A 57,020-nucleotide genomic window follows, 5' to 3' on the forward strand; every position below is an offset into this window, starting at 1 on the left:
ACGGTGCTGCGGACGCGTTGATTGCGCAGGTCATGCGGTTGGTCGTCGACCATAGCGACGCGGTATCCGTGTTCGGACAGGATCCGTAGCCATCCCTGAATGGAGTACATCCATCGCATGACGGGGACGCGGCCGGTGGCCGGGGTGTAGACGATCATCTGGCGGCGTCCCTCGGGGGCGCCGGGGGCACGGGTCATGCAAGAGAAGATGAGTCGCCCGCCGGGCTTAAGGCGCTGGCGGAGGGCAGGCAGGAGCTGGTGCGGGTCGGCGAACCAGAGTCCGCCGAACACGGAGAACACCGCGTCCAACGGCGGTAAATGCGGGGCGATCCGCACAGCGTCTCCGAGCCACCACTCCAGCCGTTCGTGCGCTGCGTGTTGGGTGGCAGCCTGGTGGATGCATACGGGAGAGACATCGTTGCCGATTCCGCGAGCGATCCCGTGCTGGGCGATGTAGGCGAGGTGGTTGCCATTGCCACACCCCAGTTCGGCGATAGCCGCGCCCGCCAAGGGGCCCAGGAGTTCCACGCCGGGCCCGGGCGCGTCACGGAAGTGCCAGTACAGGGCTGGCTTTTGACCACCGCGGTTGGCGCCAAGGACGTCCCAGGCTCTGCGGTTGAACACTGCGTCGTACTCCGTGGCAGTGCTGGGCATGTGTGCGCCTCCCGAAGAGTCAGATGCAGGTTCCGGCGGAGTCGGTGGTGACGGGCAGGTGGTTGAGCTCCTCGGCTTTGCGAGCCAGGAGGTAGGCGGGGTGGCCGCCTCGCTCAGTGGTGTGGACGAGGTCGAAGCCTTGGTGCTCGCGGTAGTAGCGCACGAGTCTTTGGTGTCCGCAGCCGCGCCGCACCCAGAGCTTTCCAGTGCGGGCCGCGTGAGCCAAGGCCCACCAGGCCATCAGCGTGCCGGGCTTGGTTGCCCGGTGGTCGGGGTGGGTGAAGGTGGTGGCCAGGAAGAGCGCGGGCTCGGCGCGCTCGGTATCGGTCCATCCCCATTCGGGGGTCTGGTCGTAGAGGCTGGTGCAGCCGATGAGTTCTGCCTCGGGTGAGAGCAAGGCCCAGACGGGGGTGCGGCCGTTCCCGGCCTGTGCGGCGATCTGTTCTGCCCGGTCCTCTTCGAGGAGGTCTGCACCGCCCACCTTGCCCGTGCTCACCATCCAAGCGGCGCGGGCGCGGATCAGCTCGGTGTAAGCGGCGCGGTCGTCGGCGGTGGCGGGGCGCATCACGTACATGTCTTGGAGACTCTCAGTGGTGGGCGGCGCGATGGGCGAGGTCAGCGGCGACGACGTCGGCGAGACGGTCGTCTGTGGCGCGGATGTCGCCGGATTCAATGCGCGTGAGGGCTTGGGTGAGGGTGTCGGCGTCTACGAGCTTGTCGTCGATGAGCGGAGAACCTTGATCGAGGAGGCGTCGCACCTGTGCGGGCAGGGTGGTGCGGATTGCGGTGTTCATGACGTCGGTGAAGTTCTCCGGCAAGGGTGGCTCCGCGACCAGTTCGGACAGGCCCAGGGCCCTCAGGCGGCGGCGGTGCAGACTCTTGCGGGAGCGCCAGGAGCGCGGCAGCCACTCGCCGAAGCGGATCATGTCCGGATCGGCGAAGGGGTGCAGCGGCCAGATCCCGGCCTCCAGCAGCAGCGGCGCGGCCGATGCCATCGCGAGCAGGGTCATTTCGTTGACGACGGCGGGCGGGCAGGTGTCCCCGTCCACATCCGTGAGGGCCTCACGGGCGGCGGGGCCGAGCCATTCGGTCATCGCGTGTCCCGGGCCGACGGGTGGGTGTGGTGCTTCCTGCGGGGTGAGGGCGACCATCTCATCTCCGCCGATCCCCGTGACCACGGTACGGATGCCGGCCCCGGCCAGTTGGTAGATGAGGGCGGCGGTGGCCTCGTGGTAGGGCTCCTCGTAGGGGTAGACGTATCCGCTCAGGGCGCGGCGTCCGTCCGGGTGCAGTGGAGGCAGGGCCGGGGTGGTGATGTCGGTGCGGAAGCGCCCGGTACGGAGCATCTCGGCTCGCCGCGTGCGCTGTTGTACTCCCATCGGGCCGGGGAGCAGCATCGCCGACGCGGTGATCCTTCCGGGGTGGCGCAGTGACAGATGGGTGCCGGTGACGGCCGAGTCGAAGCCGCCTGAGACATGCGCGCTGGTGGTGTCCGGGTCGTACAGATGCCGGTCGAGCACCGCGTCGAGCATGGTGCCGTACGCGGTCAGTACGTCGGCGTCGTCGGCGAGAGCACGGGCCCTGGAGTGCAGCGCCGGGGCAGGCTGCTCGAAGCGGATCGGTCCGTGGCCGTCGTAGTGGGCGACTGCGCGCTCGGTCAGCCGGTACAGGCCGGTGAAACAGGTGTGGTGGCTGTAGCGGAACCACAGGCTGAGCAGTCGTGCTGTCTCGGCGACATGGAAGTCCACGCGAGGCATGCGCTTTACGAGGTCGGCGGTGGTCCACGATCCGTGCAGCACACCGTCGATGGCTGTCAGGTACAGCGGGGCGGTGCAGTGTTCACCGGCCCTGACGCTGACCGTGCCGTCGGGAGCAAGATCGATGCCGATGAAGTTCAGGGGCCAGGCCAAGAGCTCCGCGCGGAGTTCGCGGAAGGAGGTGGTGGGCAGCTCCACGACGGCACGTCGGGCATCGCCTGCACGACGGGCGTCGCGCTCGCGGACATGAACGAGGGCCTGGCCGGTATCGCGGTCGGTGAGGGCGACCGCGTCCAGGGACGGATGGTCCAGCGGGGCAACCCAGGACGCGCCGCACTGAAGGCGGTCGTTGTTCCACGCCCACCCGCCGGCCTCGCGGTCGGCCGGGGTGGGTTGGATGCGCAGTTTGAGCACGGGTCCTCCACGAGGTGGGGCGCGGGGTCCGGCCGGGTGGGGTCTGGGCCTGGCCGGGCCCCGCGCACACGGGTGCTGGGGCGGGGCGGGTCAGACCTTGAGGCTGTCGTATTCGTGGTTGGTGTCCGAGGAGCCGGCTTCCTTCTTGTAGGCAAAGCGGGTTGCCAGGTCGGGGACCTCGTACTGAGCGTGGTCGGTGAACAGCGGGCCCAGCTCGATGCCGCCGAGCGTCGTGGCTTGCAGGCTGGTGGATTGGTCCAGGCGTTGCTTCACAGCGGGTTCCATTCGTCGGTTGTGCTCCGGGGCGGGCGGATCTGCCCGCGGGACCCGTGCCGGGCCGCCTCGCTGGGCAGCAAGCGCGGCTGGTGAGGCCCGGCACGGGAGTTGAGAAGGCTCAGGTGCCGGCCAGTGTGTGAATGAGGAGCAGGCTGAAGGTGATCACGACCAGCGATACCAGCGCCGTGGTGATGACCGTCTCGGTCGCCCTGGAGCGCATCGGACGCCGAGCGCGGTGATCATCCCAGCGGTTCACCACGACGGCACCATCGCGTTCTTGAGCAGACGGCATGCTCCGGCGAGGAGGTAGAGCCGGGCGGTGGGGTTGGTGAAGGCGCCCGTCTGCTGGTCGTGATGTACGGATCTGGCGTGGCTGATGCTGTCGGCGAGGACATCGCGAGCCCGTTGCTCGGCTGGGCTGCGGCTCGGCATGCGGTCCAGGTGGTACTCGGCGGGCGTGATCAGCGCGGCCAGGTAGATGGCCAGCTCAACGGCCACGGCGTCGGCGAGACGGCTGCTGGGGTCGGCGACGGCGAGTCCTTCGGCGCGGTGGACGGCATTGTCGACGAGGGCCAGGTCCACGGGGTGGCTGGTGTTGTGGTGGGGGGTGGTCATGAGGGTCACCGTGGGCTCCTTGGGGTGCACGAGATGGTTCCGTCTGGTTCCTGACGTACAGCCAACTACCGGTCACGCTGCGCGGGTACCGTGAAGGAAGAGCGCGCACGTAAACGCCGTAAAAGCTGTCGGAGCTGGCGGGAGAATCACTCATGGCAGGCACCACGCGTACGCCGAACACCAGGCTGGCCAACCTGCTTGACCAGGGGCACTGTCAGCGCGAGGAGCTCGCTCGCGCGGTGAACCGCATCGGCGCCCTCGCAGGGATGCCGCTGACCTACAGCGGTCAGTCGGTTTCGATGTGGCTGCGCGGCCACCAGCCAAAACAACAGGTCAGGGCAATAGTGGTAGCCGCCCTGTCGGAGAAACTCGGCAGGCCCATCACGCACGAAGAAGCGGGCCTCACCCCTGCCACGCCCCCCGGAGGCTCTCACCACCCCGACACTGTTGAGGAGTTGATCGACCTGGGAAGGGCGGACATGGATCCCTCTCGACGCGGCGTCCTCGCCGCCGGCGTATTCACCGCGGCGCTGGCCGTACCTGCCTTCGGCACGGCGGCAGCACACGCCGGCGAGCCGGTCTCACCAGGCAAGGCCACCACGCGCATCGGCGGCTCACAGGTCGCCTCGGTGCGGCGCACGACCGTCCGGATCGCCGACATTCTGGACGAGGACGGTGCAGGCCACGCACGACCGATGGCAGCCGCGTTCCTCGTGAACACCGTCGGGCCTTGGATGAAGGCACAGGCGTCGGGCCCCGTCGCGGCCGACATGAAGGCCGCAGCCTCGGATCTGACGTACCTCACCGGCTGGATGGCGATGTACGAGAAGGACCACGCCGCCGCCCAGCGCTGGTACCTCAAAGCCCTCTCCCTCGCCGACGAAGCCGGCGATCACGTGACCTACTGCCGCACGCTGCGGGGCATGTCGTTGCAGATGACGAGCCTTCGCCACGGCCGCAAGGGACTGGAGTTCGCCGACAGCGCCGCCGAGGCCGCACCGCAGGCCGGCCCCCGCCTGGTGGCGTTCCTGCGCGGTCAGCAGGCCCACGCCGCGTCCATGGTCAAGGACCGCAGGCAGGCCCACGCGCGGCTGAGCGAGGCCGAGGATGCGTTGTCGAAGGCCGACAACCGGCGGGACGCCGTGGGCGGATACGACCGCACCGCATGGCTCTTCCACTTGTCGCACGTGCTCTACGAGGAGCGGGACTTGCCCGGCAGCATCAAGGCGCTACAGGACTCCATCAAAGTGCAGCCCGCACAAGAGCGGCAGGGCCGCGTGCACTCCTACGCCCTGCTGGCTCAACGGCAGCTCGCCCACGGGCACCTGGATGCGGCATGCGCCTCCTGGGGCCGGTTCCTGGACGAGTACGAGCTCGTCTCCTCCGCACGCGGCGACGAGCATTTCGGGACGATGCGCCGGGAAATGCGCGCCCACGCCGGCGCGCGGCCGGTAAAGCAACTGGCGGGGCGGGCTCGAGAAGTCGCCGCCCTCAAAGCCTGAAGACACGAGATCCCCAGAGGGCTACGAAAGAGGTTGGCGACTGCGCACGGACCACCATTCGCAGGGCTCGCTCCAAACCCTGTGCCGTTCGGAAACTCGTCGCCGCTGGTCAGGCCGCGTATCTGTACTCGTTGATCACGCCGCCGAGTACTCGGGTGCGGAGGAGGCGGTGAGTGGTCAGATTGGTCCCAGACGCCGGGTGCTCTTGGGCGAGGGGCGGGAGTTGTCCCCGAGCCTGGTGCGGGCGGTGACGGTTGTAGTGCCGGGCATAGGCCTCGAGGACCTGCCTGGCATGGGACTCGTTCCAGATCAACGAGTGGTCGAGGACCTCGCGCCGCAGGGTTCCAATGACCCGCTCGCAGTGAGCGTTCATCCGAGGGACCCGCGGCGCGGTCCTCACGACGCCGATTTCGTCGGCCGCGAAGACCGCGTCGAAGGATTCGGTGTACTTTGCGTCCCGGTCGCGGAGCAGGAACCGCAGCGAGTCGACCCGCACGCCCAATTCGCCGGCGAGGTTTCTCGCCTGCTGGAGCGTCCACGGCCCGGTGGGATGGGCAGTCACTCCTGCGATGTGGAGCCGACGCGTGCCGTGTTCGAGGAACACCAGCGCGTACACGCGGCGTAGGTGGACCAGGTCGATGTGGACGAAGTCGCAGGCGATGATGCCTTCGGCTTGCGCGCTCAGGAACTCGCGCCACGTCGGCCCGACCCGCCGTGGGGCTGGATCGAAGCCCGCTGCGGTAAGGATCTCCCAGACCGTCGTCGAGCCGACCGGGTGTCCGAGCCGGACAAGTTCGCCTTGGATCCGACGACAGCCCCACCGCGGGTTCTCGCGGGCGAGCCGCAGCACCAGAGTCTTCACCGCACTCGCAGTCGACGGCCTCCCGGGGCGCCTTCGGCGCCTGGTGTAGTCCCACTTGCGCGCGATGAGTCTGCGGTGCCACGCCAGGAGCGTCGCGGGCGTCACCGGGAACACCTGCGCCCACCGGCACCGGGGAGTCAGGGAGGACAGCGCCGCGAACCACAGGCGATCTGCCGGCTCGTACCGCACCGGACCCGAGAGCTGCCTGCGAAGCACCGCGTTCTCGTGGCGCAGCACAAGCAGCTCCGCGTCCCTGACGGCGTCCCGGCGCAGCAGCGCCGCCGGGACCGCGAGCAGCTTCCGGGCCACCTGATACACCAATGAGACGATCACCCGGACAGGCTTCCAGCAAGCTGTCGGGGCTCGCCAGACCCACTCCAAGCAGCAGCGATGAGTTTCCGAACGGCACAGGTTCGCTATCCCGGCGCCGATTCTGGCAACCGTCCCCGGTTTCGGAGCCCAGAAAGTCACCACCCTCTCGTCACGCACCGTCCCACGGGTGCAAAACCTCTGAACACATCAACTTGACAGGGAACTCGCCGAACATCTGGCTTGTGGGTGTTCCCCGCGCAGGCGGGGGTGACGTGGCGGGCGATGTTCAGGACGTCGTACTCGTCGCACCAGGCGGTTTCGGCAGGGCAACGCCATGCGCCCGCCAGGAACCAAGCGAACCCTCCCACGCCCGAAAGCACGCCTACCGCGAGCGTCTCCGTACCGCGCCCTACAGACGCCAGCATCCACTTGCGCCGCGACAAGGGGACTCGCAGGAGCAGTAGCCCCCAACCGGCACCCCCTCCGACCTGCACCGCATCTCGCTACGGCGTTCAACCTCTGGATGCCGTGTGCACCAAGACATGGAAACCACACAGACAAGGGGTCGGCGAAAGCCGTCAAGGGGTCGAGTGGGAGCACGGCCCCTTGACCGATATTCGAACAAGGGGGCGAAGGGTGAAACCCCTTGACGTCCACGCCACGTCACGCAGCGCAGATTCTCCGTGGGAGCGACCGGATCAGGTGACCAGCCGTCCACCCCCGGTTGACGTCGCTCCCAGACTCCCGCTCCCAGGGAGCACAGGGAGCGGCCCCCCGCTCCCAAAATGGCTCCCAAAACCGAAGTAGGGGCCATCCGAAGATGGCCCCTACCTGCGACGTTTCCGTCGGGACGACAGGATTTGAACCTGCGACCCCTTGACCCCCAGTCAAGTGCGCTACCAAGCTGCGCCACGTCCCGGTGCCCGTGTGACCTGGGGTTTCCCCTGGCCGAACGTGCACCGAAACAATACCGCACTCGGGGCCGTGATCGCTCACGCCTTTCGGGGCTGTTGACCTCAAGCGGACTTGAGGTTGCACGCTCTGTGGCATGACGACGACAACGGAACGCGCGCCCGGGCGTGCGGACGGATACGGATACGCAGACCTGTCCCGGCTCATGGGGCGGATGACCGGGGACGAGAAGCATGGGCCCGCCGCGACCTCCACCCTTGATGCGCTCTGGGTCCTCTATGACCGGGTGCTCAGGGTCACACCCCAGGACATGGAGGGGGCTGAGGGAGCTGAGGGAGCTGGTGGAGCTGGGCGTGATCGGTTCCTGTTGTCCAAGGGGCACGGGCCCATGGCCTACTACGCCGTCCTCGCCGCCAAGGGCTTCATCCCCGTCGACTGGCTGGAGGGGTTCGGGGCCTACGACTCGCCGCTGGGGCACCACCCGGACCGGGTGCTCGTGCCGGGGGTCGAGATCGGGAGCGGGTCGCTCGGGCATGGGCTGCCGATCGCGGTCGGGACCGCGCTGGGGCTCAGGGCGCGGGGGCTCGCCGACGCCCGGGTGTGGGTGCTCGTCGGGGACGCGGAGCTGGACGAGGGCAGCAATCACGAGGCCATCGCCTTCGCCGGGCCCGCCGGGCTCGAACGGCTGCACACCGTCGTGATCGACAACGCCTCCGCCCGGCACGCCAGGCCCGGCGGCATCGCCGCCCGCTTCGAAGCCGCCGGGTGGTCCACCGCGACCGTCGACGGGCGCGATCACGACGCGCTCTACGCGGCCTTCACCGCGCCGCATCCCGGGCAGCCACGCACCATCGTCGCCCGCGTCGAGCCGAAGGGTCCGTAGGGGCACCTCGCGTCTCCCATCCCCACGGGCACTTGTTTGGCCTCGCGCCCGCGCTCCGTTCGCTTTTTGCGCCACCCCTCGGAGGTTTTGTCATGGACACCATGCGTGATCGCTTTGCCCCCACCCTCTCCCGCCTGCTCGACGAGGACCCGCGCGTCGCCGTCGTCCTCGCCGTCATCGGTGCGGACGGGTTCGCGGAGGCTCAGCGCAAGCACCCGGACCGGGTGATCGATGTCGGGATCCGGGAGCAGTTGCTCGTCGGGGCCGGGTCCGGGCTCGCGTTGGCCGGGATGCGGCCCGTGATGCACACCTTCGCCAGCTTTCTCGTGGAGCGGCCGTTCGAGCAGGTGAAGCTGGACTTCGGGCATCAGGGCGTCGGTGGCGTCCTCGTCAGTGCCGCCGCCTCCTTCGACTGGCCCGCCGGTGGCTACACCCACATGTCGCCCGGCGACGTGGCGTTGCTCGACACGCTCGACGGTTGGACCGTGCACGTACCCGGGCATCCCGACGAGGCCGAGACCCTGCTGCGGCACGCGGTCGCCGCGGGCGACGACAAGGTGTACGTACGGCTCTCCGTGCAGTCGAACGCTCATGCTCTGCCGGTCGACGGGGCCCGCTTCCACACCGTGCGCGAGGGGCGTGGTGGGGTGGTTGTCGCTGTCGGGACCATGTTGGACAACGTTCTTGCCGCCACCGAAGGACTCGACGTCACCGTGCTGTACGCCACCACCGTGCGGCCCTTCGATGCGGAGGCGCTGCGCCGCGCCACGGGGGCCGGCACCGTCGCCGATGTCGTGGTGGTCGAGCCCTACCTGGCTGGGACCTCCACCGCTGCCGCCAACGACGCGCTCGCCGATGTCCCGCACCGGGTGCTCGGGATCGGCGTCGGCCGTGCCGAGCTGCGCCGCTACGGACAGATCGACGAGCACATGGCCGCGCACGGGCTCGACGTCCGCTCGCTGCGGGAGCGGATCAGCCGCTGGGCGGGCGCAGCAGCGTCTTCGCGGATTCCCGTTTAGCCCCCCGGGCGCCCCGGGCGCGCCGCCCCCTTGTCCCGGACTCCGGTCATCTCCGTGCGCCGCGGCCCGCCTGCAGTGTCTGTCCGGGGCGGGCTGTCCCCGCCGCTCCCCCGCTCTGGACCGGCGCTCTTCCGTCCACCCGTACCAAGCCACGTATCGCGGGCACGGAGAGCATGGCCAGGCAGACGGCGACCGTCGTCACTGCGCCCGTGATCAGCACCTGTTCCGCGCCGAACGCGTTCGCGGCCGGTCCCGCGAGGGCCTGGCCGACGGGCAGCAAGGCGATCGAGCCCGCGACGTCGTAGGCGTGGATGCGGTTGAGGACGTCGGGCGGCACCTGCGTCTGGACGCTCGTCGCCCACATGACGCCCCAGAAGGAGAGTCCCGCCCCGGCGACTGCGGCGCCCGCCGCCATCAGCGGAACGCCCAGCTGGGCGCCGACGGACGCCGGGAACGCGCAGTAGCCGATCAGGGCGAAGGAGCCGGCGCGGAGCATACGGCGCGGGCGCAGACGCAGGGCGACCAGGCCGCCGAGTACGGTGCCGGCGCCCAGGGCGGAGTTCACCAGGCCGTACGCCCCCGAGCCGTGCTCCTGGACCACGAGCGTGGCGACGAGGGGTGTCAGTGGACCCGTGGTCGTGATCATCAGGACGCAGAAGATGGCGATGACGCCCCACAGCCACGTGCGGGATCTGAACTCCCGCCAGCCCTGCACCAGGTCGCCCCGGAAGCCGTTGCTGTGCGCCAGCGAGCCGGGCAGCGCGGGCGGCAGCCGGAGCAGGAGCAGGCACAGGGCACTCAGTCCGTACGTTCCCGCATGCACTACGAAGACCGCGCCGGGCGAGGCGAAGGCCACGAGAACGCCGGCCACGGCCGGTCCCGCCAGGGACGCGGCGGACTCGGCCACGCGTATCGCGCCGTTGGCCTTCTGGACGTCGGCGGCCAGGCGCGGGACCGTGCTCGCGACGCCGGGCTGGAAGATGGCGCCCGCCGCGCCGTTGACCGCTCCGATCACGCAGATCTGCCAGAGGACGACGTGACCGGAGAAGAAGAGGGCCGCCGCGACCGACTGCGTGCCGAGCCGGGCCACGTCCGCGCCGATCATCAGCAGGCGGGTGCTGAACCGATCGGCGAAGACCCCGCCGAAGATCACCAGGCCCGCGAAGCAGACCGTCGTGGCGGCCATGGCGAGGCCTACGGCGCCCGCGCCGTGCCCGTGCTGGAGCAGCCCCGCTGCGAGGGCGACGGGCAGCATCGTGTCGCCGAGCTTGGCGACGGTCCGCGCGCCGAAGAAGAACCCGAAGTCCCGGGACCAGATGCTCGTGCCTGGGGGTGCGGATTGTTCGGTGGCCGGCCCGGCGGTGGGCGTGAGCTTGGCCTTGCGCGTACGCGGGGCACGCTCGCCCTCACCGGACCCGCCTCCAGCGGCCCGGCCCCCAGCGGACCCACCCCCAGCAGACCCGCCCTCGCCCATCCCGTCCCCTGACGGCACCGCAGTCCCCTCCCCTGGCAGCGGCGCCCGGTCCGTCGTCCCACGAACCTCGCCCGCCGCCTCCGCCGGGATCATGCCACGGGACACTGACAGCAGCGATCCCTTTTAATCCGTCGGCGGAAGCCCCAACTCCGGGTACGCGTCCAGGAGTCGGGTGGGGGCCGCCTGGCGCCAGGAGTCGGCGAGGATGTCGCTCAGTTCGTCCTTGTCGAGCGCCGAGAGGCGTGCGCGCACCCAGGCGAACATCGCCTCGTGGTCGGCGATCCAGAACTTCTCGGGCTCCGCGAGGACCAACTCGTCGCGCTCCTCCTTCGGACACCGCACGGCGATGGACGTCTCGTCCTCGGGAAGCGTGGCGAACATTTTTCCTGCCACCCTGAAGGTGGGCATGCTCCAGGCGATCTTCTCCGTCGTATCCGGCAGGGCCAGTGCGATACGCCGGACGTCGTCACCCGTGACCTGGGCCTTGGCATGAGCTCGAGACATGACCCGAACGGTAGCCAACACCACTGACAGCGGCCCCCGGAACCACCGGGAGTGGGCCCCGGAACCATCGGCAGAGGACCCCCCAGCCCGCGGACCCCGGACCCCGGACCCCGGACCCACCGACAGCGAACCCCGAGCCCACCAGCAGTGGCCCCGGAACCACCGACAGCCGCCCCGTAACCCTCACAGCACCCGCTTGTCCATCCAGGTCAACAGGTCCTCCTGCACCTCATCCCTGTTGGTCTCGTTGAGGATCTCGTGGCGCGCCCCCTCGTAGCCCCTCCAGGTGAGGTCGTCGAGGCCCACGTACCGGTAGTCCTCGACGAGTTCGTGGACCAGCGTCATGCCCTGGTTGCAGGGGTCCTCCGTGCCGACGGCGATGTGGACGGGCAGGTCGGCGGGGACCCGGGCGAGGTTCCGCGGGTCGTTCATCTTGCGCACGGCACGCACCCAGTCCAGGCAGAGCCCGGCGGAGAAGGGGAAGCCGCAGCGCTCGTCGGCGACGTACGCGTCCACCTCGGCCTCGTCACGCGAGAGCCATTCGAAGCCGGTGCGGTGCGGGTACGCGTCGTTGAAGGCGGCGAAGAGTTCGGGGAGGTAGGAGGAGAGCACCTCGCGGCCGCCCTCGGCGATCTCGCGCTCCAGACGGACGATCGACTCGTCGATCCCGACGCCGGGGAGCGAGCGGAACGTGCCGGAGAGGATCACGCCCGCGAGCCCGTCCGGGTACTCCTGCGCGTAATCCCTGGCCAGGTGCGAGCCCATGCTGTGGCCGAGCAGGAAGAGCGGGGTCCCGGGATGCAGGGTGCGTACCTGGTCGCCGATCGCCTTGAGGTCGTCGACGATGGCGCGCCAGCTGTCGAACTCGGAGGCGGGCCCGTCGGAAGGGCCGCCGGAAGGCCCCCCGGACCGCCCCTCGGACCTCCCCTCCGGCGGCTCGTCGGAGGACGAGCCCGTCACCCCGTACCCCCCGGTCGCCTGCGCCGTCGCGCCATGCCCCCGGTGGTCCGAGGCGATCACTCCGTAGCCGTGCTCCACCAGGTGGCGGGCGAACCGGTCGTAGCGCAGGGCGTGTTCGCCCGCCCCGTGCGCGATCTGCACGAAGGCACGCGGCCTGCCGCCGTCGGGCAGCCAGGTGTACGTGGCGACGGGGACGCCGTCCACCGCGTTCACGAGTCCGGCGGTGTACGCGGCGGGGGCGGGCGTCGAGGCGTGGTCAGGCATTGCGTGGGGCTCCCCTGTACGACATCTGGGACGGTTTTTTCTACGGCACTGGGACGGTTTTTTGTGCGGCATCTGGGACGGTTCTGGATCGGTTCCGGGCCGGCTTTCGCAGAGCTGCGCGCCTGCTGTTGAAACGCCCGCTCCCGAACGCCTGCCCCTGAAACCCTCCCCCGCACACGCGCCCTCATACCGCCCCGATACAACCGCCCCGCCTACGTACCGCTGCGTGACCCCCTCCTCACGCCAGGCCCTTCCGACCCATTGACCCCCCGTCAGGTCGGAACCTACGCTGAACACCGCGCGGGAGAAAGCGCTTTCTAACCCACACACCCCCGCACCCGCGCGCACCCCTCCCACACCCGCACCCTTCCCCCACCCGCACCCCTCACATTCACACTCACCGCACTCACCGCAAACCCGGCTACCGGCAGCCGTCCACCCGCCCAGCCCAGGGAGCGCCATGAGTTCCACGAGTCCCACCGTGCCCAGACGCGGCCCCACCGCATCGAGACCGGGCCCCACCACGCCGAGCCCCTGGCTCGCGCTCATCGCCCTGCTGGCCCTCATCATCGGCCTCGGGCTCACCGCCACGCCCCGCGCGGCCGCCGAGACGAAACCCCAGCCGCACCCCGCAGCCGAAGCCGACCCCTTCCGCGTCCTCGTCTTCTCCAAGGTCACGAACTTCCCCCACGACTCGATCCCCGCGGGCATCGAGGCCATCAAGAAGCTCGGCAGTGAGAACGGCTTCGAGGTCGAGGCCACCGACGACGCGGCGGCCTTCACCGACGCCAATCTCGCCCGCTTCCAGGCCATCGTCTTCAACAACACCAACTCCACCCCGGAGAAGGGCGACCTGCTCGACGCCGACCAGCGCGCGGCCTTCCAGAAGTACGTCCGCGGGGGCGGCGGCTGGGTCGGGCTACACGCGGCGTCCGCCAGCGAGCGGGACTGGTCGTGGTACGAGGGACTGGTCGGGGCGATCTTCGACAAGCACCCCGAGGTGCAGACCGGGCGCGTCAAGGTACTCGATCACGCGCACCCCTCCACGAAGGGTCTTCCGGAGCTCTGGGAGCGAACGGAGGAGTGGTACAACTGGCGCGCCAATCCGACGGGGAAGGTGCACACACTCGCGCAGGTCAAGGTGCGTGACGGTGTCACCGGGCTCGACGAGGGCGTCGACCAGCCGTGGTCCTGGTGCCAGAACTACGACGGCGGCCGTTCCTGGTACACCGCGGGCGGGCACGACAAGGCGGCCTACCAGGAAGAGAGTTTCCTCAAGCACATTCTCGGTGGCATCGAGTGGGCCGCGGGCAACAAGCCCGGCGACTGCACCGCCACCAAGACCGGTGCCTTCCAGCGCACGCCGCTCGCCACGAACGATCTGGCCGACCCCTTCGAGCTGGCCGTCGCGCCCGACCGCCGGGTGTTCTTCATCCAGCGCACCGGAAAGCTGAAGATCATCGACCAGGAGACGCTGAAGGTCTCCACGGCGCTCGACTTCGACTACACCCCCGAGATGACGAGCCAGTCGGACGGGCTGCTCGGCCTCGCGCTGGACCCGAAGTTCAAGGACAACCACTGGGTCTATCTCCTGAACTCGGACAAGAACGAGAAACGCATCAATCTCTCCCGCTTCACCGAAGCGGGCGGAAAGGTCGATCTGGCCACGGAGAAACGCATTCTGACCATTCCCACCTTCCGTGGCGAGGGCCGGGCGAACTCGCACATGGCGGGGTCGATCGCCTTCGACAAGAAGGGCGATCTGCATATCGCGACGGGTGACAACACCGATCCGTTCGCATCGGATGGATTCAGCCCGATCGACGAGCGCGAGGGCCGCCGCGCCTGGGACGCACAGGGCACCTCCGGCAATACGAACGACCTGCGGGGCAAGGTCCTGCGTGTCACGCCGAAGGACGACGGGACCTATTCCGTGCCGGAGGGCAACCTCTTCGCGCCGGGGACCGACAAGACCCGCCCCGAGATCTACGCCATGGGCATGCGCAACCCCTTCCGCATCACCACGGACCCGCTGAGCGGCGCCCTGCTGATGGCGGACTACGGGCCCGACGCGAAGAACGCCGTGGCCGACCGTGGCCCGGAGGGAACCGTCGAGTTCAACCGGATCACCAAGGCGGGCAATTACGGCTGGCCGTACTGCGTCGGCGACAACACCCCGTTCAACGACTACGACTTCGCGACGAAGAAGTCGGGCGCGAAATTCGACTGCGCGAAGATCGTGAACGATTCGCCGAACAACACGGGCCTGCGCGACCTGCCTCCGGCCCAGGGCGCGGATGTCTGGTACGCCTACTCCGCCTCGGAGAAGTTCCCCGAACTCGGCACGGGCGGCGGAGGCCCGATGAGCGGTCCCGTCTATGACTACGACGCCGCCAACACGTACAAGACGAAGTTCCCCGAGTACTTCGAGGGGAAGTGGTTCAACTACGAGCTGACGCGGCAGTGGTTCAAGGTCTTCTCGATGCAGGAGAAGGACCAGACGTTCACCGACCCGCGCTTCGAGCCCGCGAAGGCGGGCGACCTGCAGTCGATCAACTCCATTTTCGGCGACATGAAATGGAACCAGCCTTTCGACGCCGATTTCGGTCCTGACGGTGCGATGTACGTCATCGACTTCGGGCTCGGCAGCGGCACGGGCCGCGGCGGCGGCAACGAAGGCGCGGGCATCTACCGCATCGACTACGTGGCGGACGGACGGCTGCCCGACGCCCGCGTCACGGCCACTCCGGACAACGGCAGCACGCCCCTGGAGGTGAAGTTCTCCAGCGCGGGTTCGGGGCTGCCCGGCGGCAAGCCCGTCACCTACGCGTGGGACTTCGACGGCAACGGCACGACCGACTCGACCGAGGCCAACCCCACGCACACGTACACCCAGAAAGGGCAGTTCAGCGCGCGGCTCAAGGTCACCGGGCCGGACGAGCTGAGCAGCCTGGCCGTGCAGGAGATCACCGTCGGGAACACCCGGCCCGTGGTCAGCATCCAACAGCCGCCCAACGGCGGAACGTTCAGCTTCGGCGACACGATCCCGTTCAAGATCAAGGTGACGGACAAGGAGGACGGGAAGATCGACTGCAAGCGGGTCGTCGTCCAGTCCCAGCTCGGGCACGACACCCATCTGCATCCGCTGGACAACTACACCGGCTGCGCGGGCGAGATCGTGACGGACGCCGGCGACAGCCACGGTCCCGGTCAGAACCTGTACTACGGGATCACGGCCCAGTACGAGGACAAGGGCGCGTCCGGTGCGCCGGCCCTGACGGGGTCCTCCTCGCTGACGCTGCGGACCTCCTTCCGGGAGGGCGAGCACCGTACCGCCACGGGTGGCGCGCACGGCGGGGTGGACATCGGTGACCGCGCGGACGCGTCCGGCGGCAAGCGGCTCATCGAGATCGAGGACGGCGACTGGGTCTCCTTCGACCCGGTGAACCTCAAGGGCGTCGACTCCGTGACGGTGGGCGCGGCTTCGGCCGGGCTCGGCGGTGACATCGAGTTCCGCGCCGGCTCTCCCACAGGCGAGCTGCTCGGCAAGGTGAGCGTGCCGAACACCGGTGGCTGGGGCAACTTCATCTCGCCGACCGCCCAACTGGCCGACCACGACGGCACGACGAAGCTGTACGCCGTCTTCACCAACCCCGAGTGGACGTCCGAGAAGGCCGATCTCCTGACGCTCGACTGGCTGCACTTCAACGGTCCCGGCGTCGAGAAGAAGACCGGTGCGAAGGTGACGGTCAAGGCGGCTCCGGCCGACGGCACCGCGCCTCTCGCCGTCAAGCTCACGAGCACGGTGAAGCTCCCCGCGGGCCGCACGGCGGCCTCGTACCACTGGGACTTCGGCGACAACGTCAAGCCGACCGGCACGGAGAGCGCCACCGCCGAGCACACGTACGCCCGCCAGGGCCCGTACACGGCGCATCTGACCGTCACGGACGACAAGGGCGACACGACGACCGGCGCTGTCCGGATCACGGCGAAGTGAAGGGCCGGCCATGACATCCCTGAAGAGAACCGGTCCGAACGGGACCAGCCGTAGCGGGTCGGGGTCCAGCCTCAACGGGACCAGACGCGCCTTTCTCGGTACGTCGCTGGGGCTCGCGGCAGCGGTCGGTACCGCGCTGCCCGCGCGCGCGAGTGACGCGTCACGGTGCCGGCGCATCCCGCGCGGCGGGATCGGCATGCACCTCTACACGATGCGTGACGCCCTCGCGCGGGACTTCGCGGGCACGCTGGAGCAGCTGGCCGACATCGGCTACGCGACGGTGGGCGTGAGCGGCAGGCACGGGAACAGCGCGGCCGGCATCCGGCGGATGCTCGACGCGGTGGACCTGCGCGCGGTCCTCGAACACGTCTCGTACGACACCCTCAAGGGCAGTGGTCTCCCGCAGGCGCTGGAGGATCTGCACACCCTCGGCGCGAAGTGGCCGGTGGTGCCGAGTCTGCCCGGCGCGCTGCACACGCCGGACGGATTCCGGGAGGCCGCACGGCAGTTCAACCGCATCGGGCAGGCGTCACGTGACGCCGGGCTCGGTCCGGTGCTCTTCCACAACCACGGCTCGGACCATGTGGTGGTGGACGGCACGAGCCTGTACGACATCCTCGTCACCGAGACCGATCCGCATCTGGTCGGCTTCGAACTGGACGTGTACTGGGCGGCGAAGGGCGGCGCCGATCCGGCGACGTACTTCGTGCGGCACCGGCGGCGCTTCCCCGCGCTCCATGTGAAGGACATGGCAGCGGACGGCGGCTTCGCCGACGTCGGCTCGGGGACGCTGGACTTCGCCGCGATGTTCGACGACGCGCAGGCGGGCGGCGTCAAGCAGTGGCTGGTGGAGCACGACAGCCCCGCCGACGCGTTCGCCACGGCGCGCAACAGTTACGCGTATCTGGCCGCGCTGCGCTACTGATGCGCCGGCTCCGGCCGGGGTACGTCCGAACCGGCCACCTTCTTGAAGAAGAGGGTGGTCGGATGGAGTACCCCGGCCGGATCGGCCGCGTAGTCGGGAATGACACCGGCAGCCGTCCAACCGCCGTGCCGGTAAAGGGACTCGGCGGGGCTGCCGGTCTCCGTGTCCAGGACCAGGAGACTGACGCCCGCGTCGGCCGCCGCCTGTTCCGCCGCGGCCAGGAGGGTGCGGGCGAGGCCCCGACCGCGTGCGGCACGATGGACCATCAGCTTGAGGATCTCGGCGCGATGCCTGCCGTTGGGCTTGTCCACGAAGCCAACACTGACGGTGCCGGTGACCCGCTCGCCGTCACGCGCCACCCAGATCGCGAGCCGTCCCCCGGCCACCGCGGGGGTCAGGCCCCGCCACCAGTCGGCGGCGGCCGTCCTGTCCAGGGGCGCGAGGAAGCCTAGGGACGATCCGCCGTCCACGACATCGACGAGCAGGTCCGCCAAGTCGTCCGCCGCATGGTGGAGTTGGTCGGCACTGAGGCGCGTCGGCGCCGAGGCCGCCCGCCCGGTGCTCATCGCGCGACCACCACCAGGGCGTACCGCACGGCCCGCTCCCCGACGCAACGGAACCGCGTCGGCCCCCACAGCCGGAAGCGCAGGCAGTCCCCCGCCTCCAGGGCATGCTTCTCGCCCTGGACGGTCACCTCAAGGCCGCCGTCGAGCACCCAGATGTGCTGCTCGAGCCCGGGTACGGGAGGCCGGTCGTACGCCACGTCGGCGCCCGGTTCCAGTAGGCCCTCGACGAGTTCGGCGCGCAGCCCGGCGTGCGGCGGCGACACCGACCGGCGCACGAAGCCGGAGGCGCCGTCGGTCCACACGCGCTGCTCGGCGGCGCGCACCAGTTGCGCGGGCTCGGCCTCCACCTCGCTCAGGAGCTGCGACATGGTGCGTCCGTAAACGGCACAGAGCCGGTTCAGGAGGGACGCGGTGGGACTGATCTCCGCGCGTTCGGCCCGCGACAGGGTGGAGCGGCTCACGCCGCTGCGGTCCGCCAGATCTCCCAGGGACCAGCCGCGTTCCGCCCGCAGTTCGGCGAGGCGGGCGGCGAGCCGTTCGTCGACCCCGTCGTGTTCCACACTTGACTCACGTTCCATATTCGGCACGCTATCCCGAATATGAGACGCGCGCCAACCCCCGCCCGGCTCCGTGGCGAAGGCCTCACTCGTGCGCGGACACCGCCCCCAGCAACTCGCGGATGCGCCCGGTGGCCTCGGTGAACTCGGCCGTCGCCAGCGTCGTCGCGTACGACCGCTCCACGGGAAGGCCGACGTCGATGATCTCCTCCACCGTGCCGGGGCGCGGACTCATCACGACCACGCGATCCGCCAGATAGACGGCCTCCGGGATCGAGTGGGTCACCAGGAGCACCGTGGTCCCGGTCTCGCGCCAGATCCGGTTCAGCTCGACGTTCATCTGCTCGCGCGTGAGCGCGTCGAGTGCTCCGAAGGGCTCGTCCATGAGCAGCACCGGAGGCTCGTGCAGCAGCGCCCGGCAGAGCGCGACACGCTGCTGCATGCCTCCGGAGAGCTCGTGCGGATAGGCGTCCTCGAACCCGCCGAGTCCGGTCATGCGGATCAACTCATCGGCACGCGCGCGTGCCTCGGCTCCCGGGATTCCCCGCATCTCCGCCTGGAGGAGGATGTTGCGGCGCGCCGTGCGCCAGTCCAGGAGGGCGGCACGCTGGAAGACGTATCCGATGTCGCGGCGCGGCCCACGCACCCGCTCGCCGCCGAGGAGCACATCGCCCGACGAAGGCGCGAGCAGCCCCGCGACCAGCTTCAGGAGCGTGGACTTGCCGCAGCCCGACGGCCCGACGATCGCCACGAACTCGCCCGCGCCGACCTTCAGCGAGACGTCCCGCAACGCCGTGACGTCCTTCTTCTTCGTACGGAAGCGGACGGCGACGTCATCGAGGCGTACCGCGGTCGGCCGCGCGTCTGCCTTCGCCGTCTCCCCCACCGTCGCGCGTGGCTCGTCGCTCGTCTTGAGCGTCGCGTCCTTCGCCATCGCCCTGCCGCCCCTCAGCCCTTGATTCCCTTGGCCGCGTCCCAGTACTCGGCGACGGGCTTGGCTTTCTTGACCATGCCCGCCTCGGAGAAGACGTCGATGGTCTGCTGCCAGTCCGCCTCGGTGTTGGCGCCCGGCGCCTTGCCCTGTGTCGCGTCGGTGTGCAGCAGGGTCAGCGTCGTCTTGAACTGCTCGGACAGGACGTCCTTGGGCGGCAGTTGCTCGGAGGCGCCCTCCATCGAGGCGACCGCGGGTTCCGGGCTCTTCTCGGCGGCGGCCCACGACTCGCTCACCGCGGCGGTCATGCGCTTGGCCAGATCGCCCCTGCCCTGGAGGGTCTTGGGCCCGGCGATGAGGCCGTTGGAGTAGAAGTTCAGGCCGTTCTCGGAGAAGCGCAGATACGAGACGCCCTTCTTGGCCTTGTTCTGCATGGTGGGGCCCTGGTCGCTCGCGTATCCGAGCAGCGCGTCCGTCTTGCCGGAGATCACCGCGGCGATCTTGCCCGCCGGGTCGGTGTTCTGGACGTTGACGTCGGACAGTTCCATGTCGTTCTTCTCCAGGAAGATCGGGAACGTCTTGGTGAGCGCGTCGCCCGCCGTGCCCGCGATCGTCTTGCCCTTGAGGTCGGCGGGCGACTTGATGCCCTGGGCCTCGAAGTACTGCACCGAGGCGGGCGTCGTCTGCAGGAAGACACCCAGGCTCTTCACCTTCACGCCCTGGTCCACGCCCGCGAGCACCGCGGGCGTGTCCGCCCAGCCGAAGTCGGTCTGCCCGGCGCCGGTGGCCTGCACGGTCTTCTGCGACCCCTGGCCCGCCCTGATCTCCACGTCGATGCCGTGCTTCTCGAAGATCTTCTGCTGCTTGCCGTAGTAGAACGGCGCGTGTTCGCCGTACGGATACCAGTTGAGCGTCAGCGTCACCTTGTCGAGCTTCTTGCCTGAGTCGCTGGTGCTCGTCTTGTCGTCGTCGCCGCCACAGGCCGTCGCGGTCACCGCGACGAGGGCCAGGGGGACGATGCCGGTGAGCAGTCTGCGCGCGTGCATGGGACGGCCCTTCTCGCGTACGTCGAACATTCGGACATGGCGGGGTGGGTGCGCCGGCACCGCGGGGTGGGTCTCGGTAGGCCGTGGGGCCCTGGTGGGTCTCAGTAGGCCGTGGTGGCGGCCACGTCCCTGCGGCTCGCGTGCCACGGGAGCAGCAGCTTCTCGGCGATCTCGACGAGCACGAAGAGGACGACGCCGATCAGCGACATGACGAGCAGGCCCGCGAAGAGCATCGGGGTGTCGAGGTTTCCGTTGGCCTGGAGGATCACATATCCGAGGCCTTCGTTCGCGCCGACGAACTCGCCCACGACGGCGCCGGTCACGGCGAGCGTGACGGCCACCTTCAGGCCGGAGAAGAGGTGCGGCAGCGACGCCGGAAAGCGGATCTTGAGGAAGGTCTGCCAGGGCCGCGCGCCCATGGTGGCGGAGAGCTGGAGCATCTCCGGGTCGACGGCTTTCAGTCCGGTCACCATCGAGATGACCACGGGGAAGAAGGCGATGAGTACGGCGATGAGGATCTTCGGTGCGATGCCGAAGCCGAGCCAGACGACGAACAGCGGGGCGATCGCGATCTTCGGTACGACCTGGGCGAAGAGGAGGATCGGGTAGAGCGTCTTCTCGACGGTCGTCGAATAGACCATGAGGACCGCGGCGAGGACGCCGACGACCACGGCGATGACGAAGCCGAGCAGGGTCTCGTAGGTGGTGACCCAGGTGTGCTGCCACAGGTAGTCGGGCTTGTCGAGGATCACGTCGAAGGTCGCGCCCGGCGAGGGCACGAGATACGCCTCGACCATCTCGGTGGCGGCGATCAGCCACCAGACGCCGAAGCAGACGAGCAGCAGGACGAGCGGACGCCAGCTCTTCTCGGCCGCTTCTGCGAGGCGTTGACGGGGGGTGGGGCGGCTGCGGTCGACAACGCCCGCCGTTTTCACGGGAGTTGCCTGCAGTGCGCTCTGGCTCACGGTGAACTCCCCTGGCGTGCAGCGGTGACGTGAGGTGGTAGGTGCGGCAGTACGTGCGGTGGTACGTGGGTACGTGCGGTGGCAGGTGAGACGGTGATGCGGAAACCGCTTTCAGAAAGCGCTTTCTGATAAGGTGTCCGCCACGCTAATGACTGGCTGACCGCAGGGTCAATAGGTCGGCTCGAAGTTTCGCGGCGCGAGACGAGGGGGGCGCGGTGCGGGCACCAGGGCGCGAGCAGGGGTCTGGAACTGGCCGGCGGCAAGGGCCAACCCAGGCGCGGGGACAGGCACAGAGGCAGGCACAGGGGCAGGCGCAGGGGCAGGAACCGCGAGCCCCTGCCGCGCCCGCGCCAGGGCGGGGACGTGAGCGCGGGCGGCACGTCACCCTCCACGCGGTGGCCCGCACCGCCGGGGTCTCGCCGGCCACCGCGTCCCGGGCCCTGAACGGCACCACGCGCGTACGCGAGGACCTGCGGCGCAGGGTGCTCGAAGCGGCGGACCTACTGGGATACATCCCCAACGCCCATGCGCAGGCGCTCGCCAGTTCCTCGAACAACACCGTCGGCGTCATCTGTCACGACGTCGGCGACCCGTACTTCGCGGCCATCGCCAGCGGGGTGATGGCCGCGGCGGCCGAGCAGGACGTGCTGGTCATGCTGGCCAGCACCTTCCGCGCACCGGCACGGGAGATCGCGTACGTCTCGATGCTGCGGGCGCAACGGGCCCGCGCGATTCTCCTGATCGGCTCGGGCTTCCAGGACCCCGCGTGGGAGCGGGCGTTGCAGTCGGAGCTCGCGCCCTACATGCGTGACGGGGGCCGTGTCGCCGTGGTCAGCCGACACCGCAGCCTTCGCGTGGACACCGTGCAGCCTGAGAACCGGGCGGGGGCCGGAGCGCTGGCGCGGGCTCTACTGGCCCTGGGCCACCGGGAGTTCGCCGTCCTCACCGGCCCCGAGCGCCTCACCACGGTCGCGGACCGCCTGGCCGGTTTCCGCGAGGCACTGGCCGACGCAGGAGTCGCCCTCCCCCCGGAGCGGGTGGTCGAGGGCGCCTTCACCCGTGACGGCGGTCATGCGGCCGCGGTCGAACTGCTGCGCCGTGGAGAGCGCCCGACGTGCGTCTTCGCGGTGACGGACGTGATGGCCGTGGGGGCGTTGGGCGCGCTGCGGGAGCGGGGGCTCCGGGTGCCGGACGACGTGTCGCTCGCGGGCTTCGACGACATCCCTCTCATCGGCGAACTCACGCCCCCGCTGACCACGGTGGCGCTGCCGCTGACCCGCATGGGCCGTGACGTACTGGCCCTCGCCCTCCGCGAACGAGGCGCGAGGTCGCGGGTGGAGCGGGTGAGGGGCGAGGTGGTGTTGCGGGCCAGCACGGCACGGCCCACGAGCTGAGGGTTCAGGAGGGCGGGAGGGGCGGGAGGGCACGCCTGGGTTCGGCATGCGACGCCCTGCGCAGATGCTCGGCCAGGGACTCGACGGCGGGGGAAGCCGGGCCCGTTTTGGCGCCCCAGGCCAGCAAGTGGTGTCGGCGGGCCCAAGCGTCCTGCAAGTCGCATACGTCCAGGGGCTGGGAGGGGTCGATCACTCGGCGGGGGACTATGGCGAGGCCGACGCCCGCCGCCGCGAGGGCCACCAGGACGTTGAGGTCGGCGACCGTCGTGCGGTAGCGCACGACCGGTGCGTGGGGGCCCACATGCCTCTCGATCCAGCGGCGCAGCGAGGCGTCGGCGTCGAGGCCGACGAGGGGGTGCTCAGCCGCCTCGCTGTAGGTCAGGGACGTACGGCCTGCGAGGATCCCGCCCGCCTGGCCGACCACCACCAGGGAGTCGTCGCCGAGGGGCTCCATCGCCAGACCGCAGTCGCGCGCCTCGTCGTCCAGGACGATTCCCAGGTCCGCCGCGCCATCGGCCAGCATCCGCACGATCTGCGGCGTGCGGTTCTCGAAGACGCGGACGTCGACATCCGGGTGGGCCCGGAGGAACGAGACCAGGGCTCGCGGCACGAGCCGGTGCACCGCCGAGCCGCCGCCCAGCAGGGTCAGGGGCGCGGTCGGGGATCTCGTATAGCTCGCGACCGCGCTCTCCAGACGGACGGTCTGGGCCAGGACCTCGCGCGCGTGCCGGGCCAGCGTGGTCCCCGCCGGGGTCGGACGCACGCCTCTCCGACCCCGGATCAGCAGGGCCACACCGGCCTGCTGTTCCAGCGAGCGGACCCTCGCGCTGGCCGACGGCAGGCTCAGGTGCATGCGGCGCGCGCCCGCCGTGATCGACCCCTCCGTCACGATGCCGAGGAACAGCCGCAGGTCGTCCAGGTCATAGCGCACCCTCGTGAGCCTATGGCACAGCCTTAGGCTGGGTACACCGATAACGCATTGTGGGCCCACCGCTCACAGGGCGATGCTCGGCAGGTGGCAGAACTACTCCTCGTGCTGGTGGCAGGCGTCGCGGCCGGAGCGCTGAACTCCGTCGGCGGCGGAGGCACGTTCGTCGCGCTGCCCGCTCTGGTGGCGGTCGGCCTGTCCCCCGTGACGGCGAACGCGTCGTCGACCATCGCCCTCGTACCCGGAGCCGTGGCCAGTGGATGGGTCTACCGACGCGAACTCACCCCGCTCGGAACGACATCGACGAAGGCGCTGACGGCGGTCAGCGTGGTCGGGGGCGGGCTCGGCGCCGCCCTGCTCCTCACCCTGCCCGCAGCCTCGTTCGATGCCGCGGTGCCCTGGCTGCTCGCGTTCGCCACGCTGGTTCTCGCCTTCGGTCGCCGCCTCTCGCGCGCACTGGGCGGCGCGCTCGGCCGCGAGCTCGGCATCAGCTCCCGGGCCGTTCTGATCAGCCAGTTCCTCCTCGCCCTGTACGGCGGATACTTCGGCGGGGCCGTAGGCATCATGATGTTCGCCCTGTGGGGCATCGGCCTCGGACTCGACACCGCGGTGAGCAATCCGATGCGGGTCACGCAGATCGCGGCCATCAATCTCAGCGCGACCGCCCTGCTCCTCGTCGCCTCCGACGCGCTGCGCAATCCGCTCGTCCTCGCCACGATGTTCGGCGGCGCGCTGGCCGGCGGTTTCACCGGAGCCCACTTCGCGCGCCACCTCTCCGACCGGCTGCTGCGCGCCATCATCCTGACCACCGCCGTGTCGATGACCCTCCTCTACTTCGTGCGCGGCTGAGGCGGGCAGACCGACATGGACAGCCCACACTCCGATGCCGCCACCTCGCCGCACGAGGAACCGCCGCACGAGCAACTGCCCTACGAGCAACCGCCGTACACGCGAACGCCGTTCACGCGATCGCCGTTCACGGACGCGGCACGCGCTCGGCTGGCGATGGCGTACGAAGCGTGCGAGCTGGCCGAGATCGCGCGCGCGACCGTGCCCGTCGGTGCGCACGAACTGCGCCCGACGGCACCACGCACTCCCCCGGCTCGGCGCTCGCCGGCGCCGCCCACGTGCTGCGCACCGCGCGGCGCTTCTTCGAGGCCGCCGCCGTGTACGAGCGGCTCGGCGGGGCGAGCTGGCAGGTCATCGGTGACGTCCTGGGCGTGGACGCGGCGACGGCGCGGGCGCGCTTCATGGCGGCCGAGTCGTGCTTCCGTGAGGAACTGCGCGCTCGCGAGTCGGCACCGGCACCGGCCCCGGCTTCGGCCCCGGCCCCGGCCCCGGCCCCGGCCCCGGCCCCAAAAAGTTCCACCCAGACGGAGTGGTGGTGGGATTACGTTGCAGCCAATCCGCTGGAAGCCGCCCGCGACCTCGACGACTGGGTCCTGCGCCACGCGGACGGGGAGGCGGAAGGAGACGGGGACGGGGGCCTCGGCGCCACGCCGGTCTCCGGCGGCCTGACGTGAAGCACGGCCACCCCGGCCGTAAGTCGGTCCGCCCGCGCCACAGCAGCACCTGACGCTGCGTCACAGGCAAGAACCGGACTGCCCCTCTCCACGACCCCTCGCCCCCACCCGGCATCCCGTCAACAGGTCCGCCACCACGCACAGTTGACGCCACCTGGGCCGATTCCCTTGCACCCACCCCCGCCAACTCCCCTTGATTGAGGGGTAAATAGCAGCCGAAATCCGCCCGTATCGGCAATCGGGCACAGCTCCTACTCTGTGAGGCGCACACGCGGGGGATCACTGTCCGTCTTCCACGGAGGTTGCAATGTCTGCGTTGTCCGAGGGGATCTACCTGCTCAAGAACGAGGCGAGCGGGCTGTACGCGGGAGTGCAGGGGGCCAAGACCGCTCAGAGCGCCCCGGTCGTGCAGCAGGAGCTGCACCCGCAAGGAACCGCCCGGCACAGCCAGTTGTGGCATCTGCGGCCCAGCGCCGCCAAGGAGGGCGCCTGGACGCTGCAGAGCGTGCACAGCACCATGCGCATGGACATCATGACCGGCCGTGGCCGCGCGGGCTCTCCGGTCCAGCAGTGCCCGGCCGAGACCCGGCAGGATCTGCTGGAGTCCCAGTTGTGGCGGCCGGTCGCGTCCGGCGACGACCGGTACACGCTGGTCAACGTGAACAGCGGCCACCTGCTGTCCGTCGAGGACGACAGCAACATGCCGGACGTGGCCCTGGAACAGGCGGCCAAGCCCTCCGCGGGAGCCCGCATCGCCCAGCAGTGGCGCCTGGAGCGGGTGCCGAGCCGCGGCGAGACCACGGCGTTCGACGCGCTGACGGCCACCGTGGTCTCCGCCGGCGGCGGCATCCTCGGCTCGGTCCTCGGCTCCCTGAGCGGCGCGGCCAAGCAGGCGCTCGACGCGGGCGGCGGGATCTTCGAGGCGGCGGCCAAGTCGATCCCGGACAGCGACGCGCCCTACGTACGCTTCGAGGGCTTCCGCCGCGACGAGTTCATCCGCTTCTCCAAGCGGCGCGGCATCGAGGCAGGGCCACGAAAGATCGCCGAACAGTTCCCGCACCTGCCCAAGCCCTTCCGGGACGGCTTCGACGCCGTGGGCCCGGCCGCCAAGCGCAGCGGTCACACCTATCTGGGCTTCACGCGGGACCAGGCCATCGAGTTCTCCGAGAAGGGCCACGGTCCCGTCCACGACGCGGAGGCCATGCTGCACCCCGGCCTCGTACAGGCAGTCGGCGAGCTGTGCGACGTCACCGGCTTCGGCACCGAGCGCGGCAGGCTCGTGATCTTCGGCCGCAAGGACAGCGTCACCATGGACCCCACCAAGGTGGATCTGGCACGCGGTTCGTCCCACCAGCAGTTCCTGCTGACGGCCGCACCCGACTCCTTCGGATTCGGACCGGACGCGGCGGCCACGGCCGTATCGGACTCCACGGCACACTACTTCCTGACCAAGGGCGACGAGTTCGTCGTCGTCTCCGAGGACAAGCTCATCCAGGGCCCTGCCAGGCTGACCGAGGCCTACCCGTTCCTCGACGGCCTCTGGATGTAAGGGTGTAGCGCCCGGTCCCGTCGGCCCCACCGCCGGCGGGACCTTGCCGCGCCTAAGCCGTGAGGTCGGCTCCCGCCGCCTCCCCCAGCGCGTCGAGCACCGGACGGATCAGCGGATGCTCCTCCGCACCGCACCGCACCGCCGCGAAGACCCGGCGGGTGGGAGCGACGCCCTCCACCGGGCGGATCACCACCCCCGAGACATCCATGCCCCGCAGCGCCGAGCGGGGCACGAGCGCCACGCCCGCCCCCGCCGACGCCAGGGCGACCACCGCGCGGAAGTCGTCCGACCAGTGTTCGAGCGGGGGCTGGAAGCCCGCCGCCTCGCAGGCGAGTATCACCACGTCATGGCAGGGGTTGCCGGCGAACGGCCCGATCCACGCGTCCTTGGCGAGCTCCGCGAGCGGCACCCGCTCCGCCGCCGCCAGGCGATGTGTCTCGGGGAGCACCGCGTCGAAGGGCTCGGCGTAGAGCGGGACGCGCGTCAGCCGCGGGTCGTCCGCGCCCGGGGCGCCCCGGTACTCCACCGCCACGGCGACATCCACCTGCCGGTCGAGGACCATCGGCAGGCTCGCGTCGCCCTCCGCGTCCTGGACCCGCACCCGGATGCCGGGCGCGACGGTCGAAAGGCGTGCCAGGGCCGGGCCCACGACCAGGCCGATCCCCGTGGCGAAGGACGCCACGGTCACCGTCCCCGCCGCGCCCGAGCTGTACGCGGCGAGCTCCGCCTCGGCCCGCTCGAGCTGGGCGAGGACCGCGTTCGTGTGGGCGAGCAGGATCTCGCCCGCCGGGGTCAGACTGACCCCGCGGGCGCCCCGCTCGACCAGGCGGTGGCCCGTCTCCTGCTCCAGGGCGGTCAGCTGCTGGGAGACCGCGGACGGCGTGAGATAGAGCGCGGCGGCAGCGGCCGTGACCGTGCGGTGGTCGGCCACCGCACGGAGGATGTGCAGCCGCCGCGCTTCGATCATGGGGTCGATTGTCCCGCACCACGGGGCCCATCGACACCACTGGTCCGGCCAACCCCCTCGGTCACCCGAGGGGCCCCGGACACGCCACCCGAGGGCGCCCCCCAGTCACCCGAGGGCTCCGGACACCGTCAGGCGTCCAGCTCCGCCCGGGCCGCCACGAACGCGTCCACCGCGCGGTTCACGTCCTCCGTGGAGTGCGCGGCCGACAGCTGGACACGGATACGGGCCGCGCCCTGCGGCACCACCGGGTACGAGAAGCCGATCACGTACACGCCGCGCTCCAGGAGCAGCTCGGCCATGCGGCCCGCGACCGAGGCGTCGCCGATCATCACCGGGGCGATCGCGTGGTCGCCCGGCAGGATGTCGAAGCCCTCCTCGGTCATCCGCGAGCGGAAGAGCGCCGTGTTCGCGGCGAGCCGCTCGCGCAGGTCGCCCGCCGACTCCAGGAGGTCGATGACCTTGAGCGAGGCCGCGGCGATGACCGGGGCGAGCGTGTTCGAGAAGAGGTACGGGCGCGAGCGCTGGCGCAGGAGCGCGACGATCTCCGCGCGGGCGGCGACATAGCCGCCGGAGGCGCCGCCGAGCGCCTTGCCGAGGGTGCCCGTGATGATGTCGACGCGGTCCATGACGCCGTGCAGCTCGGGCGTGCCGCGTCCGCCGGGGCCGACGAAGCCGACGGCGTGCGAGTCGTCGACCATCACCATGGCGTCGTAGCGCTCGGCGAGGTCGCAGATCTCCCGCAGCGGGGCGACGTACCCGTCCATGGAGAAGACGCCGTCGGTGACGATGAGCTTCCGGCGGGCGCCGCCCTCGGAGGCCTCCTTGAGCTGCTGCTCCAGGTCCGCCATGTCGCGGTTGGCGTACCGGAAGCGGCGCGCCTTGCTCAGCCGGATGCCGTCGATGATCGAGGCGTGGTTGAGGGCGTCGGAGATGACCGCGTCCTCGGCGCCGAGCAGCGTCTCGAAGACTCCGCCGTTGGCGTCGAAGCAGGACGAGTAGAGGATCGTGTCCTCCTGGCCGAGGAACGCGGAGAGGCGTCCCTCCAGCTCCTTGTGCACCTCCTGCGTGCCGCAGATGAAGCGCACGGACGCCATGCCGTAGCCCCAGCGGTCCAGGGCATCGTGCGCGGCGGCGATCACCTCGGGGTGGTCGGCGAGGCCGAGGTAGTTGTTCGCGCAGAAGTTGAGGACCTCACCGGGGCGGCCTCCCGCGGTGACGGCGACCGTGGCGGACTGCGGGGTGCCGATGACGCGCTCGGGCTTGTGCAGTCCGGCGGCGCGGATCTCGTCGAGGGTGGTGCGCAGGTCGTCGCGTACGGAGTCGAACATGCTGGGTTCCTTCGGCAGCTGAGGCAGGGGCGGCAGGTCGGATGGGGGCAGGGATCAGGCGGTCCAGTCGAGGATGACCTTGCCGCCGCGGCCGCTCGCCGCGTCGTCGAAGGCCGCCTCGAAGTCGCGGTGGCCATAGCGTCCCGTGATCACCGGGGCGAGGTCGAGGCCGCCTTCGAGCAGCACGGACATGGAGTACCAGGTCTCGAACATCTCGCGGCCGTAGATGCCCTTGATCGTGATCATGGAGGTGACGATCCGGGACCAGTCGACGGCGAACTCCTCGGCCGGCAGACCGAGCATGGCGATCTTGCCGCCGTGGGTCATGTTGGCGAGCATGTCGCGCATCGCGACGGGGTTGCCGGACATCTCCAGGCCGACGTCGAAGCCCTCGCGCAGGCCGAGCTCGCGCTGTCCCTCGGTGATCGAGGTCTCGGCGACGTTCAGCGCCAGGCTCGCGCCGACCTTGCGGGCGAGCTCCAGGCGCTCCTCGCTGACGTCGGTGACGACGACGTTGCGGGCGCCCGCGTGCCGGGCCACGGCCGCGGCCATCAAACCGATCGGTCCCGCCCCGGTGATCAGCACGTCCTCGCCGACCAGCGGGAAGGACAGCGCGGTGTGCACCGCGTTGCCGAACGGGTCGAAGATCGCGGCGACATCGAGGTCCACGGGCACGCGGTGCACCCACACGTTCGAGGCGGGCAGCGCGACGTACTCCGCGAACGCCCCGTCCCTGCCGACACCGAGGCCCACCGTGGCGCGGCACAGGTGGCGGCGGCCCGCCTGACAGTTGCGGCACTTGCCGCAGACCAGGTGGCCCTCGCCGCTGACCCGGTCGCCGACCTTGATGTCGGCGACGTCACGGCCGGTCTCCACGACCTCGCCGACGAACTCGTGTCCGACGACCAGCGGCGCCTCGATCGCCTGCTGCGCCCAGCCGTCCCAGGCCCGGATGTGCAGATCGGTCCCGCAGATCCCGGTGCGCAGCACCTTGATCAGGACGTCCCCGTGGCCGATGACCGGCTCCGGTACGTCCATCAGCCGGAGACCCGGCTCCGCCTTCTCCTTGACCAGCGCCTTCAACGCAACGGCTCCTGTCGTACGTCGCTTCTTCCCCCGACGACACAGGAATCTTCCCTACGGCGGCGCCCTGGTCCATCGAGGATTTCTTAAGCGCCGCCGCAGCTTTCCTTCAGGCCCGCGTCTGGCCCCGCTCGAAATAGGCGATCAGCTCCGGGTCGAGCTCGGGCACCTCACGCGGCGTACCCCCGTCGCGCAGCGACTGCGTGGCGCGCACGCCCGCCGCCACCGCCATCCGGGCCGCGACGGGCGAGGTGTCGGTGCGCCCTCCCTCGCGCACGAACCGTACGAACTCGTCGATGAGCAGCGGGTCGGAGCCGCCGTGTCCGCCCTCGTCCTGCTCGTCCGGCACCGCGTACTCGGCGTCGGCCTCGGGGCGGTAGGCCGAGCGGCGCGCGTTCCAGACCTTCACCACCCCGCCGGGACCGTCGCCGAAGTTCTCCAGGCGGCCCGCGTCACCGATGACGGTGTAGTTGCGCCAGTAGTCGGGCGTGAAGTGGCACTGCTGGTAGGAGGCCAACACCCCGTTGTCGAGGCGCATGTTGACCAGGGAGACGTCCTCGACGTCGATGACGGGATTGAGGTCGCGCTGGGTATGCGGCGGCCAGTGGCCGTCCTTGGTGTACCAGTCGTCCGTCTTGGGTTCGCCCGGCTCGCGGCGCGGGTTGTCCCCGTAGACCATGAGGTCGCCCAGGGCCTGCACCCGGCGGGTGTAGCCGTCGGCGAGCCAGTGCAGGACGTCGATGTCGTGGGCGGCCTTTTGGAGCAACAGACCGGTGGTGTGCCGCCGTTCGGCGTGCCAGTCCTTGAAGTACCAGTCACCTCCGTAGGCGACGAAGTGGCGAACCCAGACCGTCTTGACCCGGCCGATCTCGCCACGCCCGATGATGTCGCGCATCAGCCTGACCACGGGCATGTGGCGCATGTTGTGGCCTACGTAGAGGCGCGTTCCCGTCTCGTACGCGGTCCGCAGGATCTCGTCACAGGCTTCGATGCCGATGTCGAGGGGCTTCTCCACGAAGACGGGCTTCTTCTCGCGCAGCGCCTCGCAGGCGAGCCGCGCGTGCGTGTGGTCGGGGGTGAGGATCACGACGGCGTCGACGTCCGGGTCCTCGACGACCTTGCGGTGGTCGGTGGATATCAGGGCGCCGGGAAAGGCCACGGCCGCCTCCGTCCGTGCGGTGGCGTCGTGGTCGGCGAGCGCGGTGACGCGGGAGCCCGCGCCTGGCCTGTGTGCGGTGCGGGCGAGCGAGCCGCGAAGGCCGTAGCCGAGGACGCCGAGACGGAGGTCGGTCATGGTGTGCCTTTCCGTGCCAATACCTGTGCACAAGTACCTGTGCCGGTGCGGGTGTTGCCCACGGGCGTTGTCGCCTATGTACGTGCAGGGTGCACGAGTACGTGGGCGAGCGCCACGGCCCCCGTGCCGGCGAGCTTGCCCCTTCCACTCACGGCACGGGCCGCGTCGCGGGCGGCCTGCGGAGTGCAGGGACGGGCGGCGGTGCAGGACTCTCCCGAGCCGTTCGGGGCCGCATGGATGATCTTGGGGCCCGGGGCGGCCCGGGCCACGCCCTGTGGGGCGATGACGGCCCCGAGAGCGGCGACGGCCACAGCCGCGGCGGTGAAGCGCGGGCGCCTCACTTCGCGACGCCCCAGTCCGGGTGGCCCGGCATGGGCGGGTTGTCGAGCTCGAACAGCCAGCGGTTGAGGAAGGTGCCGACCGAGGCGTCGCCGGTGACCTCGACGTCGTAGCCGCCGTTGCCGAGCGTCGGGAACAGCGGGTCGCCGACGCCGTCCGCTCCCGGGGACGGGTCGAAGGGCGCGGCGTGGGCGGGGAGGGCGAGCGCGAGAGTGGCGGCCGTGGCCGCCGTCACCGTCGCGGCACGGAGCGTGCGAGCACGTACGGATCGGGTCCTGTTCTCAGCCATGGGGTGGCAACGTAGTAATCGCTTACTGTCTCCGTCAACACCCCGGAGGTCATCCGGCTGGCCCCGACCGCGCCTGCTGCACAACCCGGCCAGGACAGAAAGAACAGAGAAAGATGCCGGGCCTCTTGCCCTCGCATAGCAAACGCTTACATGCTGTCGCGGAATCCCTCACGCCGCTCACGCTGCTCACGCCCCTCACTCCCCCACACCCCGATGCCCCGACGCCTCACGGGAGTTCCCATGCGCACGCCCCGCTCCGGCTCCACCGGTCCCAGCCGCCGCACGCTCCTCACCGCTAGTGCCGCATCCGCCCTTGTCGCGCCGACGCTGGCGCCGTCGCTCGGCGGCACGGCGTGGGCCGCCCCGGACGCCTCCGCGGACGCCGACCCGTACGAGACCCTGCTCGCCCGCGCCGCGGCACAGCTCACCGGCGGCACGTTCGACCCCGAGGACCCGGACTTCGCGGCGGCGCTCAGAACCCTGGACACCCAGGCCTCCGGCTGGTGGCGGGACCTGGACCGCTCGGCGGGCCGCACCGCCCTGTGGGCCGACCTCTCCCCCGCGAAGGACGCGGGCAACTTCGGCCAGAGCTACACCCGCCTGCGCACGATCGCCACAGCCTGGGCCACGCCCGGCACCTCCCTCAGCGGTAGCGCCGAAACGGCGGACGCCCTGCTCGCGGCCCTGCGCTTCCTGCACGACGCCGCCTACAACCCCGCCCGCCCGGAGACCGGCAACTGGTGGTTCTGGGAGATCGGCGCACCCCGCGCCCTGATGGACACATGTGTCCTGCTCCGCGAGAAGGTCCCGGCGGCCGACCTGGCGGCGTACGTCTCCACCGTGGCGAAGTTCTGCCGGGACCCGGACCGTCGCACCAACTCGCCGAACCTGTCCGAGACGGGAGCCAACCGCGCCGACAAGGCCGTCATCGTGGCGCTGCGCGGGCTGCTCGCGCGGGACGCGGCCACGCTGACGCTGGCCCGCGACGGCCTGTCCGACGTCCGGGACAAGGGCAGGAACAGCCTGTTCACGTACGTCACTTCGGGCGACGGCTTCTACGAGGACGGGTCCTTCGTGCAGCACGGCTCCGTCGCGTACACGGGGACGTACGGCAGTGTCCTGCTCGGCAGCGCGGGGCAGCTGATCGCGCTGCTCGCGGACTCCGAGTGGGCCGTCACCGATCCGCAGACCTCCGTGTTGTACGAGGCCGTGGACCGGACGTTCTCGCCGGTCGTCTTCGACGGGCTCATGATGGACGCGGTGCGTGGCCGGGCCATATCCCGCGAGAAGGCGCCCGACCACAAGGACGGCGCGGCGGCGCTTTCCCACATCCTGCAACTGGCGGGCGGCGCCCCCGCCGCGTACGCCGAGCGCTGGCGCGCGCTGGCCAAGGGGTGGATCAGCCGCAACAAGTCCCACCCCTACCTGAGCCTGGTCGGCGTTCCCGCGATCGCCCGCGCCAAGGCGGTCATCGACGACCCCGCCATACCCGCCGCCGACCGCCTCACCGGGCACTTCGCGTTCGCCGACATGGACCGGGTGGTGCACCGGCGCCCCGGCTGGGCGCTCACGCTCTCGCTCTCCTCGAAGCGCATCGCCGCGTACGAGGCGGGCAACGGCGAGAACCTGCACGGCTGGTACACCGGCGACGGCATGACCTACCTGTACGACGGCGACGACCTGGGGCAGTTCGGGGACGGCTTCTGGGCGACGGTCGATCCGTACCGCCTGCCGGGCACCACCGTGGACACCCGCGAGCGCGCCGACATCGGCTCGGGCGCGGGCACGGGGACCTACCGGCCGAAGAACGCCGTCGCGGGAGGCGCGGTGCTCGACGCGAGATTCGGCGCCGCAGCCATGGAACTCCTCGCCGACGGCAGCACGCTGCGCGCCAGGAAGGCGTGGTTCTTCCTGGACAACGCGGTCGTCGCCCTGGGCGCGGACATCACCGCGAGCGACGGCCGGACCATCGAGACGGTCGTCGAGAACCGCAACCTGTACGAGGACGGCGCACCCCGGCTCACGGTCGACGGCCGGCGTCAGCCCTCGCGCACCGGCTGGTCGGCACCCCTGCCCGGCGCCCGCTGGGCTCACCTGGACGGCACCGGCGGCTATGTCTTCCCCGACGACCCCGGGCAGCCTTCGCACGGCCGGGGCGGCGCCCGCCTCAACGCCCTGCGCGAGGAGCGGACCGGCACCTGGCGCGCGATCAACACCGGCGCGGACACCGGAGGCAGCACCACGCCCCTCACCCGCCGCTATCTGACCCTGTGGCTCGACCACGGCGTCTCCCCCGCCTCATCCTCGTACGCCTACGTCCTCCTGCCCGGAGCGAGCGCCGCCGCGACCGCCGTCTGGGCCCACTCGCGGCCGGTCCGCGTCGTCGCCAACAACGCCACCGCCCAGGCCGTCGAGGCCCGCCGCCACGGACTCCTCGCCGCGCACTTCTGGGCGCCGGGCAGCGCGGCCGGGATCTCGGCGTCGGGCCCCTGCACCGTGCTCGTCCGACGCGAGGGCGGCGGCATGTCACTGGCCGTGGCCGACCCGGCCCGCACCGGCACGACCGTCACCCTGGAACTGCCCTTCCCCGTACGGAAGGTGGTCAGCGCCGATGACACGGTCACCGTCACCCCGGGGCGTCGCCCCGTCGTCAGCGTCCGCGTCGAAGGTTCACGCGGCCACACGCACACCGCACACCTGAGGTGACCGGCACACCCCCGCCCGGAAGCCCCCGCCCCTAGGAAGCACGGACCCACCATGCCCGCACCGCACCTGGCCCTGCCGCCCACCGACCGGGTCCTCTCCCCGCTCACAGGCTGGACCCGCGCCCACTGGGAGGCCCTCGCCGATCGGCAGTTGGACGCGCTCGTCCCGTACGCGACGCCGAACTTCGCCCAGTACCGGCTGCCGGGGCGCGGCAGTTGGTCGGGAGTCGTGTCGGACGGCCTGGAGGGGTACGCACGGTCATTCCTCCTCGCCTCCTTCCGGATCGCGGGAGCGGGCGGCGAGGTGGACCCTCACCTCGTCGAACGCTACGCGCAGGGTCTGACAACGGGCACGGACCGAGCCGCCGCCGGCGGTGAGGCCTGGCCCGAACTCAGTGACTGCTCGCAGCAGATGGTGGAGGCGGCGTCGATCGCGATCGGTCTGCACGAGACCCGCCCCTGGATCTGGGACAAGCTCGACACCCGGGTCCAGGAGCGGGTCGTTGACTGGTTCTCCGGCTTCGTCGGCGGCCGCACGTGGGACAACAACTGGCGCCTGTTCCAGGTGGTGTCCGAGCAGTTCCTGGCGTCCGTCGGCGCCCCGTACAGCAAGGCGGACATCGACGGCGGGCTCGACCGCATCGAGGACTGGTACCGCGGCAACGGCTGGTACAGCGACGGCGACGGACGCAACTTCGACTACTACATCGGCTGGGCGATGCACCTGTACCCGCTGCTCTGGGCCCGCATGGCGGGCCCGGACGACGAGGGGCGCGGCAAGGTCTACCGCGAACGGCTGACCCAGTTCCTCACCACCTACCCGCACTTCTTCGGCGCCGACGGCGCCCCCGTCCACCAGGGCCGCTCCCTGACGTACCGCTTCGCGGCGACCGCCCCTGTCTGGATGGGCGCCCTCGCGGACTGCACGCCCCTGGCTCCCGGCCTCACCCGGCGCCTCGCGTCCGGCACCGCACGGCACTTCATGGAGCGCGGTGTCCCCGACGAGCGCGGGCTGCTGCCGCTCGGCTGGTACGGGACGTTCCTGCCGTCCACCCAGGCCTACTCGGGACCGGCGTCCCCGTACTGGGCGAGCAAGGGCTTCCTCGGTCTGCTGCTGCCCGCCGACCACCCGGTGTGGACGGAAGGTGAACTCCCGCTCCCCGTCGAGGAGTCCGACCAGTACACGGCGCTCCCCCAGCCCGGCTGGCTCCTGCACGGCACACGCCACGACGGCATCGTCCGCCTGATCAACCACGGAAGCGACCACAACCCCCTCGAAGGCCCCGCGGCCGACGACCCGCACTACGCCAAGTTCGGCTACTCCACGGCCACCGCGCCCGAGACCGCCCCGAGCGCGTGGGCACGCACCGTGGACAACCATCTCGCGCTCCTCGCGCCGGACGGCACACCCTCACGCCGCCGCCGGATCCACCCGGTGCGCTGCGAGGGCCGCGTGGCCGCCTCCCTTCACGACGCTGAACTGCCGGGCTTCGAGGGCGAGTTCCCCATCGAGACGACCAGCGCGCTGCACGGCCCCTGGGAAATCCGCGTCCACCGAGTGCAGGCCCCGGCGGGCGTGACCGTACGCGAGGGAGGCCATGCGGTGGCCGACGCGGCACAGCCGCACGCCGAGCAGGGGCCCGGCTGGGCCCTCTCCCGTACCGAGGCCGGGCTGACCAGCGCCGTCGTCGCCCTCCACGGCTGGGACGAGGAGGCCGGCATCGCCCGTGAGGTGGCCGCCAACGCCTACGGCCTGCACTCGGCGACGCCGTACCTGACCCTCACCGGCCACCAGGGCGGCCCGAGCGTCCACGTCACCCTGGTCGTCCTCTCCCAGGACACCGTCGAACCCTCGGCGTTGCGGGAGTCCATCATCTGCACGGTGGAGGGCGACACCGTCCGGCTCCGCTTCCCCGACGGCACCCGCCTGGAGGTGTGAGCGTTCCAGGCGTGACGTGACCGTCAGATCCCGCCGTCCTCCCGGCGGTGGATCTGCTCGATCAGCTCGGCCGCCATGGCCTTGATCGTCTCCAGGCCCGCCCTCCCCCAGGGGCGGGGCTCGACGTCCACGACGCAGATGGTGCCGAGCGCGATGCCCGTACGGTCGATGAGCGGGGCGCCCAGATAGGAGCGGATGCCGATCTCGTCGACCACCGGGTTGCCCGCGAACCGCGGATAGTCGCAGACGTCCTCCAGGACGAGGGCCTTGCGCCGCACGATCACATGCGGGCAGTACCCGTGGTCGCGCGCCATGTAGCGGTACGCGGTGCTCCCGCCGGCCGCCGTGGAGGTCAGCTCGGAGCCGTCCCCCATGGCGTCGGGGGTGTGCAGGCCCGCGAAGAACTGCCGGTTCTCGTCGATGAAGTTGACCATGGAGTACGGCGCGCCCGTGATCTCGGCGAGCCGGTCGGCGAAGGCGTCGAAGGCGAGATCCGGACGCAGCCCTATGCCCAGTCGGCGCAGCCGCCGCACCCGGCTCGGCGCCTCCTTGTCGACGGGAGTGAGCAGCAGGGGCGCGTTCGCGTCGTACATCAGGTGTGGGCTCCGTAGCTCGGGGCGGCCGGGGCGTGGGCGAGGAGGTGTTTGACGAGGGTGAGGAGGGTCGCGATGCCCGAGCTGGAGATCCGCGCGTCGCAGCGCACGACGGGCACCTGCGGGTCCAGGTCGATGGCGGAACGTACCTCTTCGGGCTCATAGCGGTGGGCTCCGTCGAATTCGTTGATCGCGACGATGAACCCCATGCCGCGCTGCTCGAAGAAGTCGACCGCCGCGAAGCAGTCCTCCAGGCGGCGTGTGTCGGCGAGGACCACCGCGCCGAGCGCACCCTCGGAGAGTTCGTCCCACATGAACCAGAAGCGTTCCTGGCCGGGCGTCCCGAAGAGGTAGAGCACGTGCTCCGGGTCGAGGGTGATGCGGCCGAAGTCCATGGCCACGGTCGTCGTGGTCTTGTTCTCGACGCCCGACAGATCGTCGGTGCCTTCGCTGACCGTGGTGAGGAGCTCCTCCGTGCTGAGCGGCGCGATCTCGCTCACCGCGCCCGTGAAGGTCGTCTTGCCGACCCCGAAACCTCCCGCGACCAGGATCTTCAGCGCGGTGGGGAAGGGGTCAGAGCTGTCGTCGTAGTCCATCGAGCACTGCCTCCAACAGGGACCGGTCAGTGGGGTTGTGGTAGAAGTCCGGGGCTCTCAGGGTGAGCGCCCCGCAGTCGACGAGATCGGAGAGCAGCACCTTGGTGACGACCGCGGGCAGCTTCAGCTGCGCCGCGATCTCCGCGACCGATGTGGGCGCCGTGCAGAGCCCGAGTGCCTGGGTGTGTTCGGGCCCCAGGTAGCCGGTGACCAGGCCTCCGGTGGCCAGCACCTGGGTCAGGAGGTCCAGTTGGGCGGTCGGCCGGGTCCGCCCGCCGCTGACCGTGTAGGGCCGGACGAGCCGTCCGGCGGATTCGTCGAGCCAGGGCCCGTCGTGCGGGGCCGCCACGCTCAATGCCTCATCGGGGCGGGTTCGCCGACGGGTTGCCGGGGTGCGGTGAGCAGGTAGGGGCGCACGCTCTTGACCAGCATCGCCATTTCGTAGCCGAGGACCGCCGCGTCCGCGTCCCGCCCGGCGAGCACCGCGAGACAGGTGCCGGATCCCGCCGTGGAGACGAACAGGAGGGTGGAGTCGAGTTCCACGACGACCTGGCGCACGTCGCCGCCGTCCCCGAAGCGGATGCCCGCGCTGCGCCCCAGTGAGTAGAGCCCGGAGGCGAGAGCTGCCATGTGGTCGGCACTGTCCGGGTCCAGGCCGTGGACCGACTTCACGAGTCCGTCGGAGGAGAGCAGGACCGCGCTGTGGGTGTGCGGCACGCGCTGCACGAGCCCGCTCATCAGCCAGTCGAGGTCGGATACCTGCCCGGTCGGCGCATCGCTCGCCATGGTGGATCGACTCCTTGGGGTACGAAGGTCTGCCGGGGCAGACATGGTGCTGGTGGGGTGGTGCGGTTCAGCCACCCTGGTCGCCCCCGTCGCGGGGGGTGTTGAGGTCGGGTCCGGGCGCCGGGTCGCCCATCTCCTGGGCGGCGGCGAGTCCGATGCCGCGCTGGAAGGCGGCCATCAGGCCCGGGTCGTGGCCGATGTGGTGTTCGCTCTCCGGGCGGGGCGTGGGCGCGTCCCGCAGTTGGGGCGCGATGTGTTCCTGGGCGCGTCGCTTGGGCAGTTGGGGCCTTCCCACCCGGCCGCGTACGGCGCTGCCGTTGAGCGGGGTGGGCAGTGTCCCGGTGTGCTCGGCGGCGGCCTGCCGGTCCTCCGGCCTGATCCCCGGCACGGCGTCGGCCGGCGTCGGCCTGCCCTCCCTGCCGCGCACGGGCAGCGGGGCGGGCCCGGAGCCGTGCGTGCCGGGAGCGGCCGGCGGCGGGCTCTGCGGCACGTCCCGCTGCGGCTGCCGGGGCACGGCCACCGGCTCCGGCTGAGGGGCGGCGGCGGGTGCCTGCGCGGTTTCCCGTACGGCGCCGGGGGTGGCCGGGGGCGCGGCTTCCGGGGCCGGTTGCGGGCGTCCGGCGGCGGGCTCGGCCTGCGGCTCGGTGCCGAGGAGGCCCTGCGGCAGGATCAGTACGGCCTGCACGCCTCCGTAGATGTTGGTCTGGAGGCGGACCGCGATGCCGTGGCGCCGGGCGAGCGCGGACACTACGTAGAGGCCGATCCGCCCGTCCTGGAGGAGGCTCGCGACGTTGACCTGGTCCGGGTCGGCGAGCAGGTGGTTCATCTTGTTCTGCTCGGTCAGCGGCATGCCGAGGCCGCGGTCCTCGACCTCGACGGCGAGTCCGGCCGTCACCAGGTTGGCGCGCAGCAGGACCTGGGTGTGCGGGGCGGAGAACACCGTGGCGTTCTCGACGAGTTCGGCCAGGAGGTGGATGACGTCGGCGACGGCGTGGCCGCGCAGGGTGCCCGCGATCGGCGGCACCAGCTTGACCCGCGAGTACTGCTCGACCTCGGCGATGGCCGAGCGGAGCACCTCCGTCATGGAGACCGGGTTGCTCCACTGGCGGCGCGAGATGGCGCCGCCCAGCACGGCGAGGTTCTCGGCGTGCCGGCGGATGCGGGTGGCCAGGTGGTCGACGTGGAAGAGGCCCTTGAGCAGCTCCGGGTCCTCGACCTCGTTCTCCAGTTCGTCGAGGATCGAGATCTCGCGGTGCACGAGGGACTGCAGCCGCCGGGCCAGATTGACGAAGACCTCGACCTTTTGTTCGCTGCCCGCGTGGCTGGAGAGCTGGGATGCCTGCACGACGGCGGTGACGGCGACGTCCTGGGCCCGGGACAGCTCGGCGGCGAGCAGCCCGAACTCGTCGCTGTCCGGGGCGGGTGAGGCGGGAGCCTTGCGCGGGGGCGGGCCGTCGCCGCGGCGAAGCTTCTCGACGACTTCGCGCAGCTCGGCCTGTCCGCGCGCGGTGGTGCGGCGCAGGGTGCCGACGCGTTCGCGTACGGAGGTGGCGGTGCGGTCGGCGGCGATGGCGGCGATCACGACGCTGGCCAGGCTGATGGCACCGGCGGCGGCGAGGATGACGAGCAGCGCGGGTTCGAGCGGTCCGGGGGCCGAGCGGACGATGAACAGCACGGCGGCAGCGGCGCAGAGCACCACCGCGACGGCGGGCAGTACGGCGATGCGCAGGAGCTGGGGCCGTATCCGGGCCTCGGGCAGCGCCGTGCCGGTTCGGCTCCCGGGCCTGCCGTGCCGCCCGCCCTCTCGGCGGTCTGCGCGGGCGGCCGGTGCACGGAGGTGAGACATCAGCGTCCTCGGTCGGGGAGCGGGCTCCGGCGGGCGCGACGTGGGGGTTCGCGGCATCGCCGTACCGGTCGGGAGGGCGCAGGCAAGCTCGCTGCCATGATCCCTGCGTCGACCGGCGGACACTCACGGTAGTCACCAACGCTTCATGTGCGGGGGGCAGTTGACAAAGTCCGGCACCCAGCGTCCCGCTCTGGTATGACGCGTCGTACGGCCGTCCGATTAATTGCCGGGGAGGGGCGTGGCGGCCGACAGCGGCGACCCGGCGTGAGGCCGACACATCCCGAACGTCCCAATGTGACACCCGAGGCCCCGGACTTCGCAGAGAAGGGACAACTGCGCATCCGTATCGGTGAAATACCGGCAGAACCCTGAGAGCCACCCGTGCCGTACTGCAATATCCGTCAACACGAGCGGGATGGCGACGTGGACCCGCACAGGTGCGAGAGAGGTGACCTTCTCCGCCCGGGTGCGGACGCGTCAGGTGAAGCGAGGCATCAGCGATGTCGGAGGAAACGCTGCGGGACACCGGGGGCCGGCCGGGGTTCTTCCGGGAACTGGTCGAATCCTCACAGGACGCGATCCTCATGAAGACCCTGGACGGGCAGATCACCTTCTGGAACGCGGCGGCCCAACGGCTGTACGGCTACGCGCCCGAAGAGGCCGTCGGCAGCCATGTCGGCATGATCGTGCCCCCCGAACTCAAGGACGAGGAAGCCGGTCTGCTCGCGCAGATCGCCCGGGGGGTGCGGATCGAGCACTACGAGACCCGCCGCACGGCCAAGGGCGGCCGCGTCCTGGACATCGACGTGACCCTGTGGCCGATCCGCGCCGACGACGGGACCATCACGGCCGCCTGTTCCCTCATGCGCGACATCACGGCCCGCAAGAGAGCCGACGCGGAGCTCACCAAGTTGCACGCGCAGCAGCGCCAGGTCGCGCTGGCCCTCAACCTCATGGGCAACGCCAAGCAGATCCCCGGCGCGCTGGCGGCCAGCCGCTATCTGCCCTCGACGCAGGGGCAGGGAGTCGGCGGGGACTGGTTCGACCTGATCGACCTGGGCGCCGGGCGGGTCGGGGTCTTCGTCGGCGACGTGATGGGGCGTGGTCTGGACGCGGCCGTGGTCATGGGTCAGTTGCGCTCCGCGGCGCGTGCGCTCGCCCTGGCGGGCCTGCCGCCGTGCGAGGTGATGCAGACGCTGGACGCTTTCACGCGCGACCTGCCCGAGCCGTTCGTCACCTGCGTCTATCTGGAGGCGGACCCCGCCCAGGGCGAGGTGACCGTGTGTTCGGCCGGTCATCTGCCGGTGCTCCTCATCGAGCCGGACGCGACCGTGCACGAGTTGCCGGTGCCGACCGGCATCCCCCTCGGGGTGGGCGGGGTGCCGCACCAGCAGGTGCGTCTGCCGCTGCGGGCCGGCACGACCCTGACCCTCTACACCGACGGTCTGGTGGAGACGGCAAGCAGCGACATCGACCTCCGCCTGAAGCTGGTGACCAGCATGCTGGAGGACGTCTTCGCCACGGCCGGCGGCCTGGAGAGCGCCGCCGACCGCGTCCTGCACGCGCTGCTGCCGGACACCGACACGTACGCCGACGACGTGACCCTGCTGCTCGTCAGCTTTCCCACGGCGCCCCTGGACACCGCGGAGACGGGGCTTGAGAGCGAGGCGGTCTCGATCCCGGCCGGGCGGCGGTTCCTGCGGGCGAAGCTGGCGGAATGGGGGCTGACGGCACAGACCGACACGGCCCTCCTGCTGGCCTCCGAACTCCTGACCAACGCGTTCCTCCACGCGCGCGGTCCCTTCAATCTGCGGGTGTGGCACAGCGTCCGCGAGCTGGGCGTGGAGATCACCGACCACACCACGCCCCGGCCGCGGGCCCGGCTCGCGGAGAGCACCGAGGAGGACGGCCGCGGGCTGCTCCTGGTCGAGGCCCTGGCCGACGCCTGGGGCACCCGGCCCACCACCACCGGCAAGACGGTCTGGTTCACCATGCTCATCTCACCGGCCGAGAAGGGGTTCCCACGGGCGACCCTGACGGCCACACCCGGCTGACACAGCCGACACGGCTGCGGCTGCGGCGCGCGCGGCTACGGCTACGGCTACGGCTGTGCGGTACGTCGGCAGGCGCGTATCCGTCAGCCGACCCGCGCCGTATCCCTCAGCCGACCCGCGCCGCCTCCGGCTCCCCGGTGCCTTCCGTGCGCTCGGGACGGTCGGCGGTGGCCTCCGTGCGCTCGGCGGGTCCTGCCGCCGGCCCGGAGCTCGCGCTGATGCCCTCCGGGCGGGTCCATCCGCCCTCCGGCTCGATCGCGACGCCGCGCCACCACGGCCGCTCGGGGATCGAGTCCGACGCGGGCTCGAACGGCTCGCCCGGTACGGGCAGCGCGATCCGCGCCCCCACGCGGGCCGCCTCGGCGAGCGTGCCCTCGCCCGGCGCGGACCACGGGTGCGGCGCGAGGTTGAACGTGCCCCAGTGGATCGGCAGCATCACGCCCTCGGGACGCCCGCCCTGGAGATCCAGATGCGCGCGCACCCCCTCCTCGGGGGTCATGTGGATGTCGGGCCAGAACTCGCTGTACGCCCCGATCTGGATCATCGTGACGTCGAACGGCCCGTGCTCCGCGCCGATCTCCCGGAATCCGCCGAAGTAACCGGTGTCGCCGCTGTGGTACACGCTGTGCTCGGGTCCCGCGACGGCCCAGGACGCCCAGAGCGTGTGCTGGGGGTTGCGCACGCCGCGGCCGCAGAAGTGGCGCGCGGGCGTCGCCGTGAGGGTCAGGCCGCCGACCTTCGTGGTCTCGTTCCAGTCGAGCTCGCGCAGCCGGTCGGCGGGGACGCCCCAGCGCTCCAGGTGGGCGCCGACGCCCAGCGGTACCGCGAAGACGGTGTCCGTGCCGACCAGGGCCTGGATGGTGGGCATGTCCAGGTGGTCGTAGTGATCGTGCGAGATCACCACCACGTCCACCGGGCCGAGCGCCGCGAGCGGCACCGGCACGGGGTGCAGTCGCTTGGGTCCGACCCAGGAGAAGGGAGAGCACCGCTCTCCCCAGACCGGGTCGAAGAGCACCCGCTGCCCGTCGATCTCGGCGAGCACACTGGAGTGCCCCATCCAGGTGATGCGCAATCCGCCGGCCGGGGGCACGGCGAGATCGGCGAGGGTGGTGGCGTGCACCGGGACAGTGCCCATGGGGCCGCGCCGGATGCGCTCCTCCTTGCGGAAGTAGATCTTCGCGAACTCGAGCGTCGAACCGGTGGGCCGGGTCCGCGCCCCCTCGGGGTTCTGGAAGGACCCGTCGGCGAAGTTCGGCGATCTGTGGATCCTCGCGAGCCGCTCACCGGCCGGATCCGCGCCGAAGGCGGCGGTCCTGAGCGAGCGGAGCCCAGAGCTCAGCGAACGGGACACAGCACCTCCTGGAAGGGGTAGGTCAGATCTCCATTATGTGCACCGCCTCCGACAGCGGCCGCCCGGAGGGGACCGCACCGGCCACGCGGAGGGGCCCGCACCGGCCACGCGCGCGCAGGTGCGTGATGTACTCCTACTGATCCCTCATTCAGTAGGAGTCCCCCCATGCCCCCAGTCCCGGCGCCCCGCGCCACCATCCCCGCCCCTGCCCCTGCCTCCGCGCCCCTCCTCTCCCTCACCTGGACCGATCCCATCACCGGCCACCGGGGTTTCCTGGTCATCGACCGTCTCGTACGCGGTGTCTGCAGCGGCGGCCTGCGGATGCGCCCCGGCTGCACCCTCGACGAGGTCACGGGCCTTGCCCGCGGGATGACGATGAAAGAAGCCCTGCACTACAACCCCAGCGCCCGCTACATCCCGCTCGGCGGCGCCAAGGGCGGCATCGACTGCGATCCGCGCGCCCCGGAGGCGTACGACGTCCTGGTCCGCTACCTGCGGGCGATGCGCCCGTACGTGGAGAGCTCCTGGACGACGGGCGAGGACCTGGGGCTGACCCAGGAGCTGGTCGACGCGGCGGCGGCGGAAGCAGGCCTGATCTCTTCCGTCCAGGCCGTCTACCCCCTCCTGGACGACGAGGCGGCGGCCAGGAAGCGCCTGGCGGACGCGTTCGCCGTGCAGGTCGACGGGATCGGTCTCGCCGAGCTGGTCGGCGGGCACGGCGTCGCCGAAGCGGTCCTCGCGGCCCTCGACCGCGCGGGGCACGCGCACGCGGGCGCGCGCGTGGCCGTACAGGGCCTGGGCACCATGGGCGGCGCGACCGCGCGGTTCCTCGCGCGCGCGGGCCTGAGCATCGTGGCCGTCGCCGACATCAAGGGCACGATCGCCGACCCGGCGGGGCTCGACGTGGAGGCGCTGCTGGCCGCCCGGGACGCGCACGGCACGGTGGACCGCTCCGCCCTGCGGCCCACAGACCGCGAACTCCCGGGCGAGGCCTGGCTGTCCACGGAGGCGGAGATCCTCGTCCCCGCGGCGGTGTCGTACGCCGTCGACCGGACCAACCAGGCGCGGATCACGGCCCGTTGGATCGCCGAGGCGGCCAACATGCCGGTGCTGCCCGAGGCGGAGCACCTTCTCGCACAGCGGGGCATCACCGTCCTTCCCGATGTCGTCGTCAACTCCGGTACCAACGCCTGGTGGTGGTGGACGCTCTTCGGCGACATCGGCCCCGACGCGGACGAGGCCTTCGCGCACACGCGCCGCTCGATGCGGGCCCTGGTCGACGTGATGCTGCGGCGCGCGGAAGCGGACGGCACGACGCCGCGCACGGCCGCCCACGCGCTGGTCGCCGACCGGCTGCCGGTGATCGGGGAGCGCTTCGGCTGGTACGCGAACCCGTAGCGGGAGCTGGGTAGGCTGCCCGGCGTGGCGAGAGTGCGGTTGAGCGTGGCGGAACGGCGGGCGGAACTCCTTGCCGCCACCGTCGAACAGATCGAGGTACGCGGTGTGGCGGCCGTACGCATCGCGGATGTGGCCGCGGCGCTCGGGGTGAGCAACGCGCTGGTCCTGTACCACTTCTCCACGAAGGAGAAGCTGGTGGCAGCGGCCTTCGCGCACGCCGCGGAGGCCGATCTGGCGCATCTGCGCGCCCTTCTGGGCCGCCGCACCACGGCCCTGCGCCGCCTGCGCGCCGCCGCCCGGTGGTACGCCCCCACCGGCCAGGCCAAGGGCTGGCGCCTCTGGATCGAGGGCTGGTCCGCCGCGCTGCGCGAGCCCACCCTGCGCTCGGTGACGCGCGACCTGGACCAGCAGTGGAAGGCCGCCCTCGCGGAGGTCATCGGGGAGGGCGTCGACGCGGGCGAGTTCACCTGCGCGGACCCCCGGGCCACGGCCCTGCGCCTCACGGCCCTGCTCGACGGCCTGGCGGTGCAGATGACGGCCTACGAGGGTGCGCTGTCCCGCGCCCGCATGCTGGCGTGGGTGGACGAGGCCCTGGACCGCGAACTGGGCCTGGCCCCGCTCGAATCGCCCTCCCCGGGCGCCCCCTTCAGGACGCCGACTTGATGTGCATCCTGACGGTGTACGGGTCCACGCTCCCCTTGGCCTCCACGTGGTCCCCCGACGACTCCCCGCGCAGCCGCCGCCCGAACCACGGAACCAGGTACTCGCGCGCCCAGTTGATGTCGTCGCGCCGCACTTCCAGCGTGCCGCGCGGCGGCTCCGGCGGCCACGGCTGGTCCGGATCGGCGGGGACCTCCAGGCCGAGGACCTGGGCCGCGCGCAGCGCCACCCGGGTGTGGCCCTCGGCGGAGAGGTGGAGGCGGTCGCCGTCCCAGGCACGACGGTCCTGGATGGTCTTGAGGGACCACAGGTCGAGGACCGGACAGCCGTAACGGTCGGCGATCGCGCGGACATGGCCGTTGTACGTGGCGATCTTGCCGCGCAGGTGCTTGAGGACCGGGACCCCGCGGGTGTCGAACCCCGTGGTCACCATGACCGTGTCGACCGACGAGGTGAGGTCGACGACGGCCCGCTCGAACCGCTCGGCGACCTCGTCCGGGTCGGTGCCGGGCCGGATGATGTCGTTGCCGCCCGCGCAGAACGTCAGCAGGTCGGGGCCCAGCTTCTTGGCCAGGGGGACCTGGTCCGCGACGATCTGGTCGAGCAGCTTGCCGCGCACGGCGAGGTTGGCGTACCGGAAGGTGTGCTCCGGCAGCCGGTCGTCGAGCAGCACCGCGAGGCGGTCGGCCCAGCCGACGAACGCGCCGTCGGGACCGGGGTCCCCCACGCCTTCGGTGAAGCTGTCGCCGACCGCTGCGTAGGAGGTGAATGTGTCAGGGATGAAGGATGTCGACTCTGCTCTCACGTCGTCACATCTTTCACCTCACCAAGTGACCTACGCCACCGTAGGGAGGGGTTGACGGGGGGTGAGATAAGCCACCGGTCAAGTTTCGTCCAAGCCAGGAATAGGCGGCAACGCTCCGCTGCCGCGAGGGGGTTCACCTGTGAGGCAACGCTCATGCACCGGCAGTGATTGCCTCAGGTACCCATGTCGTATGGTCGAAGTCCCACCCCGACCGGCGAGTCGCGCCGGCGCCCGGACCGGAGGAGCCCCCGTGACGCAGCAGGTCCCGCCGACAGAGCTGACGACGACCGAGCAGGCGGAGCCCGAGCTGGCCGGAGTCCGCAACTTCCGTGACGTGGGCGGGCTTCCGACCGTGGACGGCCGCCGGGTGCGCCCCGGCCGGCTCTTCCGCAGCGGTCACCTCGCGCACGCCACCGCCGCCGACGCCGCGTTCCTCTCCACCCTGGGCCTGCACACGATCTACGACTTCCGCAACGCGGCCGACCAGCGGCTCGAGGGCCCGGACGTCGAGCTGCCCGGCGTACGCAACGTGAACCTGCCGCTGACCGACCCGGCCCACGGCGCCGAGTTCTGGACGATGGTCCGCGACGGCGACCTGGACCAGCTCCGCGCGGCGCTCTCCGAGGGGCAGGCCGCGGGGCGCCTCTCCGACACGTACCGCGAGATCATCAGGGACCGCACCGCCGAGCACAGCCGGGTGCTGCACGAGATGGCCGCGGACAGCGTGCCCGCCCTGATGCACTGCGCGGCGGGCAAGGACCGCGCGGGCCTCTCGATAGCCGTCACGCTCCTCGCCGTCGGCGTCGAGCGCGACGCCATCGAGGCGGACTACCTGGAGTCGAACGCCACCCACCGCCGCTACAAGGTGCGCCGCAGCGACAGCTCCCCGAACGCGATGTCCCCCGAGGTCATGCAGCTCCTCAGCCCGCTCTTCGAGGCCCGCGCCGAGTATCTGGCCGCGGCCTTCGAGACGATCGAGCAGACCTGGGGCGACACGGAGACCTACCTCACCGAGGGCCTCAAGCTGGCCCCCGAGACCCGCGAGCGGCTGCGCGAGCACCTCCTGGACTGACGCTCCCCACCGGCCTCACCGTCACTGGTTCTGCGCGCCCAGCGTGAACAGCAGGTAGATGAAGGCCGCGAACACGTGGCCCACGGCGACGTAGATGATCAGCCGGATCCACAGCGCACGGGGGAGCTTCTCCTCCATGGACATGGCCTTCTTGGCGGGGACGGCCGGCTCGGGCTGCCGCGCTTCGGGTTCCGTCATCGCGTGTCTCCCAGGGTGGGGCTGTGCGGGGTCCCGCCGAGGCACAGCGCGGTGGCGGGACTCTGCAGCAGGGTGTGGACGAAGAGCAGGTCGGTGCCGAGGTGGTCCGCGGCGGCGATCCGGTGCGGGGTCAACGAGTCGAAGTGCGCGCTGTCCCCCGGTTCGAGCGTGTACGTGGTGTCGCCGAGCCGCAGCCGAAGGCGCCCCTGGAGGACGTAGAGCCACTCCTCGCCGGGGTGGACGCGCACGATGTCGCCCTGCGCGCCGTGCGGCACGTGCACCCGCAGCGCCTGCATGCCCCGGGCCTGCGCGCCCGCCTGCCAGTAGGTCCAGCCGCCCGCCCGTGTCGGTTCCATGTCCGAGGCGCGGACGATCGCGTCCCGGTCGGCGGGCTTCTCGCCGAGCAGCTCGGAGACCGTCGTACCGTAGGTGCGGGCGAGGGCGAGCAGCATCGGCAGTGACGGCTGGCGCTGCCCGGTCTCCAGGCGGGAGAGATGGGCGGGCGAGAGCCCGGCGGTGCGGGCGGCGGCCTCCAGCGTCAGTGCGGCACGGCGCCGCAGCTCACGCAGCTGCGGGGCGACGGCGGGCAGCGCCTCGGCGGCCTCCGGGTCGAGCGGTTCTGGCTCGGCATTGCTCATACCCTGATTGAGCCAGGCTCTTGCCCCCGAGGCAACTTTCTTGCCCCAGAGGCAAAAGCCCGCCTGCGCTCGCCCTCCCGCCTCAGCGGTTCGCGACCGCCTGCTTCACCAGTGTCCTGCCGAAGTCCCACATCAGCCCGCCCCCGCTGTGCGCCTCGTCCATCACGGCGGTGAAGGCCTCCACGAACCGGTCGACCTCCCGCTCCCCGACGGTCAGCGGCGGGATCAGCTTGATGACCTCAAGATGGTCGCCGGAGACCTGGGTGAGGATGCGGTGCTTCTGGAGCAGCGGCACGACGACCATCTGCGCGAAGAGCCCCTTGCGCGCCGCCTGCAGCATGGTCCAACGGCCGCGCAGTTTCAGTGACTTGGGGCGCCCGAACTCGATGCCGACCATCAGGCCCCGGCCGCGCACCTCGCTCAGCAGCTCGTAGCGGTCGACGAGGGCGCCGAGCCGCGCCTTCAGGAGCTCGCCGGTCACGCGCGCGTTCTCGACGGTCTTCTCGTCCTCCATGACGGCCAGGACCGCGAGCCCGGCCGCCATGGCCTGCGCGTTGGACCCGAAGCTCGCCGAGTGCACGAGCACCCGGTCCATGGACGAGTAGACCTTCTTGAAGATCCAGTCCTTGCCCAGGGTCGCGCCCACCGGCACATAGCCGCCGGAGAGCGCCTTCGCGACGCACACCAGGTCCGGCTCGACGCCCTCCTCGTGCTGGTAGGCGTAGAAGTCGCCGGTCCTGCCGAGGCCCGTCTGCACCTCGTCGGCGATGAGCAGCGCCTTGTGCCGGTGGAGCAGCTCCTGGGCGGCGCGCAGATAGCCGGGCGGCGTCTCGTGCACGCCCTTGCCCTGGATGGGCTCGACGATGAGCCCGGCGACGTCGCCCTTGGCCAGCTCCGCGCGCAGGGCGTCCAGGTCGCCGAGCGGCACGGCGGTGTCGGGCAGCAGGGGTGCGAATCCGTCCCGGAAGCCCGACTCGCCGTTGACCGAGAGCGAGCCGGTGGTCAGGCCGTGGAAGGCGTGCGTGCAGTAGAGCACCCTGGGCCTGCCTGTCGCGTACCGCGCGAACTTCAGGGCGGTCTCGACGGCCTCCGTGCCGCTGTTGCCGAAGAAGACCCGGTCCAGGTGGGGGCTGTGGGTGAGCAGCTTCTCGGCGAGCAGGCCGGGCAGCGGCTGGCAGTCGAAGCGCGTCAGGTCGGCGAGCGAGGCGTCCAGGACGTCGTGCAGCGCCTTGCGTACGACGGGATGGTGGCGGCCGAGGCCCATCACCCCGAAGCCAGCGAGCATGTCGAGGTAGTCGTTGCCCTCGGCGTCCCAGAAGTACGCGCCCTCGGCCCGTTCGTAGACCTTGTCGAAGCCGATGGTGTGCAGCATGCGCGGCAGCTGATGGTTCAGGTGCCGCGCGTGCAGTTCGTAGCGCTCGGCGCCCCGCTCGGCGAGGAGTCTGCCGAGGTCGAACTCCTTGGTCATGCTCCGTGCTCCTTGGCTGCCAGGGTGGCGCTGATCCGCCCCGCGATCTCGACGGGGGTGAGCCCGATGTCCGCGAGCACCTCGGCCCGCTTGGCGTGCGCGAGGAACTGCTCGGGGATGCCGAACCGCCGTACGGGTACGTCGACTTCGGCGTCGCCCAGTGCGAGGGCGGTCGCCGCGCCGACCCCGGAGGCCCGGCTGTTGTCCTCCACGACCCCCACGACGCGGTGCCGTGCGGCCAGCGGGGGCAGCTCGGCGTCGACCGGCTTGACCCAGCGCGGGTCGACCACGGTGCAGGTCAGGCCCCGCTCCCGCAGCAGATCCGCTGCCTGCAGGCAGACGGGCGCCATCACGCCGACCGCCACGAGGAGCACATCGGCGTCGGCGTCCTGGCTCAGCACGTCCATGCCGCCGATCCGGTCCACCGCGGGGATGGCGGGGCCCACCGACTCCTTGGGGAAGCGGAGCAGCGTCGGCGCGTCGTCCACGGCGACCGCTTCCCGTAGTTGCGCGCGCAGTTGGTCGGCGTCGCGCGGCGCGGCGATCCGCAGCCCCGGCACGACCTGGAGGATCGACATGTCCCACATGCCGTTGTGCGAGGCGCCGTCGACGCCCGTGACCCCGGCCCGGTCCAGGACGAAGGTGACGCCGCACTCGTGCAGCGCGACATCCATCAGCAGCTGGTCGAAGGCCCGGTTGAGGAAAGTGGCGTAGACGGCGACCACGGGGTGCAGACCGCCTGTCGCGAGTCCGGCGGCCGACACGGTGGCGTGCTGTTCCGCGATCCCGACGTCCCACACCCGGTCGGGGTAGGACTGGGCGAACTTCGTCAGACCGACCGGGCCCAGCATGGCCGCGGTGATCGCGACCACGTCCTCCCGCTCGGCGCCGATGCGTACGATCTCGTCGCCGAACACCGAGGTCCAGGACGGGCCGTTGGAGGGCGCGAGGGGCTCGCAGGTCAGCGGGTCCATCACGCCGACCGTGTGGAAACGGTCGGCCTCGTCGGCGAGCGCGGGTTCGTAGCCGCGGCCTTTCTCGGTGAGGCAGTGGACGATGACGGGGCCGTGGAAGCGTTTCGCACGACGCAGTGCCGACTCGACCGCCCCGGTGTCGTGCCCGTCGATCGGCCCGACGTATTTCAGGCCCAGGTCCTCGAACATGCCCTGCGGCGCGAAGGCGTCCTTGAACCCCTTCTTGGCGCCGTGCAGCGACTCGTACAGCGTGTGGCCGATGACAGGTGTGCGCTGGAGTATGTCCTTGCCCCAGGCCAGGACCTGTTCGTAGCTGTCGGTCGTACGCAGCGTGGCGAGGTGGTCGGCGAGGCCGCCGATGGTGGGCGCGTACGAACGTTCGTTGTCGTTGACGACGATGATCAACGGCCGGTCCTTCGCAGCCGCGATGTTGTTGAGCGCCTCCCATGCCATGCCGCCGGTCAGCGCCCCGTCCCCGATGACGGCGACGACATGGCCCCGCTCCCCCAGGACCTGGCGCGCCTTGGCCAGGCCGTCGGCCCAGCCGAGCGCCGTCGAGGCGTGGCTGTTCTCGACGATGTCGTGCTCGGACTCGGCGCGCGAGGGGTAGCCGGAGAGGCCGCCCTTGCCGCGCAGCTTGGAGAAGTCCTGTCGGCCGGTCAGGAGTTTGTGCACGTAGCTCTGGTGTCCGGTGTCCCACACGATGCGGTCGAGCGGCGACTCGAAGACCCGGTGGAGGGCGATGGAGAGTTCCACCACCCCCAGATTGGGGCCGAGGTGACCTCCGGTCCTGGCGACCGCGTGCACCAGGAACTCCCGGACCTCCTCGGCCAGTTCGTCGAGCTCGTCCTCGGTCAGTGCCTTCAGGTCACGCGGCCCCCGGATGGATTCCAGAATGGTCATGCTCGGCCCCCTCTCTGGTGGAACTCAGCTCACGGTGACGTCCGGCACCCCTGAGGTGACGCCGTCTTCCTGCATCTGTTCGGCGATCTTCATGGCCTCTTCGATGAGGGTCTCCACGATCTTCGACTCGGGGACGGTCTTGATGACCTCACCCTTGACGAAGATCTGCCCCTTGCCGTTGCCGGACGCGACGCCGAGGTCGGCCTCGCGGGCCTCCCCCGGCCCGTTCACGACACACCCCATGACGGCGACCCGCAACGGCACCTCCATGCCGTCCAGGCCCGCGGTGACCTCTTCGGCCAGCTTGTACACATCGACCTGCGCCCGCCCGCAGGACGGGCAGGAGACGATCTCCAGGCGGCGCGGCTTGAGATTGAGGGACTCCAGGATCTGCAGACCGACCTTGATCTCCTCCACCGGCGGCGCCGAGAGGGAGACCCGGATGGTGTCGCCGATCCCCTCGGAGAGCAGCGCGCCGAAGGCCACCGCCGACTTGATCGTGCCCTGGAACGCCGGTCCGGCCTCGGTCACGCCGAGGTGCAGCGGGTAGTCGCAGGCCGCGGCCAGCTGCCGGTAGGCGTTGACCATGACCACCGGGTCGTTGTGCTTGACCGAGATCTTGATGTCCCGGAAACCGTGCTCCTCGAAGAGCGACGCCTCCCACAGCGCCGACTCGACCAGCGCCTCCGGAGTGGCCTTGCCGTACTTCTTGAGAAGACGCGCGTCCAGCGAGCCCGCGTTCACCCCGATACGGATCGGGGTGCCCGCGTCGTTCGCGGCCCGCGCGATCTCCTTGACCTTGTCGTCGAACTGCTTGATGTTGCCCGGATTCACACGGACCGCCGCACACCCGGCGTCGATCGCCGCGAACACGTACTTCGGCTGGAAGTGAATGTCCGCAATCACCGGGATCTGCGACTTGCGCGCGATCGTCGACAACGCGTCCGCGTCATCCTGCGTCGGACACGCCACCCGCACGATCTGACAGCCCGACGCGGTCAGTTCGGCAATCTGCTGCAGCGTCGCGCCGATGTCGGACGTACGCGTCGTCGTCATCGACTGCACCGACACCGGCGCCCCGCCCCCCACCGCCACCGGACCGACCTCGATGCGCCGCGAGAGGCGGCGCTCCGCGACCGGCCGGACCGGCAGCTCAGGAAGGCCCAGTGCGACAGGCGTTCCAGGGGTCACGACGTCACCCCGCGCGGTTCGCGGAGACCGTCTCACGGGCGGCACGGATGGACTCCTTCAGGGAGCCCATGGTGGCGAGGACGGCGGTCGGCTCGTAGCCGCAGTGCGCCATGCAGTTGGCGCACCGCGGGTCCTTGCCGCGGCCGTACTTGTCCCAGTCGGTCTCCTCGATGAGCTCCTTGTACGTCGGGACGTACCCGTCGCTCATCAGGTAGCAGGGGCGCTGCCAGCCGAAGAGCGAGTAGTTCGGGATCGCCCACGCGGTGCACGGGAAGTCCGCCTTGCCCTCCAGGAAGTCGAGGAACAGCGGCGAGTGGTTCAGGCGCCAGCGCCGCCTGTTGCCACCCGCGAAAGCCTTCTTGAAGAGTTCGCGGGTCTGCTCGACGCCCAGGAAGTGCTCCTGGTCGGGAGCCTTTTCGTAGGCGTAGGCGGGCGAGAGCATCATCTCGTCGACCTGCAGCTCGTCGTTGAGGTAGTTGAGGACCTCGATGATGTTCTGCGGGGTGTCGTTGCTGAAGAAGGTCGAGTTGGTCGTGACCCGGAAGCCGCGCTTCTTGGCTTCCTTGATGGCCGCCACCGCCTCGTCGAACACACCCTCCTTCGCGACGGATTCGTCGTGCCGCTCCCGCATCCCGTCGATGTGCACGGCGAACGCGAAGTACGGGGAAGGCGTGAACTTGTCCAGCTTCTTGCGCAGCAGCATGGCGTTGGTGCAGAGGAAGACGTACTTCTTCTTGGCCACCAACTGCCGCACGATCTCGTCCATGTGAGGGTGCATCAGCGGCTCGCCACCGGCGATGGACACCATCGGCGCACCGGACTCAAGGACGGCACCGACGGCCTGGGCCACCGGCATGCGCTGCTTGAGCACACCGGCCGGGTGCTGGATCTTGCCGCATCCCTCGCACGCGAGGTTGCACGCGAAGAGCGGCTCCAACTCGACGATCAGCGGAAACTTCTCACGCTTGCGGAGCTTTTGTTCAAAGAGATACGTCGCGACCTTGATGGTCTGGCGCAGCGGCATGGCCATCTGGCTCACCTCCGTGGGAGCAAAGAAGAACGGTGCCATTCGAAAAATGCGGGAAGCACGGCGCGAAGAACACGGAAAGCCGATATTCCACCGCGCACCGTGCCGATGCGGACGAGTTCGTGCTGTGGGGCGTCCACGACCACCCGGACGGCGGCAACAGGACGGTCTCCCGCCCGCAGCGCGCTGTGCAGGGTCGCGGCGGACTCCATGTCCACCGCGATCGCTCCCGTGGCGAGCAGGCCGGCACGTTCGTGCCCTCGGACGACGTGGTCGGATCCGGTGAGCGGGCCGGTGTGCACGGCGCGGCCGGGAACGGCCCGCTCCAGCTCCTTGACCAGCAGATCGGTGCCGACGCAGGGCGTGTGGCCATGTGCGTCGCGGGTCTCGTCGGCGACGATCAGGTCGCCGGGGTGCATGCCGGGGGCGAGCCCGGCGCAGAAACCGGTGGCCACGACGGCGGCGTGGCGCAGCGGTTCCCTGCCGAGGGCGCCGGTGACGGCGCGCTCGGCGTTCTTGGGGCCCATGCCCGTACGGAGCAGGGTGACCCGTCCGTGCGCGCCCCCGCGGTCGCCCGTGCGCAGGGCGAGGTGCTCGATGCCGAGCGCGCAGGCGATCAGCAGCGGTGCGGGGTCCGGCGCGGCCGGGGGCTTCTCCATCAACCCCCCTTGACGGAGAGGCCGGCGAACGGCTCTCCGTTGACGTACCGGCCAAGGGCGGTGAGCGGGAAGACCTGCCGGTAGAGGTGGTAGTTGATGGAGAAGTCCCAGGGGAAGCCGGTGCCGGTGAAGTACGGCTCGTCCCAGGAGCCGTCGGCCCGCTGTGTCTCGGCGAGCCAGGTGATGCCCCGCTCCACTGCCTTGGAGTCCCGCTCTCCGGCGGCGAGCAGCGCGAGCAGCGCCCAGGCGGTCTGAGAGGCGGTGGAGACGCCGTGGCCCCGCCACTCCTCGTAGCGGTAGGAGCGCAGGTCCTCGCCCCAGCCTCCGTCGTCGTTCTGCACGGACTCCAGCCAGGTGACGGCGCGGCGCAGCGCGGGGTGTGATCCCGGCAGGCCCGCGGCGGTGAGCGCGGGCACCACGGACCCTGTCCCGTATACGTAGTTGACGCCCCAGCGGCCGAGCCAGGAACCGTCCGGCTCCTGTTCGGCGAGCAGCCACTCGATGCCGCGCCGGGTGCGCGGATCGTGTGCCTTGCCCTCGATGGCGAGCATCTCGACGACGTGCCCGGTGACGTCGGCCGACGGCGGGTCGATGACCTCTCCGAAGTCGCAGAACGGCAGCCGGTTGGGGAACGGGCTGGTGTTGTCGGCGTCGAAGGCGGCCCAGGCGTTGTTCCTGGACTGCATGCCCAGGGTCCAGCGCACGCCGCGGCCGATCGCGTTCTCCATGCGCGCGCGGTCCGGATGGTCGACGCGGCGCAGGGCCAGGATGACCTCGGCGGTGTCGTCGATGTCGGGGTAGTTGTCGTTGTGGAACTCGAACGCCCAGCCGCCGGGGGCCAGTTGGGGCCTGCGGACGGCCCAGTCTCCGGGCCGCGCGATCTCTTCGGCGAGCATCCAGTCCGCGGCCTTGATGAGCTGCGGGTGGTCGGCGGGCACGCCCGCGTCGGCGAGGGCGATGGTCGCCAGGCAGGTGTCCCAGACCGGCGACTGACACGCCTCGATCATCCGTGCGCCGTCCTCGCGCCACACCGCGAACCGGTCGAGGGATTCCAGGCCCGCCTTGAGGACCGGATGTTCCAGGTCGTAGCCGAGCAGGTGCAGCGCGATCACGGAGTAGACGGCGGGCGGCTGGATGCCGCCCCAGCAGCCGTCGTTCTCCTGGCGTTCGATGATCCAGCGAGCGGCACTGTTCATCGCGGCCTTGCGCACCTTGCGCGGCGCGACCTTGTGGTAGAGGTGCAGCGCCTTGTCGAGACGCTGGAAGACACCGTCCCAACTCCCCAGCGGAGCAAGCGGCTTGTCCGGGTTCGGGACCCGCACGTCGGTGTGCAGCTCGTCCAGCGGGAAGGGCGCGGGGCGCACAGGGCGCTTGGCGGAGACGACCGTGAGCGGCACGATCGTCTGCCGGGCCCAGCACCCGAAGTCGTAGATGTTGAGGGGCAGCCACTTGGGGAAGTAGATGAGCTCCGGCGGGAGTTCGGGCAGGTCGTCCCACTTCCACCAGCCGAACAGGGCGAGCCAGATGCGGGTGAAGACGCGGCTCTCGGCGATGCCGCCCTGGTCGCGGATCCAGGCGGAGGCCTTCGCCATGTGCGGGTCGTCGGGGGCGTCGCCCGCCAGGCGCAGCGCGACGTACGCCTCGATGGTGGTGGAGAGCTCGCCGGGGCCGCCGAAGAAGGTGGCCCAGGTCCCGTCCTCGCGCTGCTCGCCGCGGATGAAGAGCGCGGCGGCGCGCGTGGTCTTCTCGTCCCGGATGCCCAGGAACTGACGGAGCAGCAGATCTTCGGCGTCCATCGTCACGTTCGTGTCGAGGTCGCCCTTCCACCATCCCTGGGCGTCCTGCTGTCCCAGCAGGAACTCGGTGGAGCGTTGTATGGCGCGCGCGGCGGCGTCATGTGGCCCTGCTGTCGCGGCGGCGTGGTCGAGTGGCTGGCTGGCCGAGGTTGCGCGGGGCGTCGCCGCTCCGGTGCTTCCGTCGGTCGTCGCTGTCATGGCTTCCCCTTCGTGCAGTCGTCTTCTCTGCTGTGGGTCCGCCGTCGGCCGACGCGCTGGGCGCCGGCCGGCGAC

The 57,020-nt window shown here is 70.7% G+C and carries 51 protein-coding genes and 1 tRNA gene (1 of these 52 only partly in view); 15 read left to right on the top strand and 37 right to left on the bottom strand.

Features of this window, described 5'->3' with window-relative positions; translation table 11 throughout:
* The 6 genes from ACWFRU_RS19320 to ACWFRU_RS19345 form a co-directional block, all read right to left on the bottom strand.
* Positions 1–653 carry the 5' portion of a class I SAM-dependent methyltransferase gene (locus ACWFRU_RS19320; RefSeq protein WP_453688483.1) on the bottom strand. The gene continues 40 nt to the left of window position 1, outside the view, so only the first 653 of its 693 coding nucleotides appear in the window; its start codon is at positions 651–653; the stop codon falls past the left edge of the window.
* A gap of 19 nt (positions 654–672) precedes the next feature.
* A complete protein-coding gene (locus ACWFRU_RS19325; protein WP_453688485.1) occupies positions 673–1,227 on the bottom strand; it encodes a GNAT family N-acetyltransferase in 555 nt (184 codons plus the stop codon).
* A 13-nt stretch (positions 1,228–1,240) separates the two neighbouring features.
* Positions 1,241–2,824 carry an asparagine synthase gene (locus tag ACWFRU_RS19330; RefSeq protein ID WP_453688487.1) on the bottom strand — a complete coding sequence of 528 codons (1,584 nt, stop codon included), beginning with the start codon at positions 2,822–2,824 and terminating at the stop codon, positions 1,241–1,243.
* Between the two features lie 90 nt (positions 2,825–2,914).
* On the bottom strand, positions 2,915–3,109 hold the full coding sequence (locus tag ACWFRU_RS19335; RefSeq protein ID WP_363207506.1) for a hypothetical protein: 195 nt from the start codon (positions 3,107–3,109) through the stop codon (positions 2,915–2,917).
* 109 nt (positions 3,110–3,218) lie between these two features.
* Positions 3,219–3,359, bottom strand: coding sequence for a hypothetical protein (locus ACWFRU_RS19340; RefSeq protein ID WP_453688489.1), 141 nt, complete (start codon positions 3,357–3,359; stop codon positions 3,219–3,221).
* Positions 3,353–3,724: a hypothetical protein gene (locus ACWFRU_RS19345; RefSeq protein ID WP_453688491.1), complete on the bottom strand. Its 372-nt coding sequence runs from the start codon at positions 3,722–3,724 to the stop codon at positions 3,353–3,355. The genes ACWFRU_RS19340 and ACWFRU_RS19345 overlap by 7 nt, the downstream gene beginning before the upstream one ends.
* 143 nt (positions 3,725–3,867) lie before the next feature.
* Between ACWFRU_RS19345 and ACWFRU_RS19350 the strand changes: the two genes are divergently transcribed.
* Complete coding sequence (locus ACWFRU_RS19350) at positions 3,868–5,217, top strand: hypothetical protein (protein ID WP_453688493.1); 1,350 nt, start codon at positions 3,868–3,870, stop codon at positions 5,215–5,217.
* A gap of 109 nt (positions 5,218–5,326) precedes the next feature.
* Here the strand turns inward: ACWFRU_RS19350 and ACWFRU_RS19355 are convergent, their stop codons facing one another.
* Both ACWFRU_RS19355 and ACWFRU_RS19360 read right to left on the bottom strand, forming a co-directional pair.
* Positions 5,327–6,412, bottom strand: coding sequence for an integrase core domain-containing protein (locus ACWFRU_RS19355; RefSeq protein WP_453688495.1), 1,086 nt, complete (start codon positions 6,410–6,412; stop codon positions 5,327–5,329).
* An 824-nt stretch (positions 6,413–7,236) separates the two neighbouring features.
* A tRNA-Pro gene (locus ACWFRU_RS19360) sits at positions 7,237–7,310 on the bottom strand.
* Between the two features lie 129 nt (positions 7,311–7,439).
* Here ACWFRU_RS19360 and ACWFRU_RS19365 point away from each other — a divergent pair.
* Both ACWFRU_RS19365 and ACWFRU_RS19370 read left to right on the top strand, forming a co-directional pair.
* Positions 7,440–8,186 carry a transketolase gene (locus ACWFRU_RS19365; RefSeq protein WP_453688496.1) on the top strand — a complete coding sequence of 249 codons (747 nt, stop codon included), beginning with the start codon at positions 7,440–7,442 and terminating at the stop codon, positions 8,184–8,186.
* Between the two features lie 92 nt (positions 8,187–8,278).
* Positions 8,279–9,205: a transketolase family protein gene (locus ACWFRU_RS19370; protein WP_453688498.1), complete on the top strand. Its 927-nt coding sequence runs from the start codon at positions 8,279–8,281 to the stop codon at positions 9,203–9,205.
* Between the two features lie 46 nt (positions 9,206–9,251).
* On the opposite strand, the gene ACWFRU_RS19375 is transcribed toward ACWFRU_RS19370, so the two are convergent.
* From ACWFRU_RS19375 to ACWFRU_RS19385, 3 genes are all read right to left on the bottom strand, one after another.
* Positions 9,252–10,679 carry an MFS transporter gene (locus tag ACWFRU_RS19375; protein WP_453688882.1) on the bottom strand — a complete coding sequence of 476 codons (1,428 nt, stop codon included), beginning with the start codon at positions 10,677–10,679 and terminating at the stop codon, positions 9,252–9,254.
* Between the two features lie 123 nt (positions 10,680–10,802).
* Complete coding sequence (locus tag ACWFRU_RS19380; protein WP_453688499.1) at positions 10,803–11,183, bottom strand: MmcQ/YjbR family DNA-binding protein; 381 nt, start codon at positions 11,181–11,183, stop codon at positions 10,803–10,805.
* 183 nt (positions 11,184–11,366) lie between these two features.
* Positions 11,367–12,407 carry an alpha/beta fold hydrolase gene (locus tag ACWFRU_RS19385; RefSeq protein ID WP_453688500.1) on the bottom strand — a complete coding sequence of 347 codons (1,041 nt, stop codon included), beginning with the start codon at positions 12,405–12,407 and terminating at the stop codon, positions 11,367–11,369.
* Between the two features lie 460 nt (positions 12,408–12,867).
* Between ACWFRU_RS19385 and ACWFRU_RS19390 the strand changes: the two genes are divergently transcribed.
* Together ACWFRU_RS19390 and ACWFRU_RS19395 are read left to right on the top strand one after the other, a co-directional pair.
* Positions 12,868–16,404 (top strand): ThuA domain-containing protein, encoded by a 3,537-nt coding sequence (locus ACWFRU_RS19390; protein WP_453688502.1) that lies wholly within the window; start codon positions 12,868–12,870, stop codon positions 16,402–16,404.
* Positions 16,405–16,510: 106 nt separating this feature from the next.
* Entirely contained in the window at positions 16,511–17,329 is an 819-nt protein-coding gene (locus ACWFRU_RS19395; RefSeq protein WP_453688884.1) for a sugar phosphate isomerase/epimerase family protein, read from the top strand.
* Here ACWFRU_RS19395 and ACWFRU_RS19400 read toward each other — a convergent pair.
* The 5 genes from ACWFRU_RS19400 to ACWFRU_RS19420 all read right to left on the bottom strand — a co-directional run bounded on the left by ACWFRU_RS19400 (position 17,323) and on the right by ACWFRU_RS19420 (position 21,394).
* Positions 17,323–17,895 carry an N-acetyltransferase family protein gene (locus tag ACWFRU_RS19400; protein ID WP_453688503.1) on the bottom strand — a complete coding sequence of 191 codons (573 nt, stop codon included), beginning with the start codon at positions 17,893–17,895 and terminating at the stop codon, positions 17,323–17,325. The two genes, ACWFRU_RS19395 and ACWFRU_RS19400, sit on opposite strands and share 7 nt — an antisense overlap.
* The gene (locus tag ACWFRU_RS19405; protein ID WP_453688505.1) at positions 17,892–18,473 is read right to left on the bottom strand and encodes a helix-turn-helix domain-containing protein; all 582 of its coding nucleotides are present in this window, start codon (positions 18,471–18,473) and stop codon (positions 17,892–17,894) included. The genes ACWFRU_RS19400 and ACWFRU_RS19405 overlap by 4 nt, the downstream gene beginning before the upstream one ends.
* Positions 18,474–18,537: 64 nt before the next feature.
* The gene (locus ACWFRU_RS19410) at positions 18,538–19,386 is read right to left on the bottom strand and encodes an ABC transporter ATP-binding protein (protein ID WP_453688507.1); all 849 of its coding nucleotides are present in this window, start codon (positions 19,384–19,386) and stop codon (positions 18,538–18,540) included.
* A 14-nt stretch (positions 19,387–19,400) separates the two neighbouring features.
* Positions 19,401–20,429 carry an ABC transporter substrate-binding protein gene (locus tag ACWFRU_RS19415; RefSeq protein WP_453688886.1) on the bottom strand — a complete coding sequence of 343 codons (1,029 nt, stop codon included), beginning with the start codon at positions 20,427–20,429 and terminating at the stop codon, positions 19,401–19,403.
* A gap of 101 nt (positions 20,430–20,530) precedes the next feature.
* Complete coding sequence (locus tag ACWFRU_RS19420; RefSeq protein ID WP_365815619.1) at positions 20,531–21,394, bottom strand: ABC transporter permease; 864 nt, start codon at positions 21,392–21,394, stop codon at positions 20,531–20,533.
* 395 nt (positions 21,395–21,789) lie between these two features.
* Here ACWFRU_RS19420 and ACWFRU_RS19425 point away from each other — a divergent pair, with 395 nt between their 5' ends.
* Positions 21,790–22,788, top strand: coding sequence for a LacI family DNA-binding transcriptional regulator (locus ACWFRU_RS19425; protein ID WP_453688509.1), 999 nt, complete (start codon positions 21,790–21,792; stop codon positions 22,786–22,788).
* Between the two features lie 4 nt (positions 22,789–22,792).
* Here ACWFRU_RS19425 and ACWFRU_RS19430 read toward each other — a convergent pair whose 3' ends face one another.
* Positions 22,793–23,719, bottom strand: a complete 927-nt coding sequence (locus ACWFRU_RS19430) for a LysR family transcriptional regulator (protein WP_453688511.1) — start codon at positions 23,717–23,719, stop codon at positions 22,793–22,795.
* A gap of 84 nt (positions 23,720–23,803) precedes the next feature.
* Here ACWFRU_RS19430 and ACWFRU_RS19435 point away from each other — a divergent pair, with 84 nt between their 5' ends.
* From ACWFRU_RS19435 to ACWFRU_RS19445, 3 genes are all read left to right on the top strand, one after another.
* Positions 23,804–24,565, top strand: a complete 762-nt coding sequence (locus ACWFRU_RS19435) for a sulfite exporter TauE/SafE family protein (RefSeq protein ID WP_453688513.1) — start codon at positions 23,804–23,806, stop codon at positions 24,563–24,565.
* Positions 24,566–24,735: 170 nt separating this feature from the next.
* Positions 24,736–25,239, top strand: coding sequence for a hypothetical protein (locus tag ACWFRU_RS19440; protein WP_453688515.1), 504 nt, complete (start codon positions 24,736–24,738; stop codon positions 25,237–25,239).
* Between the two features lie 307 nt (positions 25,240–25,546).
* Positions 25,547–26,788, top strand: a complete 1,242-nt coding sequence (locus tag ACWFRU_RS19445; protein WP_453688517.1) for an RICIN domain-containing protein — start codon at positions 25,547–25,549, stop codon at positions 26,786–26,788.
* Positions 26,789–26,840: 52 nt separating this feature from the next.
* On the opposite strand, the gene ACWFRU_RS19450 is transcribed toward ACWFRU_RS19445, so the two are convergent.
* The 5 genes from ACWFRU_RS19450 to ACWFRU_RS19470 all read right to left on the bottom strand — a co-directional run bounded on the left by ACWFRU_RS19450 (position 26,841) and on the right by ACWFRU_RS19470 (position 32,088).
* A complete protein-coding gene (locus ACWFRU_RS19450; protein WP_453688519.1) occupies positions 26,841–27,755 on the bottom strand; it encodes a LysR family transcriptional regulator in 915 nt (304 codons plus the stop codon).
* Positions 27,756–27,883: 128 nt separating this feature from the next.
* Positions 27,884–29,083, bottom strand: coding sequence for a glycine C-acetyltransferase (locus ACWFRU_RS19455; RefSeq protein WP_453688521.1), 1,200 nt, complete (start codon positions 29,081–29,083; stop codon positions 27,884–27,886).
* A 54-nt stretch (positions 29,084–29,137) separates the two neighbouring features.
* Positions 29,138–30,166 carry an L-threonine 3-dehydrogenase gene (tdh, locus tag ACWFRU_RS19460; RefSeq protein WP_453688523.1) on the bottom strand — a complete coding sequence of 343 codons (1,029 nt, stop codon included), beginning with the start codon at positions 30,164–30,166 and terminating at the stop codon, positions 29,138–29,140.
* A 109-nt stretch (positions 30,167–30,275) separates the two neighbouring features.
* Positions 30,276–31,460, bottom strand: a complete 1,185-nt coding sequence (locus ACWFRU_RS19465) for a Gfo/Idh/MocA family protein (RefSeq protein WP_453688525.1) — start codon at positions 31,458–31,460, stop codon at positions 30,276–30,278.
* A 337-nt stretch (positions 31,461–31,797) separates the two neighbouring features.
* Positions 31,798–32,088, bottom strand: coding sequence for a hypothetical protein (locus ACWFRU_RS19470; protein WP_453688527.1), 291 nt, complete (start codon positions 32,086–32,088; stop codon positions 31,798–31,800).
* 240 nt (positions 32,089–32,328) lie between these two features.
* Here ACWFRU_RS19470 and ACWFRU_RS19475 point away from each other — a divergent pair, with 240 nt between their 5' ends.
* Positions 32,329–34,794, top strand: a complete 2,466-nt coding sequence (locus ACWFRU_RS19475; protein ID WP_453688529.1) for a polysaccharide lyase 8 family protein — start codon at positions 32,329–32,331, stop codon at positions 34,792–34,794.
* A 51-nt stretch (positions 34,795–34,845) separates the two neighbouring features.
* Positions 34,846–36,732 (top strand): DUF2264 domain-containing protein, encoded by a 1,887-nt coding sequence (locus ACWFRU_RS19480; protein WP_453688531.1) that lies wholly within the window; start codon positions 34,846–34,848, stop codon positions 36,730–36,732.
* A gap of 23 nt (positions 36,733–36,755) precedes the next feature.
* On the opposite strand, the gene ACWFRU_RS19485 is transcribed toward ACWFRU_RS19480, so the two are convergent.
* The 5 genes from ACWFRU_RS19485 to ACWFRU_RS19505 form a co-directional block, all read right to left on the bottom strand.
* On the bottom strand, positions 36,756–37,325 hold the full coding sequence (locus ACWFRU_RS19485) for a GAF domain-containing protein (RefSeq protein ID WP_453688533.1): 570 nt from the start codon (positions 37,323–37,325) through the stop codon (positions 36,756–36,758).
* Positions 37,325–37,921: a GTP-binding protein gene (locus tag ACWFRU_RS19490; RefSeq protein ID WP_363207541.1), complete on the bottom strand. Its 597-nt coding sequence runs from the start codon at positions 37,919–37,921 to the stop codon at positions 37,325–37,327. The genes ACWFRU_RS19485 and ACWFRU_RS19490 overlap by 1 nt, the downstream gene beginning before the upstream one ends.
* Positions 37,899–38,270 carry a DUF742 domain-containing protein gene (locus tag ACWFRU_RS19495; RefSeq protein WP_365815645.1) on the bottom strand — a complete coding sequence of 124 codons (372 nt, stop codon included), beginning with the start codon at positions 38,268–38,270 and terminating at the stop codon, positions 37,899–37,901. The genes ACWFRU_RS19490 and ACWFRU_RS19495 overlap by 23 nt, the downstream gene beginning before the upstream one ends.
* Before the next feature lie 2 nt (positions 38,271–38,272).
* Complete coding sequence (locus ACWFRU_RS19500; protein WP_363207543.1) at positions 38,273–38,707, bottom strand: roadblock/LC7 domain-containing protein; 435 nt, start codon at positions 38,705–38,707, stop codon at positions 38,273–38,275.
* 67 nt (positions 38,708–38,774) lie between these two features.
* Complete coding sequence (locus ACWFRU_RS19505; RefSeq protein ID WP_453688536.1) at positions 38,775–40,553, bottom strand: sensor histidine kinase; 1,779 nt, start codon at positions 40,551–40,553, stop codon at positions 38,775–38,777.
* A gap of 500 nt (positions 40,554–41,053) precedes the next feature.
* Here ACWFRU_RS19505 and ACWFRU_RS19510 point away from each other — a divergent pair, with 500 nt between their 5' ends.
* Positions 41,054–42,607 (top strand): SpoIIE family protein phosphatase, encoded by a 1,554-nt coding sequence (locus ACWFRU_RS19510; protein ID WP_453688538.1) that lies wholly within the window; start codon positions 41,054–41,056, stop codon positions 42,605–42,607.
* 106 nt (positions 42,608–42,713) lie between these two features.
* Here the strand turns inward: ACWFRU_RS19510 and ACWFRU_RS19515 are convergent, their stop codons facing one another.
* The gene (locus ACWFRU_RS19515) at positions 42,714–43,958 is read right to left on the bottom strand and encodes an MBL fold metallo-hydrolase (protein ID WP_453688540.1); all 1,245 of its coding nucleotides are present in this window, start codon (positions 43,956–43,958) and stop codon (positions 42,714–42,716) included.
* A gap of 165 nt (positions 43,959–44,123) precedes the next feature.
* Here ACWFRU_RS19515 and ACWFRU_RS19520 point away from each other — a divergent pair, with 165 nt between their 5' ends.
* The gene (locus ACWFRU_RS19520; protein ID WP_453688542.1) at positions 44,124–45,356 is read left to right on the top strand and encodes a Glu/Leu/Phe/Val dehydrogenase dimerization domain-containing protein; all 1,233 of its coding nucleotides are present in this window, start codon (positions 44,124–44,126) and stop codon (positions 45,354–45,356) included.
* Between the two features lie 24 nt (positions 45,357–45,380).
* Positions 45,381–46,019, top strand: coding sequence for a TetR family transcriptional regulator C-terminal domain-containing protein (locus tag ACWFRU_RS19525; RefSeq protein WP_453688544.1), 639 nt, complete (start codon positions 45,381–45,383; stop codon positions 46,017–46,019).
* Here ACWFRU_RS19525 and ACWFRU_RS19530 read toward each other — a convergent pair.
* On the bottom strand, positions 46,003–46,821 hold the full coding sequence (locus ACWFRU_RS19530) for an SGNH/GDSL hydrolase family protein (RefSeq protein WP_453688546.1): 819 nt from the start codon (positions 46,819–46,821) through the stop codon (positions 46,003–46,005). The two genes, ACWFRU_RS19525 and ACWFRU_RS19530, sit on opposite strands and share 17 nt — an antisense overlap.
* Positions 46,822–47,071: 250 nt before the next feature.
* Here ACWFRU_RS19530 and ACWFRU_RS19535 point away from each other — a divergent pair, with 250 nt between their 5' ends.
* Entirely contained in the window at positions 47,072–47,893 is an 822-nt protein-coding gene (locus ACWFRU_RS19535; RefSeq protein ID WP_453688548.1) for a tyrosine-protein phosphatase, read from the top strand.
* Between the two features lie 21 nt (positions 47,894–47,914).
* Here ACWFRU_RS19535 and ACWFRU_RS19540 read toward each other — a convergent pair whose 3' ends face one another.
* From ACWFRU_RS19540 to shc, 8 genes are all read right to left on the bottom strand, one after another.
* A complete protein-coding gene (locus tag ACWFRU_RS19540) occupies positions 47,915–48,031 on the bottom strand; it encodes a DUF6126 family protein (RefSeq protein WP_453688888.1) in 117 nt (38 codons plus the stop codon).
* Positions 48,032–48,087: 56 nt separating this feature from the next.
* Positions 48,088–48,729 carry a helix-turn-helix domain-containing protein gene (locus tag ACWFRU_RS19545; protein WP_453688550.1) on the bottom strand — a complete coding sequence of 214 codons (642 nt, stop codon included), beginning with the start codon at positions 48,727–48,729 and terminating at the stop codon, positions 48,088–48,090.
* Positions 48,730–48,811: 82 nt separating this feature from the next.
* Positions 48,812–50,197 carry an aspartate aminotransferase family protein gene (locus tag ACWFRU_RS19550; RefSeq protein ID WP_453688552.1) on the bottom strand — a complete coding sequence of 462 codons (1,386 nt, stop codon included), beginning with the start codon at positions 50,195–50,197 and terminating at the stop codon, positions 48,812–48,814.
* Positions 50,194–52,074: a 1-deoxy-D-xylulose-5-phosphate synthase gene (gene dxs / locus ACWFRU_RS19555; protein ID WP_453688554.1), complete on the bottom strand. Its 1,881-nt coding sequence runs from the start codon at positions 52,072–52,074 to the stop codon at positions 50,194–50,196. Before dxs ends, ACWFRU_RS19550 begins: the two co-directional genes overlap by 4 nt.
* Before the next feature lie 24 nt (positions 52,075–52,098).
* Positions 52,099–53,265 carry a flavodoxin-dependent (E)-4-hydroxy-3-methylbut-2-enyl-diphosphate synthase gene (ispG, locus tag ACWFRU_RS19560; protein WP_453688556.1) on the bottom strand — a complete coding sequence of 389 codons (1,167 nt, stop codon included), beginning with the start codon at positions 53,263–53,265 and terminating at the stop codon, positions 52,099–52,101.
* Between the two features lie 4 nt (positions 53,266–53,269).
* Positions 53,270–54,295, bottom strand: a complete 1,026-nt coding sequence (gene hpnH, locus ACWFRU_RS19565) for an adenosyl-hopene transferase HpnH (protein WP_363207556.1) — start codon at positions 54,293–54,295, stop codon at positions 53,270–53,272.
* 5 nt (positions 54,296–54,300) lie between these two features.
* A complete protein-coding gene (locus ACWFRU_RS19570; protein WP_453688558.1) occupies positions 54,301–54,951 on the bottom strand; it encodes a phosphorylase family protein in 651 nt (216 codons plus the stop codon).
* A complete protein-coding gene (gene shc / locus ACWFRU_RS19575) occupies positions 54,951–56,945 on the bottom strand; it encodes a squalene--hopene cyclase (protein WP_453688560.1) in 1,995 nt (664 codons plus the stop codon). Before shc ends, ACWFRU_RS19570 begins: the two co-directional genes overlap by 1 nt.
* Between the last annotated feature and the right edge of the window lie 75 nt (positions 56,946–57,020).

Source organism: Streptomyces sp. NPDC055099, from assembly GCF_053607685.1.

Coding starts and splice junctions, on each gene's coding strand:
- ACWFRU_RS19570 (WP_453688558.1), bottom strand. CDS start 54,951: ATGGAGAAGCCCCCGGCCGCGCCGGACCCCGCACCGCTGCTGATCGCC.
- ACWFRU_RS19405 (WP_453688505.1), bottom strand. CDS start 18,473: ATGGAACGTGAGTCAAGTGTGGAACACGACGGGGTCGACGAACGGCTC.
- ACWFRU_RS19375 (WP_453688882.1), bottom strand. CDS start 10,679: ATGGGCGAGGGCGGGTCTGCTGGGGGTGGGTCCGCTGGGGGCCGGGCC.
- ACWFRU_RS19545 (WP_453688550.1), bottom strand. CDS start 48,729: ATGAGCAATGCCGAGCCAGAACCGCTCGACCCGGAGGCCGCCGAGGCG.
- ACWFRU_RS19380 (WP_453688499.1), bottom strand. CDS start 11,183: ATGTCTCGAGCTCATGCCAAGGCCCAGGTCACGGGTGACGACGTCCGG.
- ACWFRU_RS19370 (WP_453688498.1), top strand. CDS start 8,279: ATGGACACCATGCGTGATCGCTTTGCCCCCACCCTCTCCCGCCTGCTC.
- shc (WP_453688560.1), bottom strand. CDS start 56,945: ATGACAGCGACGACCGACGGAAGCACCGGAGCGGCGACGCCCCGCGCA.
- ACWFRU_RS19475 (WP_453688529.1), top strand. CDS start 32,329: ATGCGCACGCCCCGCTCCGGCTCCACCGGTCCCAGCCGCCGCACGCTC.
- ACWFRU_RS19445 (WP_453688517.1), top strand. CDS start 25,547: ATGTCTGCGTTGTCCGAGGGGATCTACCTGCTCAAGAACGAGGCGAGC.
- ACWFRU_RS19510 (WP_453688538.1), top strand. CDS start 41,054: ATGTCGGAGGAAACGCTGCGGGACACCGGGGGCCGGCCGGGGTTCTTC.
- ACWFRU_RS19465 (WP_453688525.1), bottom strand. CDS start 31,460: ATGACCGACCTCCGTCTCGGCGTCCTCGGCTACGGCCTTCGCGGCTCG.
- dxs (WP_453688554.1), bottom strand. CDS start 52,074: ATGACCATTCTGGAATCCATCCGGGGGCCGCGTGACCTGAAGGCACTG.
- ACWFRU_RS19490 (WP_363207541.1), bottom strand. CDS start 37,921: ATGGACTACGACGACAGCTCTGACCCCTTCCCCACCGCGCTGAAGATC.
- ACWFRU_RS19520 (WP_453688542.1), top strand. CDS start 44,124: ATGCCCCCAGTCCCGGCGCCCCGCGCCACCATCCCCGCCCCTGCCCCT.
- ACWFRU_RS19470 (WP_453688527.1), bottom strand. CDS start 32,088: ATGGCTGAGAACAGGACCCGATCCGTACGTGCTCGCACGCTCCGTGCC.
- ACWFRU_RS19350 (WP_453688493.1), top strand. CDS start 3,868: ATGGCAGGCACCACGCGTACGCCGAACACCAGGCTGGCCAACCTGCTT.
- ACWFRU_RS19480 (WP_453688531.1), top strand. CDS start 34,846: ATGCCCGCACCGCACCTGGCCCTGCCGCCCACCGACCGGGTCCTCTCC.
- ACWFRU_RS19455 (WP_453688521.1), bottom strand. CDS start 29,083: ATGTTCGACTCCGTACGCGACGACCTGCGCACCACCCTCGACGAGATC.
- ACWFRU_RS19390 (WP_453688502.1), top strand. CDS start 12,868: ATGAGTTCCACGAGTCCCACCGTGCCCAGACGCGGCCCCACCGCATCG.
- ACWFRU_RS19335 (WP_363207506.1), bottom strand. CDS start 3,109: ATGGAACCCGCTGTGAAGCAACGCCTGGACCAATCCACCAGCCTGCAA.
- ACWFRU_RS19400 (WP_453688503.1), bottom strand. CDS start 17,895: ATGAGCACCGGGCGGGCGGCCTCGGCGCCGACGCGCCTCAGTGCCGAC.
- ACWFRU_RS19500 (WP_363207543.1), bottom strand. CDS start 38,707: ATGGCGAGCGATGCGCCGACCGGGCAGGTATCCGACCTCGACTGGCTG.
- ACWFRU_RS19325 (WP_453688485.1), bottom strand. CDS start 1,227: ATGTACGTGATGCGCCCCGCCACCGCCGACGACCGCGCCGCTTACACC.
- ACWFRU_RS19385 (WP_453688500.1), bottom strand. CDS start 12,407: ATGCCTGACCACGCCTCGACGCCCGCCCCCGCCGCGTACACCGCCGGA.
- ACWFRU_RS19365 (WP_453688496.1), top strand. CDS start 7,440: ATGACGACGACAACGGAACGCGCGCCCGGGCGTGCGGACGGATACGGA.
- ACWFRU_RS19485 (WP_453688533.1), bottom strand. CDS start 37,325: ATGTACGACGCGAACGCGCCCCTGCTGCTCACTCCCGTCGACAAGGAG.
- hpnH (WP_363207556.1), bottom strand. CDS start 54,295: ATGGCCATGCCGCTGCGCCAGACCATCAAGGTCGCGACGTATCTCTTT.
- ACWFRU_RS19505 (WP_453688536.1), bottom strand. CDS start 40,553: ATGTCTCACCTCCGTGCACCGGCCGCCCGCGCAGACCGCCGAGAGGGC.
- ACWFRU_RS19415 (WP_453688886.1), bottom strand. CDS start 20,429: ATGCACGCGCGCAGACTGCTCACCGGCATCGTCCCCCTGGCCCTCGTC.
- ACWFRU_RS19450 (WP_453688519.1), bottom strand. CDS start 27,755: ATGATCGAAGCGCGGCGGCTGCACATCCTCCGTGCGGTGGCCGACCAC.
- ACWFRU_RS19410 (WP_453688507.1), bottom strand. CDS start 19,386: ATGGCGAAGGACGCGACGCTCAAGACGAGCGACGAGCCACGCGCGACG.
- ACWFRU_RS19540 (WP_453688888.1), bottom strand. CDS start 48,031: ATGGAGGAGAAGCTCCCCCGTGCGCTGTGGATCCGGCTGATCATCTAC.
- ACWFRU_RS19550 (WP_453688552.1), bottom strand. CDS start 50,197: ATGACCAAGGAGTTCGACCTCGGCAGACTCCTCGCCGAGCGGGGCGCC.